This window comes from Acidovorax facilis, assembly GCF_023913775.1.
Lineage (GTDB): Bacteria > Pseudomonadota > Gammaproteobacteria > Burkholderiales > Burkholderiaceae_C > Acidovorax > Acidovorax facilis.
This window is the reverse complement of record NZ_JAMXAX010000028.1, coordinates 1-47,649: the sequence shown is the minus strand read 5'-3', so window position 1 is coordinate 47,649 and position 47,649 is coordinate 1. Positions and strand designations below refer to the sequence as shown.

At 64.4% G+C, this 47,649-nt stretch carries 38 protein-coding genes and 1 pseudogene; 17 read left to right on the top strand and 22 right to left on the bottom strand.

The genetic code is table 11. The features are described from left to right. On the top strand, positions 1-987 hold a 987-nt coding region (locus tag NFX52_RS10965), incomplete at its 5' end, for an extracellular catalytic domain type 1 short-chain-length polyhydroxyalkanoate depolymerase (RefSeq protein ID WP_252635637.1). A 30-nt stretch (positions 988-1,017) separates the two neighbouring features. Here the strand turns inward: NFX52_RS10965 and NFX52_RS10960 are convergent. Genes NFX52_RS10960 through NFX52_RS10950 form a run of 3 tightly spaced genes read right to left on the bottom strand, consistent with a single transcriptional unit; the run spans position 1,018 to position 5,098 of the window. Next, a complete protein-coding gene (locus NFX52_RS10960) occupies positions 1,018-1,248 on the bottom strand; it encodes a hypothetical protein (RefSeq protein WP_055393690.1) in 231 nt (76 codons plus the stop codon). A gap of 38 nt (positions 1,249-1,286) precedes the next feature. After that, complete coding sequence (locus NFX52_RS10955) at positions 1,287-1,469, bottom strand: hypothetical protein (RefSeq protein ID WP_055393688.1); 183 nt, start codon at positions 1,467-1,469, stop codon at positions 1,287-1,289. Between the two features lie 50 nt (positions 1,470-1,519). Beyond that, positions 1,520-5,098, bottom strand: coding sequence for an IPTL-CTERM sorting domain-containing protein (locus tag NFX52_RS10950; protein WP_055393686.1), 3,579 nt, complete (start codon positions 5,096-5,098; stop codon positions 1,520-1,522). A gap of 427 nt (positions 5,099-5,525) precedes the next feature. Between NFX52_RS10950 and NFX52_RS10945 the strand changes: the two genes are divergently transcribed. After that, positions 5,526-6,137 carry a 3'-5' exonuclease gene (locus tag NFX52_RS10945; protein ID WP_055393684.1) on the top strand — a complete coding sequence of 204 codons (612 nt, stop codon included), beginning with the start codon at positions 5,526-5,528 and terminating at the stop codon, positions 6,135-6,137. A gap of 78 nt (positions 6,138-6,215) precedes the next feature. Here NFX52_RS10945 and NFX52_RS10940 read toward each other — a convergent pair whose 3' ends face one another. Further along, positions 6,216-6,518 (bottom strand): TfoX/Sxy family protein, encoded by a 303-nt coding sequence (locus NFX52_RS10940; protein WP_055393703.1) that lies wholly within the window; start codon positions 6,516-6,518, stop codon positions 6,216-6,218. A gap of 161 nt (positions 6,519-6,679) precedes the next feature. Here NFX52_RS10940 and NFX52_RS10935 point away from each other — a divergent pair, with 161 nt between their 5' ends. The 3 genes from NFX52_RS10935 (at position 6,680) to NFX52_RS10925 (ending at position 8,096) form a co-directional block, all read left to right on the top strand. Continuing rightward, positions 6,680-7,261: an NnrU family protein gene (locus NFX52_RS10935; protein WP_055393683.1), complete on the top strand. Its 582-nt coding sequence runs from the start codon at positions 6,680-6,682 to the stop codon at positions 7,259-7,261. A 103-nt stretch (positions 7,262-7,364) separates the two neighbouring features. After that, positions 7,365-7,622: a DUF3297 family protein gene (locus NFX52_RS10930; protein WP_010464995.1), complete on the top strand. Its 258-nt coding sequence runs from the start codon at positions 7,365-7,367 to the stop codon at positions 7,620-7,622. Between the two features lie 3 nt (positions 7,623-7,625). Continuing rightward, entirely contained in the window at positions 7,626-8,096 is a 471-nt protein-coding gene (locus NFX52_RS10925) for a ribonuclease HI family protein (protein WP_255354178.1), read from the top strand. A 54-nt stretch (positions 8,097-8,150) separates the two neighbouring features. Here NFX52_RS10925 and NFX52_RS10920 read toward each other — a convergent pair whose 3' ends face one another. From NFX52_RS10920 to NFX52_RS10905, 4 genes are all read right to left on the bottom strand, one after another. Beyond that, positions 8,151-9,443 (bottom strand): RNA polymerase sigma factor, encoded by a 1,293-nt coding sequence (locus NFX52_RS10920; protein ID WP_156358573.1) that lies wholly within the window; start codon positions 9,441-9,443, stop codon positions 8,151-8,153. Positions 9,444-9,489: 46 nt separating this feature from the next. After that, the gene (locus NFX52_RS10915; RefSeq protein WP_055393679.1) at positions 9,490-9,897 is read right to left on the bottom strand and encodes a VOC family protein; all 408 of its coding nucleotides are present in this window, start codon (positions 9,895-9,897) and stop codon (positions 9,490-9,492) included. 71 nt (positions 9,898-9,968) lie between these two features. Next, on the bottom strand, positions 9,969-10,505 hold the full coding sequence (locus NFX52_RS10910) for an SRPBCC family protein (protein ID WP_055393677.1): 537 nt from the start codon (positions 10,503-10,505) through the stop codon (positions 9,969-9,971). A 24-nt stretch (positions 10,506-10,529) separates the two neighbouring features. Beyond that, positions 10,530-10,943 carry a YciI family protein gene (locus tag NFX52_RS10905; RefSeq protein WP_055393698.1) on the bottom strand — a complete coding sequence of 138 codons (414 nt, stop codon included), beginning with the start codon at positions 10,941-10,943 and terminating at the stop codon, positions 10,530-10,532. A gap of 234 nt (positions 10,944-11,177) precedes the next feature. Between NFX52_RS10905 and NFX52_RS10900 the strand changes: the two genes are divergently transcribed. From NFX52_RS10900 to NFX52_RS10885, 4 genes are all read left to right on the top strand, one after another. Continuing rightward, complete coding sequence (locus tag NFX52_RS10900; RefSeq protein WP_252635636.1) at positions 11,178-13,985, top strand: WG repeat-containing protein; 2,808 nt, start codon at positions 11,178-11,180, stop codon at positions 13,983-13,985. A gap of 191 nt (positions 13,986-14,176) precedes the next feature. After that, on the top strand, positions 14,177-16,201 hold the full coding sequence (locus tag NFX52_RS10895) for a TonB-dependent receptor plug domain-containing protein (protein ID WP_242701237.1): 2,025 nt from the start codon (positions 14,177-14,179) through the stop codon (positions 16,199-16,201). Positions 16,202-16,204: 3 nt separating this feature from the next. After that, entirely contained in the window at positions 16,205-16,750 is a 546-nt protein-coding gene (locus NFX52_RS10890; protein WP_055393673.1) for a YfiR family protein, read from the top strand. After that, a complete protein-coding gene (locus NFX52_RS10885) occupies positions 16,747-18,672 on the top strand; it encodes a putative bifunctional diguanylate cyclase/phosphodiesterase (RefSeq protein WP_207402069.1) in 1,926 nt (641 codons plus the stop codon). Before NFX52_RS10890 ends, NFX52_RS10885 begins: the two co-directional genes overlap by 4 nt. Positions 18,673-18,691: 19 nt before the next feature. Here the strand turns inward: NFX52_RS10885 and NFX52_RS10880 are convergent, their stop codons facing one another. Next, positions 18,692-19,054 (bottom strand): YciI family protein, encoded by a 363-nt coding sequence (locus NFX52_RS10880; protein ID WP_055393669.1) that lies wholly within the window; start codon positions 19,052-19,054, stop codon positions 18,692-18,694. Positions 19,055-19,467: 413 nt separating this feature from the next. Here NFX52_RS10880 and leuA point away from each other — a divergent pair, with 413 nt between their 5' ends. From leuA to NFX52_RS10865, 3 genes are all read left to right on the top strand, one after another. Beyond that, a complete protein-coding gene (leuA, locus tag NFX52_RS10875) occupies positions 19,468-21,147 on the top strand; it encodes a 2-isopropylmalate synthase (RefSeq protein ID WP_055393667.1) in 1,680 nt (559 codons plus the stop codon). A gap of 132 nt (positions 21,148-21,279) precedes the next feature. Further along, a complete protein-coding gene (locus NFX52_RS10870) occupies positions 21,280-21,786 on the top strand; it encodes a C40 family peptidase (protein ID WP_055393665.1) in 507 nt (168 codons plus the stop codon). Between the two features lie 167 nt (positions 21,787-21,953). Then, the gene (locus tag NFX52_RS10865; RefSeq protein ID WP_055393663.1) at positions 21,954-23,054 is read left to right on the top strand and encodes a 3-deoxy-7-phosphoheptulonate synthase; all 1,101 of its coding nucleotides are present in this window, start codon (positions 21,954-21,956) and stop codon (positions 23,052-23,054) included. Between the two features lie 29 nt (positions 23,055-23,083). Here the strand turns inward: NFX52_RS10865 and NFX52_RS10860 are convergent, their stop codons facing one another. Then, positions 23,084-23,542, bottom strand: coding sequence for a PaaI family thioesterase (locus NFX52_RS10860; RefSeq protein ID WP_176887660.1), 459 nt, complete (start codon positions 23,540-23,542; stop codon positions 23,084-23,086). Further along, positions 23,539-23,982, bottom strand: a complete 444-nt coding sequence (locus NFX52_RS10855; protein WP_055393661.1) for a MerR family DNA-binding transcriptional regulator — start codon at positions 23,980-23,982, stop codon at positions 23,539-23,541. The genes NFX52_RS10860 and NFX52_RS10855 overlap by 4 nt, the downstream gene beginning before the upstream one ends. A gap of 333 nt (positions 23,983-24,315) precedes the next feature. Between NFX52_RS10855 and NFX52_RS10850 the strand changes: the two genes are divergently transcribed. Beyond that, a complete protein-coding gene (locus tag NFX52_RS10850; RefSeq protein WP_252635635.1) occupies positions 24,316-29,202 on the top strand; it encodes an EAL domain-containing protein in 4,887 nt (1,628 codons plus the stop codon). 1,012 nt (positions 29,203-30,214) lie between these two features. Here the strand turns inward: NFX52_RS10850 and NFX52_RS10845 are convergent. Further along, positions 30,215-30,811: a Spy/CpxP family protein refolding chaperone gene (locus tag NFX52_RS10845; RefSeq protein ID WP_252635634.1), complete on the bottom strand. Its 597-nt coding sequence runs from the start codon at positions 30,809-30,811 to the stop codon at positions 30,215-30,217. Between the two features lie 416 nt (positions 30,812-31,227). Here NFX52_RS10845 and NFX52_RS10840 point away from each other — a divergent pair, with 416 nt between their 5' ends. Together NFX52_RS10840 and NFX52_RS10835 are read left to right on the top strand one after the other, a co-directional pair. Continuing rightward, positions 31,228-32,292, top strand: coding sequence for a recombination-associated protein RdgC (locus NFX52_RS10840; RefSeq protein WP_055398815.1), 1,065 nt, complete (start codon positions 31,228-31,230; stop codon positions 32,290-32,292). A gap of 69 nt (positions 32,293-32,361) precedes the next feature. Continuing rightward, positions 32,362-33,399, top strand: a complete 1,038-nt coding sequence (locus tag NFX52_RS10835) for an acyltransferase family protein (RefSeq protein WP_082437476.1) — start codon at positions 32,362-32,364, stop codon at positions 33,397-33,399. Positions 33,400-33,421: 22 nt separating this feature from the next. Here the strand turns inward: NFX52_RS10835 and NFX52_RS10830 are convergent, their stop codons facing one another. The 9 genes from NFX52_RS10830 to NFX52_RS10790 all read right to left on the bottom strand — a co-directional run bounded on the left by NFX52_RS10830 (position 33,422) and on the right by NFX52_RS10790 (position 44,063). After that, positions 33,422-35,287: a beta-galactosidase gene (locus NFX52_RS10830; RefSeq protein WP_055398817.1), complete on the bottom strand. Its 1,866-nt coding sequence runs from the start codon at positions 35,285-35,287 to the stop codon at positions 33,422-33,424. Between the two features lie 200 nt (positions 35,288-35,487). Next, complete coding sequence (locus NFX52_RS10825) at positions 35,488-36,222, bottom strand: gamma-glutamylcyclotransferase (RefSeq protein WP_055398819.1); 735 nt, start codon at positions 36,220-36,222, stop codon at positions 35,488-35,490. Positions 36,223-36,396: 174 nt separating this feature from the next. Next, complete coding sequence (locus NFX52_RS10820; RefSeq protein WP_055398821.1) at positions 36,397-37,194, bottom strand: enoyl-CoA hydratase/isomerase family protein; 798 nt, start codon at positions 37,192-37,194, stop codon at positions 36,397-36,399. An 86-nt stretch (positions 37,195-37,280) separates the two neighbouring features. Continuing rightward, positions 37,281-39,083 carry an AMP-dependent synthetase/ligase gene (locus NFX52_RS10815; protein WP_055398823.1) on the bottom strand — a complete coding sequence of 601 codons (1,803 nt, stop codon included), beginning with the start codon at positions 39,081-39,083 and terminating at the stop codon, positions 37,281-37,283. Beyond that, positions 39,080-39,898, bottom strand: coding sequence for an ABC transporter ATP-binding protein (locus tag NFX52_RS10810; RefSeq protein ID WP_055398825.1), 819 nt, complete (start codon positions 39,896-39,898; stop codon positions 39,080-39,082). The genes NFX52_RS10815 and NFX52_RS10810 overlap by 4 nt, the downstream gene beginning before the upstream one ends. A 13-nt stretch (positions 39,899-39,911) precedes the next feature. Next, positions 39,912-41,090, bottom strand: coding sequence for an ABC transporter substrate-binding protein (locus NFX52_RS10805; RefSeq protein WP_055398827.1), 1,179 nt, complete (start codon positions 41,088-41,090; stop codon positions 39,912-39,914). A gap of 17 nt (positions 41,091-41,107) precedes the next feature. Next, positions 41,108-42,145 carry a branched-chain amino acid ABC transporter permease gene (locus NFX52_RS10800; RefSeq protein ID WP_055398829.1) on the bottom strand — a complete coding sequence of 346 codons (1,038 nt, stop codon included), beginning with the start codon at positions 42,143-42,145 and terminating at the stop codon, positions 41,108-41,110. A gap of 176 nt (positions 42,146-42,321) precedes the next feature. Next, the gene (locus NFX52_RS10795) at positions 42,322-43,203 is read right to left on the bottom strand and encodes a branched-chain amino acid ABC transporter permease (protein ID WP_055398830.1); all 882 of its coding nucleotides are present in this window, start codon (positions 43,201-43,203) and stop codon (positions 42,322-42,324) included. Beyond that, a complete protein-coding gene (locus tag NFX52_RS10790) occupies positions 43,200-44,063 on the bottom strand; it encodes an ABC transporter ATP-binding protein (protein ID WP_055398832.1) in 864 nt (287 codons plus the stop codon). Before NFX52_RS10790 ends, NFX52_RS10795 begins: the two co-directional genes overlap by 4 nt. Before the next feature lie 155 nt (positions 44,064-44,218). Here NFX52_RS10790 and NFX52_RS10785 point away from each other — a divergent pair, with 155 nt between their 5' ends. Continuing rightward, a complete protein-coding gene (locus tag NFX52_RS10785) occupies positions 44,219-45,061 on the top strand; it encodes a TetR/AcrR family transcriptional regulator (protein WP_055398834.1) in 843 nt (280 codons plus the stop codon). 350 nt (positions 45,062-45,411) lie between these two features. On the opposite strand, the gene NFX52_RS10780 is transcribed toward NFX52_RS10785, so the two are convergent. After that, complete coding sequence (locus NFX52_RS10780; protein ID WP_055398835.1) at positions 45,412-47,067, bottom strand: RNA/DNA-binding domain-containing protein; 1,656 nt, start codon at positions 47,065-47,067, stop codon at positions 45,412-45,414. A gap of 147 nt (positions 47,068-47,214) precedes the next feature. On the opposite strand from NFX52_RS10780, the pseudogene NFX52_RS10775 reads away from it, so the two are divergent. Further along, positions 47,215-47,523: pseudogene (locus NFX52_RS10775) on the top strand (transposase); the annotation flags it as partial. Positions 47,524-47,649 lie beyond the last annotated feature (126 nt).

The window sequence follows — 47,649 nt, the reverse complement described above, 5'->3', positions numbered from 1 at the left end:
GCCCCCACAGCACCACGCCCCGCCGCCAACAATCACCCGCTGGCTGAGCCGCCCGGCAGCTTCACCCGCGTGGTCTTCACCCACGCCGATGCACGGCGCCACCCGCACCACTACCACCTGTACGTGCCCCCGGGCGCCACGGCAGGCACCCCCATGCCGCTGGTGCTGATGCTGCACGGCTGCACGCAGAACCCCGTGGACTTTGCCACCGGCACAGGCATGAACGACGCAGCCGCCCCCGCCAACGCCCTGGTGCTGTATCCCGAGCAACCCCACAGCGCCAACCCCAACGGCTGCTGGAACTGGTTCCGCCCTGGCGACCAGCACCGGGGCAGCGGCGAGCCCGCGCTGCTCGTCGCCATGCTGCAGGACGTGATGGCGCGCCACCCGGTGGATGCGCAACGCGTCTACGTGGCGGGCCTGTCGGCTGGCGGCGCCATGGCCGCACTGCTGGGCCGCGAATACCCCGAGCTGTTTGCCGCCGTGGGCGTGCACTCCGGCCTGCAGGCGGGTGCAGCGCACAACGTGATGGGTGCGCTGTCGGCGATGAAGAACGGGGCCAAACCCAGTGCGGTGACCCACCACGCCGCTGATGCACCATCCCTGGCGCCCCCGCCGATGATCGTGTTCCATGGCGACGCCGACACCACCGTGCATGCGCACAACGGTGAACAACTCATCGAGGCAACGCTGTCAGCACTGGCCACGGCCCCAGATGGCGGCCAGACGACGGTGGAGACGGTGCACCAGGGCCAGTCCCGTGGTGGCCAGAGCTATACCCGCAAGGTGTACACCGTGGCGGGTAGCGCCCTGTCGGCCAGCACACTGCACAGCACGGTCGTGGCAGAACAATGGGTGCTGCACGGCGCAGGGCACGCGTGGGCTGGCGGGCACGCGGGCGGCAGCCACACCGACCCGCGCGGCGTGGCTGCCACGCAGGAGATGCTGCGGTTTTTTCTGGAGCATCCGCGCGCTGCGAGGGATTGATAAACACCCGCGCAAGATCGCGCACAACGTTCAATAGGTGACGGTGATGCCGGCATCCCTGGCGCCGACGCGCACATGCTCCGATTCAAGATCCGTCTTGAGAGCAACCTTGGTTCCACCAACGGCCACGGTGAAGGGATTGCCATAGCCAGCCGATCCCTCGATCGCGCTGCTGCAGCGTCCGTAGCCGACAGGGTTTTCATAGTCAACGTGCACGCTGGCCTTGGCAGCTGCAGCTGCAGCTGCAGCCGCAATGCTCATGCCGCTGGAATTGCCGCGATCTATGTTGCGGGGGGCGGCTAGTGAGCGAGATCGCGCACCTCACCCTCAAACCCTTGAACCACGCGGGCCAGCCGGTCGAAATCCACCTTGTCGGGGATGTCCGGGCGGGTGCAATGGCGCGGACAGTGGCAGTGCGCCGTGTCCGTCACCATCAGCGCGGGATAGCCTGCGTTGCGCCAGGCCGCGTGCTCTGCGGCCACGGGTACTTTGGGGGCCCTGCAAGGTCCGAAAAGTAACCCGCGGTCTCCCTTCACCCCACAGCCTGGCGGCGCATGCCGCCCACCCCTGCCGCACCGACCGCCGCTGCCAGCAGCGACAGCACGATCAGCCCCCATTCGCCCAGCGTCGGAATCGCTGTCGCTCCCCCAGGCCCTGGCGCCAGCAACACGGGTGCGAAGGGGTCTGCTATGGCGCCCAGCGTGGGGTTGTTGTCTCCTACTCCGTTGTCTGCGACGCTGTAGGTCACCGTGTCTCCCGTGATCGTGCCGTGCGGGAACCAAGTGGCTGCAGCGCCGCCCGTGGCGGGGCCGTATTTGTAGGGTTGCAGTCCCCTCAGGCTGCCGGCCGGGTAGTCCACGCGCACCGACAGGGTGGCGTTGGTGCAGCCTGCGCCGCTGGCCGTGAAGCTGAATACGCCCACCGGGAAGCTGGCCCTCGCTGGTGCGCCTGCTGGCACGGTGGTGCCAAACTGCGCGTTCGCGATGGTGCAGCCCGGTGGGGCGCCCACTTGGACATCGGCGCTGCCGCCGCCCGGCAGGGTCACGCCGGACTGGCTCCACTGGGGAGTTGCCGTTGCCGATGTGGAGGGGCTGCTGGTGCCCGCTGCGTTGGTGGCGGTGACGGTGAAGGTGTAAGCCACGCCGTTGGTCAGCCCAGACACCGTGCAGCTGGTGGCGGGGGCGGTGGCGGGGCAGCCCACCGTGGCTCCGCCGCCTGCGGGGGCGCCGGTGACTGTGTAGCTCAAGATGGCGCTGCCGCCGTTGTTGGCGGGCGCTGTCCACGACAGGGTCACTGCGCCGTTGCCTGCAACAGCAGTGAGGCCCGTGGGAGCATCCGGAACCCCTTGGGGTGTGGCGCTTGCCGACGTTGAGGCGCTGCTGGTGCCCACTGCGTTGGTGGCGGTGACGGTGAAGTTGTAGGCCACGCCGTTGGACAGGCCAGATACCGTGCAGGTGGTGGCGGGGGCTGTGGCGAGGCAACCCGCAGCGGTGCCGCCGCCTGCGGGAGTGCCGGTGACTGTGTAGCTCAAGATGGCGCTGCCGCCGTGGTTGGCGGGCGCTGTCCACGACAGGGTCGCTGCGCCGTTGCCTGCAACAGCAGTGAGGCCCGTGGGGGCGTCGGGGGCTACAGCCGCCGCAAAGTACAGCGCGCGCACCGAACGCACGAGGGATGACGAGCCGTTCTGATACCCACCTGTGGCAATGCCCTGGGCCCGCACCCACACGGGGGTGCCGCGTGGGAAGGTCAATCCATCCAGCGCCCAGCCACCCGCTACCCGTGTGACAGCGCCCAAGTCCGTCCAGCCAGCCTCGGGGGCGTCCTCCACATTCGATATCGCAAAGCGCACCAGGCTGACTTCGGGCCCCGCACCGCTGCGCATCCAGCGCAGGCCGTCGCCAGAAGCGGTGGCCTCCAGGGACTGCAGGGCCGCCTCTGGCACGCTCAGGCGGGCAATGCGGTTGCGCATTAGCCCGCCCATGCTGGTGAAAGAGCCCCCCACCAGCACCTTGCCATCGGGCTGCACTGCCAGGCTGCTCACGTCGCTATTGGCATCCGGATTGAAGTCCGCATCCAGCGTGCCATCGGCGTTGAGCCGGGCGATGCGGTTGCGCGTTTGCCCGCCCACGTTGGTGAAAGAGCCCCCCACCAGCACCTTGCCATCGGGCTGCACTGCCACGCTAAAGACAAGACCATTGGGGACATCCGGATTGAAGCCCTCATCCAGCGTGCCATCGGCGTTGAGCCGGGCGATGCGGTTGCGCATTTGCCCGCCCATGCTGGTGAAAGAGCCCCCCACCAACACCTTGCCATCGGGCTGCACTGCCACGCTAGAGACAAAATTGTTGGCATCCGGATTGAAGCCCGCATCCAGCGTGCCATCGGCGTTGAGCCGGGCGATGCGGTTGCGCATTTGCCCGCCCACGCTGGTGAAAGAGCCCCCCACCAACACCTTGCCATCGGGCTGCACTGCCAGGCTGAAGACAGCATTGTTGGCACCCGGATTGAAGCCCGCATCCAGCGTGCCATCGGCGTTGAGCCGGGCGATGCGGTTGCGCGTTTGCCCGACCAGGGTGGTGAAAGCCCCCCCCACCAGCACCTTGCCATCGGGCTGCACTGCAAGGCTGTAGACAAGACCATTGGGGGCATCCGGATTGAAGCCCGCATCCAGCGTGCCATCGGCGTTGAGTCGAGCAATGCGGTTGCGCATTTGCCCGCCCACGCTGGTGAAAGAGCCCCCCACCAACACCTTGCCATCGGGCTGCACTGCCAGGCTGAAGACAGCATTGTTGGCATCCGGATTGAAGGCCGCATCCAGCGTGCCATCGGCGTTGAGCCGAGCGATGCGGTTGCGCGGTTGCCCGACCAGGGCGGTGAAGTGCCCCCCCACCAGCACCTTGCCATCGGGCTGCACTGCCACGCTAAAGACAGAATGGTTGGCATCCGGATTGAAGTCCGCATCCAGCGTGCCATCGGCGCTGAGTCGAGCAATGCGATTGCGCGCCTGCCCGCCGACGGTGGCGAACTCACCTGCGACCAGCGCCCTGCCATCGGGCTGCACTGCCACGCTAAAGACCGTAGTGCCATCCGCCCCGATGTCAAAGCCTGCATCGACCGTGCCATCGGCGTTGATGCGCGCTATGTTGTTGCGTGGTTGACCGCCCAGGGTGCTAAAACGCCCGCCCACCAGCACTTTGCCATCGGGCTGAACAGCCAGGCTGAGGACATCGTTGTCGCCCTCCAAATTCTGGAAGGCGGTGTCCAGCGTGCCGTCTGCGTTAAGCCGCGCGATATTTCGGCGTGTTTGGCCATCCACCGAATTGAAGGTGCCCCCCATCAACACCTTGCCGTCCGCCAGCACGGCCAGGCTGCGGACTACATCATCAGGGCTGGGAGAAAAGCTGGCATCGAGCGTGCCATCGGCATTCAGCCGGGCCACATAGTTGCGCGGCGCTCCGCCCATGTTGCTGAAAAATCCCCCAGCCAGCACCTTGCCATCCGGCTGCACCACCAAGCTGTAAACCGGGTCGTTGGCTCCAGGATTGAATGTGGTATCCAGCGTGCCGTTGGCATTCAGTCGGGCAATGAAACTGCGGGTTTGCCCATCCACTGCTCTGAAATCACCACCGATCACCACCCTGCCGTCGGACTGCACCGCAAGGCTCTGGACGGGGGCGTCTGCCCCCGCACCGGGGTCGAACGTGGTGTCGAGCGTGCCGTTGGCATGGAGCCGGGCAATGTTGTTGCGTGATTGACCACCAATGCTGGTGAAGTTGCCACCCACCAGGATCTTGCCGTCTGGCTGCAATGCCAGCGTGTTGACTGCGCCGTCAGCATTCGGGTCAAAGCTGGCATCCACTGAGCCATCGGCGTTGAGTCGGGCTATGCGGTTGCGCGTCTGGCTCCCCAAAAGGGTGAACCCCCCTCCCAGCAACACTTTTCCATCGGTCTGCACCACTACGCTCAAGACCACATCGTTGGCATTGGGGTCAAACCCATCGAGCGCGCTTTGCGCCGCTGCGGGCTGGGGCGCCCACAGCAGCAACAGCACCAGCGCCAACAAGATGACCCACAACAGCCTCCAGGGCTTGGAGCGCCACGCTTGCAGCATGCGCGCCAAGGCTACACAGGGCAGGGCGCTGGCTGTGGTGGGTAACAACGCAGATAAAGGGGCAGATGAAGGAGCAGCTAAAGGAGCAGTTGAAAGCACAGGTTGAGAGTGCATGGCCGGGTGTGGTTCTGGGTTCTGAACGGGGGATTTTGTCTGGCAGTTTCGAGGCAGGTGGCAGAGCTGGTGAGCGCCAGCGCATCTTTGCTTTGAAGAAGTCGGAGGGTTGTAACAAAAGTTAACTGCGCCTTCGCGAAAAAAAATGATCGCTGGATTGCCGTTGTCGGGATTCAATACCAATAGACGGGGGCTTTGACTGGGTGGCTGGCAAGTTCCGCCGCCGTGTGACTCAAGGCCGAGGCAACGCAGGCAGCACACGCTGTGCCAGCGATACTGCCTTCCTGGTTCACTCTCACCTTCCAGCCGCCCCATGCCCCCCATCGCCGTCATCGACTTTGAAACCACCGGCATCTCGCCCGGCCAGGGCGCGCGTGCGACCGAGGTGGCGATCGTGCTGCTGGAAAAAGGGCAGGTGGTGGACCGTTTTCAAAGCCTGATGAAAACGGGGGTGTGGATACCGTCGTTCATCACCCAGCTCACCGGCATTACCAACGCGATGGTGAACGCCGCGCCCGATGCGGCGGGGGTGATGCAGGACGCGGCGCGTTTTGTGGGCGATGCGCCCATGGTGGCGCACAACGCTTCGTTTGACAGCAAGTTCTGGCAGGCCGAGCTGGCCCTGGCCGGGCTGCCCGCGCCGCAGCCGTTTGCGTGCACGGTGCTGCTGTCGCGGCGGCTGTACCCGCAGGCGCCCAGCCACAAGCTGGGCTCGCTGGTGGACTACCACGGCCTGCCGCGCACGGGCCAGGCGCACCGGGCGCTGGCCGATGCCGAGATGGCCGCTGCGCTGCTGGCGCGCATGCAGCACGACCTGCGCACGCGTTGGAGGGTGGCGGAGCCCAGCTACACGCTGCTGCAAACGCTGCAGCGCTGCGCCAAACCCAAGGTGGGGGCGCTGCTGGCGCAGCATGCGGTGGAATGATGGGGCGTGGCCCGCGCACCAATTTGCTATCTAATTTATAGCTGCAAGCGCTTTATGGGAAAGCGCCAGGGTCACTTTTTACTTGTAAAACCCGGGCAAATTCCGTGTGCTGAGGTCGTCCAGCTGCATGAGCAGTGCGGTGCGTTCATGCAGTGCCACGGCTTTCCAGTCGCGTCCGCTGAGCGCACCTTCCAGGGCCCAAAGCAGGTTGAGGCTGGGTTGCTGCCCGGCCTGGCGCACGGCCACAAAGGCGGGCACGGCGCCCAGCGCACGCAATGCTGCGGGGGTGCAAATGCCCGCCGCGTGGAGCATGCGCTCAGACGCTGGGCCCAGGTTGGGCAAGGCTCGCAGCGGTGGATCTTCGGGTGGGCTGGCGGTCATGGGCGGCATGATGGCGGCGCGTGGCAATCATCGCAAGCCCCCACACAGCGAGTACATCGGGCGCCCTGCCCATAATCCGCAGCAACAAATGCGGGGGCGATGCAGCCTGCTGACATCGCACTACCTGCACGCAGATTCACGATGACATGAAAGGCTTTTCCATGGCGTACCTGGTTCTTGGACTGGTGCTGTTTCTGGGCGTGCATTCGGTGCGCATCGTGGCCGATGGCTGGCGCACGCAGACGCTGGCACGCATGGGTGAGATGCCGTGGAAGGGGTTGTATTCACTGGTCTCCGCCGTGGGCCTGGCACTCATCGTGTGGGGCTATGGCTTGGCGCGGCAGCAGCCGGTGGTGCTGTGGGTGCCGCCCATTGGCATGCGGCACGCTGCGTCGCTGCTGACGCTCATTGCCTTCATCCTGCTGGCCGCCACCTACGTGCCGCGCAATGCCATCAAGGCCCGGCTGCACCACCCCATGGTGCTGGGCGTGAAGGTGTGGGCGCTGGCACATTTGCTGTCCAACGGCAACCTGGCCGATGTATTGCTGTTTGGCAGCTTTTTGCTGTGGGCCGTGCTGAGCTTTCGGGCCGCACGGCAGCGCGACCGGGCGATGAACACCGGCTACGCGCCCGGCACTGCGGCGGGCACGGGCGTGGCCGTGGTGGTGGGCGCTGTGGCCTGGGTGGGCTTTGCGTTCTGGGCGCATGCCTGGCTGATCGGCGTTGCGCCTCTCGCGCGGTAGGGCGGCAGGGGCTTGGCGCAGCACTGCAGGACCAAATCCCGGAGAATCCGCGCTTTCCGTTTTTGTTTTCTTTCCCATTGCCTTTTCACACTGAGCCTTCTGCATGACCGACGCAACCACCTCCACCACGCCACCCCCCTTGCCCGATCACCTGTCGGTGGACCCCCGCAGCCCGCACCATGTGGCGGAGGTGTTCAAGCACGACATCGGCATCCGCTTCAACGGCAAGGACCGCAGCGATGTCGAGGAATACTGCGTCAGCGAAGGCTGGGTGAAAGTGCCCGCAGGCAAGACGGTGGACCGCAAGGGCCAGCCATTGATGATCAAGCTCAAGGGCAAAGTCGAAGCGTTCTACAAATAGGCCGTGGCCACCGAACCCGCCCATTGGGTGGTGCACTGCGACGGCAGCGCCGTGCCCAACCCCGGGCGCATGGGGCTGGGGGCAGTGCTGGTGGGGCCCGGTGGGGCCACGCAACACACCATTTCTGAAGCCACGACCTTCACCGGTTGCAACAACGAGGCCGAACTGCGCGCGCTGCTGCGGGCGCTGCAGTGGCTGGAACCCCAGGTGGTGGCCACTGCAACCACCGTGCAGGTGCTCAGCGACAGCAGCGTGCTGGTGGAGCAACTGGGCGAGCAGGCCGTAGCGCCTATCGAGCGGCTGGCACCGCTGTTTGACGAGGCGCGCCGTGTGCTGCAGCGGTTTGCACAGGTGGACCTGCAATGGGTTCCCCGCCACCGCAATGGGGCGGCCGATGCGCTGGCGCGTGCCGCGCTGGGTCTGGCGCCCAAGGTGGCCACGCCACACGGCCGCACCCAGAAGCGTCGACGCTGATCCTGCCCTGCTCCGACCTGCTTCACGCAGCGCGCCGGCTGCAGTGCATGTCCATCACGCTCGCGCTCGCGCCAGCAGCAAGGCCTTCTCCTGCGCATTGCGCGTCAGGCTGGCGGCCCGTTCAAACTCTGCACAAGCTTCCGTCTGGCGCCCCAGCTTGGCCAGCAGGTCGCCCCGCACACTGGGCAGCCAGTGGTAGTGGCGCAGGCTGGGTTCTGCGGCCAGTTCATCCACCAGGGCCAGTGCTGCGGCCGGACCCAGGGCCATGCCCACCGACACGGCGCGATTGAGAGCGACCACAGGCGAGGGCGCCACCTGCAGCAATGCGTCATACAGCGCCACGATGTGGTGCCAGTCGGTGTCTTGGGCGCGGTGCGCGCGCGCATGGCAGGCCGCAATCGCACCCTGCAGCGCATAGGGCCCCCAGGCATGGCCCACGCGTGCCAGCTGCTCGGCCTTGTCGAGGGCCGCCAGCCCCCGGCGCACCAGCAGGTGGTCCCAGCGCGCGCGGTCCTGGTCCATCAGCAACACGGGCTGGCCTTGTGCGTTGGTGCGTGCGGGCAAGCGCGAGGCCTGGATTTCGAGCAGTGCCACCAGCCCCTGCACCTCGGGCTCATCGGGCACCAGGCTGGCCAGCACGCGCACCAGGCGCTGGGCCTCGCCACACAAAGCGGGGCGCATCCAGTCATCCCCCGCCGTGGCGGCATAACCTTCGTTGAAGATGAGGTAGATCACCTCCAGCACCGAGGCCAGTCGCGGCGCGCGCTCCGCGGGGCCGGGCACTTCAAACGGAACGTGGGCCGCAGACAGGCTTCGCTTGGCGCGAACAATGCGCTGGGCCACGGTGGGCTCGGGCACGAGAAACGCGCGTGCGATCTCAGCCGTGGTGAGCCCGCCCAACAGCCGCAAGGTGAGCGCCACACGCGCCTCGGTGGGCAGCACGGGGTGGCAGGCGGTGAAGATGAGGCGCAGCAGGTCGTCACCAATGTCGTCCTGCTCTGCGTGCATCAGAGTGTCCACCACGTCGGGCGCGAACTGGGCTTCGAGCGCTTCGAGGTCGTGGCCCAGGGCTTCGTTCTCGCGCGTGTGCAGCGCCTGCTGGCGAAGGTGGTCGATGGCGCGGCGCTTGGCCGTGGTCATCAGCCACGCCGCCGGATTGGCGGGCAGGCCGGTGGCAGGCCAATGCTCCAGCGCGGCCACCAGGGCGTCCTGCGCCAGCTCCTCGGCCCGGCCCACGTCCCGCGTCATGCGCGCAACGCTGGCGATGATGCGCGCGGCCTCGATACGCCACACCGAGTCGATGGTGCGGTGCAGGGCATCGCGGTCGGGAAGGGTAGAGTGTTTCACGCGATCAAAAGGTGTGAATGAATCCGGCGCATTCATTCACACGTTCTCATCCCAGCGCCTTGCTGGCGTCCACCATGTGCACAAACTCCCAGGTGTGGCCATCCAGGTCGTCAAAGCTGCGCGAGTACATGAAGCCCAGGTCCTGCGCAGGGCGGGGTGTGGTGCCGCCCGCAGCCACGGCCTTGTCCACCAGCGCATCGACTTCTGCACGGCTTTGGCAAGAGAAGCACACCAGCACCTCGGAGGTGGTGCGCGCATCGGCAATCGTCTTGCTGGTGAAGGTCTGGTAGAAGTCCTTGACCAGCAGCATCACGAAGAGGTTTTCGCCCACCACCAGGCAGGCGCCCTGGTCGTTGGTGAACTGGGGGTTGAAGTCATAGCCCAGTGCGCGGAAGAACGCTTGCGAGCGGGCCATGTTCTCGATGGGCAGGTTCACGAAGATTTGTGGGTGCATGAGGTGCTCCTGAGGAGTAAGGAAGGTAAAGCGAAACGAAAGGTTTTGCAAAGCGCAACAGGGGATGGGGCTCAGCCGGCAGGCTTTTGCGCCACAGCCTGCAGGTTGACCAGGCCGTCTTCAAAGTCCTGGCCCACCATGCGGTCCATGTTGAAAACCAGGTGCGCAATCTTGGTCAGGTAGGGCACAGGGCCGTGCATGGCCCAGGTGACGCGGGTGGTGCCTGCCCCTTCGGGCTGCAGCGTGAACTCGACCTGGTTGTGGGCTTCGAACGGGGCCACAAAGTCGAGCTTCATTGCCACGCGCGCCGGGGCCGTGGCATCGACGATCTCCATGCTGCCGGTGCCCACCTTGTCGCCCTGCCACGCATAGCGCGCGCCGGGGCCGATGGTGTTGGCGCTGTACTCGCCCTTGGCGGCGGGGTCCTTGCGTTCGTACGGGTTCCAGGTATTGAACTGGCGCAGGTCGTGGATGAGGCCGTACACACGCTCGGGCGGGGCGGAGATGACGCGGCTGCGCTCCACGCGGAAGGTGTCGGGGCGGGTGGCAGCAAACGCCAGGAAAAGTCCCAGCGCCGCCAGCAGCACAAGGGCAATGGTCTTGATCATGGTAGAGGGTCCTCCCGGTTGGTTTCAGCCGCGCATCGCTTCGAGGTCGTGGAATTTCTCCACGCCTTCGACGCCGGCAAAGTCCTCCATCTCAAAGAGCTGGCGCACTTCGATCTCGGCATCGAGCCCCTCACCCCGCGGATTGGGAAAGCGGCGCGTCCATTCCAGCGCCTCGCCCTTGCTGCGCACCTGGATCAGGGTGTAGCCGGCGATGAGTTCCTTGGTTTCGGTGAACGGTCCGTCGGTCACGGTGCGGCCGCTGGCGGTGTAGCGCACGCGCCAGCCCTGCGCGCTGGGCTTGAGGCCGCTGCCGTCCAGCAGCACGCCCGCACGGGCCAGTTCTTCGTGGTAGCGGGCCATCTCGGCCATCAGGGCAGCGCTGGGCATGCAGCCTTGTTCGGATTCGGCAGTGGCTTTGACGATGATCATGAATCGCATGGGGTTCTCCAGAAAGTGATGGTTGAGGGCCCATGGGTGGACCTTCACCTGCACGACGAACGAAGGCCGGGCAGATCGACAGGACGGTTCAAAAATCAGGGTAACTACGTAGAAAAAAGTCGCCAAGGTGTCAGGTGTAGCCCAAGGTGTGGGGCATTTGCCAAGGCGTGCAAATGGTTACGCGCCCGGCCAGACACCCTCGGTAGGATGCCGCGCGGAGAGCCCCCGAGCACAATGAACGAAGACAGCGACATCACCACCGAACCGGCCCCTCCTTGGCTGGCCAGCATTCCGCTGGAACCCAGTTGCCAGAGCCCGGCCCTGGTCATCGTCCACCCCGGGCGGGCCGTGGTGCCACCAGAAGGCTTGAAGGCGGTATTGCGCTTCAACGCCGACGGGCGCGGCGGCTGGGTCAGCGCCGCCCAGGCCGACAACTCGCTGTGGGGCTATATCGATGGTGAAGGCTGCTGGCGCGTGCCGCCCGCGCTGCAGAACGCACGCAACTTTTCAGAAGACGGACTGGCGCGCTTTTGCGACAGGGGCCGCTGGGGCTTTGTGGACCTGGCGGGTGCGGTGGTCATCCCCCCGACCTTCGACAACGCCCACCCATTCCGCAACGGGGTGAGTGCCGTGCAGGTGGGCCAGGATGCATGGCGCCCCATCAACCGCGAGGGCCAGCCCACCAGCGACGAAGTTTTTCATGAACTGGGCCTGTTCGGCGCGAACGGCCTGGCCCGCGCCACGCTGTGGAAAAAGGATAGCAACCAGCGCACCCAGGGCTTTGTGGACCGCGCGGGCCGCTGGGTGGTTGAACCCCGCTTTCGCGATGCCAAGCCGTTTGGCGAGTCCCCCACCACGGCCGCATCGCTCGATGGAGAACGCTACGGGCTGATCAATGCCCGGGGCGATTGGGTGCTGAAGCCGCATTACCCCAGCATCGACGCCTTCAACAGCGATGGCCTGGCCTACTTTGACGAACCCAACGCCTGGGACAACGGCCACGGCTATCTCGACGCCCGGGGCAAGGTGGTGGTCAAGGGTGGCCGCCACCTGTCTCGGCGCATGGTCTGCGGCGTGGTGGCCAACAGCTACGACGGCACGGGTTTTCTCACGGCAGAAGGCAAGCCCTTGCCCGGCCCGCGCCTGAGCTATGGCTCGGACTTTTCTGCCGAGAGCGGCTTTGCCGTGGTGCGCACCGCCGCGCAAGGTCCGTCGGCCTGCGCCACCTGGGGCCTGCTGCATCCCGATGGCCGTTTCGTGCCGGCACCGGCGCATCTGCTGGAGCCGCTGACCAACGGCGATGGCTGGCTGGTGGGCAATACGCCCGATACCCCGCTGGTGCCGTTCCTCACCCGCGATGGTCAGCTGGCGTACATCGACGGCGAAGGGGTTGTGGTCTGGCGCGCGCACTATGACGGCCAGCAGGTGGCCTTGCTCGGCGCCGAAGGTGCGCCCCTGTGGCGCAGCGGCGTGCGCGAGAACTGCTGGCCGCCCCGGCCCTTTTTCCATGCCCCCCTGACCGACCACCTGGAAGGCCTGGACACGCTCGACGGCATCGTGCCCCTGGCCAGCCGCCTGCTGGCCCAGGCCGAGACACGCCTGCACCAACTGGCTGCGGGCGACATGCTGCAAGCTGACCGCGCGGGCACGGAAAAGGACGATGACGGCACCTACGATGAGGAAGATGCGGACGACCCAGACCAGGTGCAGGCCGACCGCACCGTGGTCGTGCGCCGGGTCATGCGCGCCTACCTGAGCGATTCGCACAACGGCCCGTATGAATTCCTGTCTGCCGACCTCCACCGCGCGGTGAACGAAGCCCGCGAGGCCATGGTGCAGCGCCTGTCAGCGCGCTTTGGCCCGGCCGACCCGGACCCCGAACACGCCGCCCCCTGGCACCGCAGCGGCGACCACACCCAGGCCTGGGCCTCGCCGCTGGCCAGACCCCTGCCCGGTGATGGCGGAGTGCTGCGCGAATCGCGCGAGCAGTGGCTCACGCTGTACCAACACGCGGATTCCGGCGATGGCGACGCATGGTGGGAGCTGTGGCTGATGGCAGCGCCCAGCGTGGATGCGCTGCAGCTGGCGCAACGTGCGCGTTCTGCACAGCCAGCACCCCAGGCCCAAGCCGCCGACGAGACCACGCTGATGGCACAGCTGCAGTCGCACCCACGTACGCTGGCCGATGTGCCGCGTGAACACATCACCCACGCCATGGTGGACGCCGCGCTGGCCACCGATGAAGACACCGTGCGCTTTGTGCCCAGGCGGCTCATGACACCCGCACGCTACGCCACCACACTGCGGCAGGGTGTGAAAAGCTTTGCGCAAATACCGGCCGGGATGCTCAGCGAGGACGCCTGCATCGCCCACGTGCAGGACGGTGGCTGGCACCTGGAACAGGTGCCCGAGACCTTGCGCACCGTCGCTGTCTGTGCGCACGCGCTGCGCCGCAGCCCCAGTGCGCTGGAACACGTGCCCGAATCCCTGCGTGCGCAGGCGCGCGAAGCGATGGCCCAGCTACCCCCGGATGCACAGGAAGAAGACCCGCCACGCGCGGGTGGCGACCTGGGCGACTGGTTGTCGCGGCGCGTGGTGGGCTCGGCCCTGCGAGGCCAGGACACCACGGCACGCAGGCTCCAGCACAAGGGATTTTTGGCAGCGTTTGTGATGCAGGCAGCACTGACCGCCAAGTCAGACACGCCCCCCACCCTCCGGGGGATGGCGGGGTGGTTCGAGCAGCGGCCAGTGCTGGCGCTGGCGGCCCACCTGCTGCTGGGCCTCGCAGCCTTGGTGGGCCATGCATTCGTCTCGGTCGCGGCCTGGCGGGCCGAGGGCCCGTGGATCGGGCTGGGCACCTTCGCACTGATGGGCTTTGCGGAGCTGTACTGGGCGTGGCGTTTTGTAGCGTCCAGCCCCTGGAGCCCATGGCTGGCGCTTGCAGCAACCCTGGTGGTGGTGTACGTGTTCGGCTGGCGCCGCCTGTACCGCCGCGTGGGGCTGGCCTACGCGGCACGTGAGGGCATCACGCCCGTCGAGTGAGCTCCGGCAAGGGTTCACGGGCCGGCCGCTGCATTTTTTACAGTTTTCTAGGGGTCATCACCGATCCCCGGAGGGACTGTTCGGTCCCGGCGATGGATACACTTTGTAAACCTTTCGCCCCACTGATTCACGAACCTCGAGAACGCCTTGGCCTGCATGCGCGGGCCTTCACCACAGCGGGTGCACCACCCATGCAAAGAGGATCGGAACCCAATACAAACCAGCGGACACAGCAGCTGGTGCTGGCGCTGCTGTGTGGCTTTGCATCCCACGCTGCCGCGCAGGCGGACATTGCCCAGCTGCCGCTGGAACAGCTCATGCAGATGGAGGTCCGGACGGCCAGCCGGTATGCGCAAACCGCCCTGGAAGCGCCCGCCGTGGTGAGCGTGGTGACTGCAGACGACATCCGGCTTTTTGGCTATCGCACGCTGGCGGAAGTGCTGGGCAGCATGCGCGGGCTGTATGTCTCGTACGACCGCTCTTACCACTACCTTGGCACACGCGGCTTTGCCACACCGGGCGACTACAACACCCGGGTGCTGCTGCTGGTCAACGGCGTGCGCTTTAACGACAACCTCTACGACCAGGCCACCATCGGCACGGATTTCCCGCTCGATCTGGACCTGGTGGACCGCGTGGAGTTCGTTCCCGGGCCGGGCTCTGCGGTGTATGGCGCCAATGCGTTCTTTGGCGTGGTCAACGTCATCACGCGCAACGGCCGCCAGCTGGCCGGGCCGCAGATCAGCGTGGAGGCGGGCAGCCAAGGCAGCGCCAAGGCACGCTTCTCGCTGGGCACGGTGGATGCCCAGGGCAGCGACTGGCTCATCGCGGTGACGCGCTCCAGCAGCCGGGGGGCAGACCAGTACTTTTCGGCGTTCGACGCGCCCGAGACCCACCATGGTGTGGCACACCGCCTGGATTTCGACCGCAGCACGCAGCTGTTTGCCCGCATGCAGCGGGAGGGGCTCACGCTCACCCTGGCCCATGGCGAGCGCACCAAGGGCACGCCCACGGCTTCGTTCTCGCAGGCCTTCAACGACCCACGCTCGCGCTACATCGACACCACCACCCGCCTGGCGGCCGAAACCACGCACCAGATTTCGCCCTCACTGGCGCTCACCGGCCGCGTACACGCCGGGCGCTACCGCTTCGTGGGCGACTATGTGTACGACTACCCACCCCTCACGGTCAACCGCGACGTCGGCACCGGGCAGTGGTGGGGCACCGACTGGCAGTGGGTCAGCACGGCGTTTGCACGCCACAAGCTCGCCTGGGGCATCGACTACCGGCGCGACACCCGCATCCAGCAGCTCAACGTCGATCTGGACCCACCCGCCCAGTACCTGGACACCCGCCGCTCGGGCGATGCGCTGGGCATCTACATGCAGGATGAATTTGCGCTGGCGCCCACACTCACGCTGCACACCGGGCTGCGCTGGGGCAAGCAGTCCGGCAGTGCGGGCAGCCTCCATCCCCGGCTGGGCCTGGTGTATTGGTGGAACCCCTCCACCGCCCTCAAGCTGCTGCACGGCACGGCCTACCGGCCCCCCAATGCCTACGAACGCGACTACCGCGTGGACCTGCCCGGCGGCATCGTCAGCTCGGAGGGGCTTCGGTCGGAAAAGGTGCGCACCACAGAGCTGGCCCTCGAACATGCCCCCACCGGCGCCACCCGCATGCTGCTGACGGCGTTCCGGTCGCAGGTGACCGACCTGATCGCGCTGGGCGATGCGAACGCAGCGGAAAGACTGAACTTCGGCAACACCGGCAGCGTGCGCGTTCACGGGCTGGAAGCCGAGGTGGAACAGCGCTGGCAAGGCGGCTCGCGCCTGCGTGTGGCCTATGGCTGGCAAAAGGCACGCAACACCAGCACCCCCCAGCCGCTGACGAACTCTCCCCGCCACTTGCTCAAGGTCCAGTGGTCGGACACCCTGGCGCTGGGCGCGTGGGGAACGCAAGGCGCCGGCAGGCCGGGCCAATATGCCGTGGAGGCCATTGGCGTGGGCGCGCGCGCAACCCGTTCGGGCGCACGCTTGCCGGGGACCATCGTCACCACCCTCGTCTACACACAACGCTTTGCGGATGTGGACGTGTCGATGGGCGTCTACAACCTGTTCAACCACCGGCATGCAGACCCCGCCTCGTACGAGATCCGCGAAGAATCGATCCGGCAGGATGGACGGACCTACCGGCTCAAGCTCACCTACGCGTTCTGAGCCATGTACAACGCCATCCACCTGGGCAAGATACTGTGGTTCGGCCTGTGTTTGCTGGGCGGGTTGGTCGGCCTGGCGCATGCCACCAACCCCGTGGAAGAACCCGACCTCAAGGCCGCCTATATCTTCAACTTCATCCAGTTCATCGAATGGCCTGACAACGACAGCGCCATGGGCAGCGAACTGACCGTCTGCGTCTCGCCCTTCAGTCCACTCAAGCGCCCCCTGACCGCCCTGGAAGGCAAACAGGCCGCCAAAGGCCGTACCGTGCGGATCAGGCTGCTGGAGATGGCGAGCCTGCGCGACTGCCGGGTGCTCATCCTGCAAAACGCAGACGTGGAGCAGGCATTGCGAGCGCTTCGAACCCTTTCTCAGGGCCATGGCGTGCTGACGGTCTCGGATGAGCTGACCTTCGTCAACCCGGAGATCGTCATCGCTCTCACCCAGCAGGAAGGGCGTATCGTGTTCGGCATCAGCCCCGACGCCGCCGCCAAGGCGGGTCTCACGATCAGCTCCAGACTGCTGCGGCTGGCCAAGGTGAACCGATGAGAACCCAGGCCCCCGAACCCCAGATTGCCATCCCGGCGCCACCGCTGCCGCCCGTGCTGCTGTCTTCCAGGCTGGTGGTAACGGGCATCCTGGCGGCGGGCCTGGCGCTTTTGACGGTGGTGCTGGCACTCACGGGGTTGGACTACTGGAGCACGCGCCAGTCCATGCTGCAGGACAGCCGGGTGGAGGCCGCCATCGTCGCGGACAACATTGCGGCCGCTGTCATGTTCCGAGATGCGCGCACGGCCAACGAGATGCTGGCGGCGCTGAAGTCGTCGCCCATGGTGCTGGGCGCCGGGGTGTACGACGCGCAGGGCCTGCTGCTGGCGCACTACACACGCGGGCCAGACGACAACTTCCCCGCCACGCTGGCGGCCGCAGGCATGGGCGGTTTGACCGAGCGTGCGGGGCTAAGCGTGCTGGAGATTGCCCGGCCGGTTGAAACGGCGGGCGTGGCAGAGGGAACGCTGTACTTTCGCAAGTCCATGCGTGCGGTGTACTCGCGCCTGGCCATTCGTTTTGTCAGCGCGTTGCTGATTGCCGGGTGTGTGATGGCCATGGCAACCGCCATGGTGCTGCGCAGCCGGGCGGCCGTGCGCAACGCCGAGAACCGGCTGCACGCGCTCGCCCATACCGATGCCGTCACGGGCACGGGCAACCGGCATGCCTTCAACGAACGCCTGGCCGCAGCGATCGAAGCCGCCCGGGACCAGGGCACCCGCGTGGCCCTGGTGTACATCGATCTCGACAATTTCAAGACGCTCAACGACACCTTCGGCCATGCCGCCGGGGATGGCTTGCTGCGCCAGGTGGCGCGGCGTCTGCAGTCCGTGGTGCGCAGCAGCGACGCGATCTCGCGCCTGGGGGGCGACGAGTTCGCCGTGATCCTGCCGCTGGACATGGACGACGCGGCACTCAACACCTATGGCCAGCGGATCGTCGGCACCTTCCACCATTCGTTCACCGAAGTCGGCCAGCAGGTGACCGTGACCTGCAGTGCGGGCATCGCCACCTTTCCGGGCGATGCGGCCGACATGGACGGCCTGGTCAGCAACGCCGATACGGCCATGTACCGGGCCAAGGAAATGGGCAAGAACCGCTGTGTGCGGTTTGACGCGTCGATGAACCAGGCGGTGGTGCGGCGCCAGGCCATCGAGCATGCACTGCGTGCTGCGCTCCAGCAGGGCGAGGGCCTCGCGCTGCACTACCAGCCGCTTTTTGCCGCCTCCGACCGCACCCTGGTGGGCGCGGAGGCACTGCTGCGCTGGTCGCACGCGGAGCTGGGCAACGTCTCGCCGCTGGAGGCTGTGATGGTGGCCGAGGATTGCGGCCTCATCGTGCCGCTGGGCTACTGGGTGATGCGCACGGCCTGCCGCGATGCCGCGCAGTGGCAGGCGGGCGGGCCGCTGCGGGTATCCGTCAACATCTCGGCCCGACAGCTGGGCGACCCGCAGTTCCTGGAGCGCGTGATGGACATCCTGCGCGAAGAGGGCCTGCCCGCCCACCTGCTCGAAATCGAACTCACCGAAACCGTGCTGATGGACAACATGGAGGCCGGTGCGCACACCCTGCACCGCCTGAGCCAGCTGGGCATCCACCTGGCCATTGACGACTTTGGCACCGGCTACTCCTCCCTGGCCTACCTGCGGCAGTTGCCGATGCGGCGCCTCAAGATCGACCGCAGCTTTGTCAAGGACCTGCCCGGCCAGGAACACAGCCGCACCATCGTCACCGCCATCGTGGCGCTGGCCCACGGCCTGGGGCTGCAGATCACAGCCGAAGGGGTGGAAACGCCCGAGCAGGCCGACTACCTGGTGCGCCAGGGCTGCGATGTACTGCAGGGCTACCTGTTTGCGCGGCCCATGCCGGTGGGGGAGTTTCAGGCACAGCTGCAGGAAGGCACTGCGCGCCGGGGAGTGTGAAAAGCGTCAGCACCCCGGATCACAAAGCCCCGTGGTAACACGGCGCTACTTCGCGCACCTCGACAGTGGCCCATTCGGCGGCCGGGCATTCGCGGGCAATGGCCACAGCCTCCTCGCGCGTGGCGCAGTCGAGCAGGTAAAAGCCACCCACCATTTCTTTCGTCTCGGCAAAGGGTCCATCGACCATGCGGGCCTGGCCTTCGCGCACCTGCAGGCGCACGGCCTGCTCGGTGGAGGCCAGCGATTCGGAGGCACGCAGCAGGCCCCGGGCCTGCAGGCCTTCGCCAAAACGCAGCATGCGCGCATAGGCCTCCTGGCCCCCCGCCAGCCCCCGCTCGGCCCGTTGGCCGTGGGGTTCCATGATGAGCAGCATGTAGGCCATGAAAAGATCTCCTGACGAAACAGATGGGGAGGGCACGCAGCGAAAGGCGTCATCCTATCAGCAGTATTCACTATTATTTTGATAGCTATTAGTGCTTATCCATCAATTGCTAGCGGCACTTTTCATCAAAATAATTGCGCGCCGCAGCAAGCCTGTGCTATCTTTGCCCACCTATGCAACGCAGCATGCTCCTATCCACCCTATCGCTAGGCCTAGTGCCTGGCCGGGGTCTGCCTGCGTTCGCCACCGTTGCCTGATCCGCTCAGCGCAACACCTGATCTCCCCCTGACCCCGGCCCGCGAACCAGCCTTTGCACACGCAAAGGGCTGCAGGGGATGTCATTCGTTTCTAGATTCGTTTGACCTGTGCACCGTGTCTTTCACACCGCACACACCGTTCGTGGAGCCTTTGTCATGATTTCCAAACCCGCCACCAAGTACCAGCCCATTGCCCCGGTCGCGTTGACCGACCGCCAGTGGCCCACCCGCAGCATCACCCACGCGCCCGTGTGGCTGTCCACCGATTTGCGCGACGGCAACCAGGCCTTGTTCGAGCCCATGAACGGCGAGCGCAAGATGAAGCTCTTTGAAGAGCTGGTGCGCATCGGCTTCAAGGAGATCGAGGTCGGTTTTCCGGCAGCATCGCAGACGGACTTCGACTTTGTGCGCCGCCTTATCGACGAGGACCTCATCCCCGATGACGTGACCATCATGGTCATGACCCAGTCGCGCGAGGACCTCATTGCGCGCACCGTGGAGGCCGTGAAAGGAGCCCCCCGCGCCATCGTGCACCTCTACAACGCCACGGCCCCCGCATGGCGGCGCATCGTGTTCGGCATGAACGTGACGCAGGTGATGCAGCTCATCGCGCACCACGTGGGCTACCTCAAGCAGCTTACCGATGCACAGCCCGCCACGCAGTGGACCTTGCAGTATTCGCCCGAAACCTTCAGCGCCACCGAACTCAGCGTGTCCCTCAAGGCCTGCCAGACCGCGATTGCCGCATGGAACGCGGGCCCCGGCCGTCCCATCATCATCAACCTGCCCACCACGGTGGAGAACGCCACGCCCAACGTGTTCGCCGACCAGATCGAGTGGATGGACCGGCACCTCAGCCCGCGCGAGCACATCACGCTCTCGGTGCACCCGCACAATGACCGGGGCACGGGCGTGGCGGCGGCAGAACTTGCGATGATGGCCGGCGCCGACCGCGTGGAAGGCTGCCTCTTCGGCAACGGCGAGCGCTGCGGCAATGTGGACATCGTGACGCTGGCGCTCAACATGTACACGCAGGGCGTGCACCCGAACCTCGACTTCTCGGACATCACCTCGGTCGCGCGCATTGCCGAGGAATGCACCTCGCTGCCCGTGCACCCGCGCCACCCGTATGCTGGCGACCTGGTGTTCACCGCATTCTCGGGCTCGCACCAGGATGCGATCAAAAAGGGCTTTGCAGCGCAAGACCCGAACGCCTTGTGGGAAGTGCCGTACCTGCCCATCGACCCGGCGGACCTCGGCCGCACCTACGACAGCGTGATCCGCGTGAACAGCCAATCGGGCAAGGGCGGCATTGCTTTCCTGCTCGAACGCGAACACGGCGTGGTGATGCCGCGCCGCATGCAGGTCGAATTCAGCGCGGTAGTGCAACGGCAGACGGACGCGAGCGAGGGCGAAATGAGCGGCGAGGCGCTGTGGGACTTGTTCCAGACCACGTACCTGAAAGCGCCTGCGCACGCCGCCATCACCTGCCACAGCCACAAGCTCGATGAAGACGGGCAGGGCATCGAGCTGGACGTGACCATCGACGGCACGCGCCAGCATTTGCGCGGCCAGGGCAACGGGCCGATTGCCGCCACGGTGGATGCGCTGGGCCTGCCGCTGCGCGTGGACCACTATGAAGAGCGCGCCACCGGCACGGGCGCCAACGCCCAGGCGCTGGCGATTGTGGAAGCGGCCATGGACGGCGTGGCGGGCTCCACCTTTGGCGCGGGGGCCAGCCACAACATCGTGACGGCGTCGGTACAGGCCATCGTGAGCGTAGCCAACCGGTTGCTGCTGCGGCGCCAGACGGCCGAAGTCACAGCGACGGCGTGAGCTTCCCAGTGTTGTAAAAAAGATAGCTGCCAACGCTTGATGCACAAGCGCTGGCGGCATTTTTGACCAATATCCCCAAGGCAGGAACGGGGTCAGCGCATGCGCCGGGCTCCATCCGTTACCCTTCGGTCCATGCGCGTTTTTCACAGTCTGGCCTTTGCCGCCTGCACCGCCGCCCTGCTGGCCTTGGGCGGCTGTGGCACCTCACGGCCGCCTTCGACGTCTTCTTCTTCGTCCGCCCCGATCCGCACCACACCGCCCCTGACCGCCGAGCAGGCACACGACATCGCCATCCACGCACTGGGCCTGGTGGGCACGCCGTACCGTTACGGCGGCAACACGCCCGACTCGGGTTTCGACTGCAGCGGGCTGATTGGTTACGTGTACCGCAACCAGGTCGGCACACCGCCGCCGCGCACGGTGGCGCAGCTCAACAACTGGGGATACCGAATCGACGGTGGCGAGTTGCGCGCCGGAGACCTGGTGGTGTTTGGCACCGGCCGCCAGCCCAACCATGCAGGTATTTATGTGGGGGAAGGGCGTTTTGTGCACGCGCCCTCCACGGGCGGAACGGTGCGGCTCGACCATTTGCAGTCGCGCCATTGGTCGCGGCAGAATGCGGCGTTCCGCAGGCCGTAGAGGCTCCCCCTGAGTCGCCTTCGGCGCCTTCCCCCTGAGGGGGACGACGCACTCGCTGCGGGGCGGCCCTTGCTCTGCGTCACTGGCCTGGGCCGCGCCAGTTCCAAGCCGTGTGACCACCTCCTTGACCAGTAGGCAACGGCGGCTCCGCGACAATCGGGGCCACCATGACCCACGCACACCGCTCCGCCAATCCCATTTCCACCCACGACACCACACGCATTGATGACACGCGCATCAAGGCCGTGCGCCCGCTGATTACGCCTGCGTTGCTGCAGGAGTGGCTGCCCGCGCCCGATGCGGCGCAGGCGCTGGTCGAATCGAGCCGCGCCGCCATCTCACGCGTCCTGCACGGGCAGGATGACCGGCTCATCGTGGTGGTGGGGCCCTGCTCCATCCACGACCACGACCAGGCCATGGACTACGCGCGCCAGCTCAAGCAACAGGCGGATGCGCTGCAGGCCGATCTGCTCGTCGTCATGCGCGTGTACTTTGAAAAGCCGCGCACCACGGTGGGCTGGAAGGGCTACATCAACGATCCGCACCTGGATGGAAGTTTTGCCATCAACGAAGGGCTGGAGCTGGCGCGCCAGTTGCTGCTCGATGTGCTGGCCACGGGCCTGCCGGTGGGCACCGAATTTCTGGACCTGCTCTCGCCACAGTTCATCAGCGACCTGGTGAGCTGGGGCGCGATAGGCGCGCGCACCACCGAGAGCCAGAGCCACCGCCAGCTGGCCAGTGGCCTGTCGTGCCCCGTGGGTTTCAAGAACGGCACGGATGGCGGCGTGAAGGTGGCCAGCGACGCCATCCAGGCCGCACAGGCATCGCACGCGTTCATGGGCATGACCAAGATGGGCCAGGCCGCCATTTTTGAGACGCGCGGCAACCAGGACTGCCATGTGATCCTGCGCGGCGGCAAGCAGCCTAACTACAGCGCTGCCGATGTAGATGCTGCCTGCGCCATGCTCAAGGCGGCGGGCCTGCGCGAGCAGGTGATGATCGACGTGAGCCATGCCAACAGCAGCAAGCAGCACCAGCGTCAGATCACGGTGGCGGCAGAAGTGGCCGAGCAGATTGCAGCCGGTGATGCGCGCATCACCGGCCTGATGATCGAAAGCCATCTGAACGAAGGCCGACAGGACATCGTGCCCGGCCAGCCGCTGCAACACGGCGTGTCGGTGACTGACGCCTGCATCAGCCTGGCGCAGACCGTGCCGGTGCTTGAAGGGTTGGCGGCCGCCGTGCGGGCGCGGCGCTCACGGGCGTAATCCCACCGCAGAACGGGACGGCCCGCCACCTACCGCGCAGCGGCGGGATCGATATTGCGCGCCGTGGCCAGGAGCGTGGCGCACAGGGTTTCCTGGCCGTTCCCGTCCACCGCAAAAACGTCGGACGCGCAGACGGTGAGTAACCGCCCCGCATCCACCACACGCCCGCGCGCACGCAGGCAAACGCCCCGGGCAGGCGCCACGAGTTTCACGGTCGCGTCCACCGTGGCATTGGTCCACCCTGGCGGCAACACGCTGCCCGCTGCCGCCACCGCCGCAAAGTCGGCCACGGCAAACACAGCCGTGGCCTGTAACTGGCCGGGGCGAAAACTGAAGGCCTCACTCACCGGAATCTCCATCTCGACCCGGCCCGGTTCGGCGTGGACGAAGCGCAGCCCGAGCGTGCGGGCCATGGGCATGGCCAGCACAAAGGCCTGCAATGCGGCGATGGAGGCCGTGGGCAAAGGGGATGGCGAAGACAAAGTCATGGCGTTTTCCTGGAGGTTGGGGTTTGGGAGGGGGACTTGGTGGATGTGCTGGGCCGCACGCGCGGCCAGGCGCGGGGTGTCTCTCGCTTGCGTGTCTGTTGCGCCTGCAGCCACGCCTGGTGGTCGAGCACCACTTGCTTTTGGGCCTGCAACTGGCCGATCTGCTGCTCCAGCGCGGCCACGCGTTCCTGCAGGGCCAGCACCATGTCGTCGATGCCCAGCGTGCCGGCACGGTAGTCGTCAAGCCGCCGGGCAATCTGCGGCAGCGCAAAGCCCAGCTGGCGGGACATGGCGATGAACACCACCTCGCGCTTGATGCTGGCGGGATAGTCCCGGTATCCGTTGGCCCGGCGGTGCGGGCGAATCAGCCCCAGCCGTTCATAGTGGCGCAGGGCGTGGACGGACACAGAGGCCTGGCGGGCAAGTTCGGAGATCTGCATGGCACACAGGCTAGCAAGCCTGATGCTGCGCGAAGGTTGCCTTGGCGACTGTTTCCGCGCTGCCTGTGGTCGCTGGGCCGGTTTCCCCTTTGGGGCAAACCCGCATGCTGCGGTGCGTCAACATGGGTCTGTGCGGTGTAGCATTGCTGCTTTATTACAAGTTGTGGCCCCGGCGTTTGCGACTTCCTGCAGCGGCTGGGCCGTCCGGCATGTGCCGCCTTACCGCTCCACTTCCTTGTTGACGCAACTCCGGCCCTCCTACAACCCTCCCCAGGCAACAAGGCGCCTGGAGGTCGGATGCGTGCCCCTGGGCCTGGCCCCAGCGTAACCACCATGCCGCCTGCGCACGCACCCCAAGAGGCCGCGCGGCTCCACGCACTGCAGTCCTACGCCATCCTGGATACCCCCGCGGAAGACGCGTTTGACCAGTTGGCCACACTGGCCGCGCGCGTCTGCGGCTGCCCCATGGCCGTGGTCAACTTTGTAGACAGCGAGCGCCAGTGGTTCAAGGCAGCTGTGGGCGTGCCTTTCGCGCAGACCGACCGTGCCATTGCCTTTTGCGCCCATGCGCTGGATGGCAACCGCGATGCCGTGGTGGTGCCGGACGCCCGCCAGCACCCCGCATTTGCGGGCAATCCGCTGGTGGTGGGCGAACCCCGTGTTCGTTTTTACGCCTGCGTGCCCCTTGTTACGCCGGAGGGCTTTGCACTGGGAACGCTGGCGGTGCTGGACACCGTGCCCCGCACGCTGGGGGACGAGCAGCTCGACGGTCTGAAGATCCTGGCAGGCCAGGCCATGGTGCAGCTGGAGCTGCGCCGCCAGAAGCGCCTGCTGGCCCAGCTGGTGCAAGAGCGCGACCAGATGCATGCGGAGATGCTGGCCCAGAGCGATGCGCTGCGTGTGGCAGGACAGATTGCGCGCATCGGGGGATGGACGGTAGAGCTCCCCAGCCTCCAACTGACCTGGTCACAGGAGATCGCTGCCGCCTACGGGCTCACCCACCGCGTAGGCAGCCTGGCCCAGGTGCTGCAGCTGTACACCCCGCCCTACCGGGTGCACCTGCAAAAGGCCTTTGATGAATGCATGCACCATGGCACCCCCTTCGACGTCGAGGCTGAGGTGGCCATGCCTGGTGGCGGGCGATTCTGGGTGCGCACAGCAGGACAGGCGGCGCGTGATGCCCATGGCCAGATCATCCGCATCCAGGGCGCCTTCCAGGACATCTCGGTCCAGCACCAGGCGCGGCAGGCACGCCGCGAAAGCGAAGAACGCTTTCACCTGGTCTCGCGTGCCACGGCCGATGCTGTGTGGGACTGGAACCTGCACACCGATGCCATGTGGTGGAACGAGGGCATGCAGAACCTGTTTGGCGTACCGCTGGACGAGCTGCCCCCCGACAGCACCTCCTGGACCCTGCGGCTGCACCCCGACGACAGCCAGGAAATCCTCCACAGCATCCACACAGCCATTGATGGCACCGACAACCACTGGTCGGCCGAGTACCGCTTTCTTCGGAAGGACGGCACGTATGCCTGGGTGCTGGACCGGGGCTTCCTGATCCGCGACTCCACCGGCAAGGCCGTGCGCATGGTGGGCGGCATGACCGACATCAGCGTACAGAAGCTGACCGAGCTCGACGCGCAGCGTGATGCGCAGAACCATGCCGAGCTGCTGCATGTGCAGCAGCGCATCTCGTCGCTGGACATGCCCCTGCCCGACGTGCTGCAACTAGTGGCCGACACGGTGCTGCGCCAAACGCTGGCCCGGGGCGCGCTGGTGGAGCTGTTGCAGGGCCACCAGCTGGTGGCGCAGGCCTCGGCAGGCGACCATGTGCGGCCCGTGGGGCACCTGCTGGCCGTGGACCAGAGCCTGCTCTGGCCCGCACTGCGCGAAGGGCGCACCGTGGTGTGCAACGACACCGAGGCCGAGGGCTGGGACATGGCTTCGCTGCCCCACCGCCATGGCGTGCGCTCCGTGATGGCGGTGCCGCTGCGCACGGCGCAAGAGGTGGTGGGCTCGCTCAAGGTGACGTCTGACAAGCCCAACGCGTTCTCGCGTCGCGACGTGGCGCACCTGGAGATCCTTACCGAATCCCTGGGGGCCATGGTGCAGCTGCGGCATGTGGCCGGGCAGCTCAAGGCGTCGGAGCAGCAGTACCGCATGCTGTTCAACGAGCATCCCCATCCCATGTGGGTGTACGACAAGGAAACGCTGCGCCTGCAGGCTGTGAACCAGTCGATGGAAACCCACTACGGCTACACCGAGGCCGAGCTGCTGGCCATGGACATGACCGACCTGTGGCCCGCCGAGCGGCACGCAACCATCCGGGAGGCCCTGCATGCGATTGCGATCGACCAGCGCAACAAGCCAGTGATCAGCCGCCACGTCAAGAAGGACGGCAGCTTCATGGATGTGGAGATCACGGCTGGCAGCATCAGCTTCAATGGCCGCCCGGCACGCCAGGTGCTGGCCACCGACGTGACCGAACGCCTGCGCACCGAGCGCGAACTGGCCCGCATGGGCCGTGCGCAGCGCCTTCTGAGCGCCTGCAACGAAACCCTGGTGCGCGCCACCTCCGAAACCGCGCTGCTGCAGGCCATCTGCCAGATTGCCGTGGACATTGGCGGTTACCGCATGGGCTGGGTGGGGTTTGCGCTGGACGACGAACGCAAGTCCATCCAGCCTGTAGCCCACGCGGGCTACAACCAGAACTACCTCGAAAACCTGCAGCTTTCCTGGTCGGCCGATGACCCCTACGGCCGGGGGCCGGCGGGCATGGCCGTGCGTTCGGGCAAGCCCGTGATCGTGCAGGACATCCGCACCGAAGGCGATTTTTCCGACTGGACCGAGCGCATGCTGGACCACGGCTTCCACGGTGTGATCTGCCTGCCTTTGCAGGACCGTGATCGCAACCGCGACCGTACCTTTGGCCTGCTGTACCTCTACGCGCCGGACATTCTGCAGATCAGCCCTGAAGAGGCCGCCCTGCTGCAGGAACTCTCCAACGACCTGGCCTTTGGCATCACCAGCCTGCGCGCGCACAAGGCGCAGCAGCGGCTGCAGGCCTCGGTGCTCAAGGTGGCGGCGGCCGTGTCGGCCAGCACGGGCACCGAGTTTTTTGTGCAGCTGGTGCGCAACATGGCCGATGCCCTGGGGGCCCAGGGCGGCTGCGTGGTGCGGTTGCTGCCCCATGCGCAAGGGCAACCACCCCGGGTGGTCACGCTGGCGGCGGTGCTGGACGGCCAGATGCTGCCCAATGACGAATACAGCCTGGAGGGCACGCCCAGCCTCATGCTGCTGACGCAGCGCGAGTACGTGGTGACCGACAAGGTGCAGCAGCGCTACCCGGATGCGCCCGTGCTCCGTTACGTGGGCGCTCAGGCCTACGCAGGACAACAGCTGTGCAATGCCGACGGCGAGGTGGTGGGCATTGTGTTCGTGCTGTTCCGCCAGGCCATTGCAGAGACGGATTTCATCGCCTCCACGCTGCAGATCTTTGCCGCGCGCGCTTCGTCCGAGATCGACCGACAACTGGCCGACGCCCGCATCCGCCACCAGGCCTCTCTGCTGGACAAGGCGCAGGACGCCATCCTGGTGCGCGACCTGGAACACCGCATCATCTTCTGGAACAAAAGCGCCGAGCGCCTGTACGGCTGGTCGCAGCTGCAGGTGCTGGGCCAGTCCATCGAGACCCTGCTTTACGACGACCCCGCCCACTTTCGCCATGCCACCCAGTCGGTGCTGGAGCAAGGCGAGTGGACTGGCGAGATCGTGCAGCGCCACCGCGATGGCAGCACCATCGAGGTCGAAGGCCGCTGGACCCTGGTGCGCGGGGATGACGGCCAGCCGCAATCCATCCTGGCCATCAACACCGACATCCGCCAGCGCAAGGCCAGCGAGCGCGAAATCCAGCGTCTGGCGTTCTACGACGCGCTCACCGGCCTGCCCAACCGCATGCTGCTCATGGACCGCATGGCCCATGCGCTGGCCAATGCCCAGCGGCGCCAGCAGGGCGGGGCGCTGCTGTTCATCGACCTCGACAACTTCAAGACCCTGAACGACACCCTGGGCCATGATCAGGGTGACCTGCTGCTGCAGCAGGTGGCGCAGCGCCTGAACACCTGCGTGCGCAGCGTGGACACGGTTGCCCGGCTGGGCGGCGACGAGTTTGTGGTGATGCTGGAAGAGCTGAGCCCCAAACCCCACGAACTGGCCCTGCACGCGCGTGGGGTGGGCGAAAAGATCCTGGCCATGCTGGCCGTGCCTTATGCGCTGGCGGGCTACCAGTACCGCAGCACACCGAGCATCGGCATCGCGCCCTTCACCGGCGCGTTGACCAGCGTGGGCGAGCTGCTCAAGCAGGCTGACCTGGCCATGTACCAGGCCAAGACAGCGGGACGCAACACCCTGCGCTTTTTCGACCCCGACATGCAGGCCGTGGTGACGGCCCGCGCCGGGCTGGAAACCGACCTGCGTGCCGCACTGGCGCAGGAGGAATTTTTGCTGCACTTTCAGCCGCAGATGCACCAGTCGGGCCGCTGCGTGGGGGTGGAGGCCCTTGTGCGCTGGGCCAGCCCCCAGCGCGGCATGGTGCCCCCTGCCGTGTTCATACCGCTGGCTGAGGAAACCGGGCTCATCCTGCCACTGGGCCGCTGGGTGCTGCACACGGCGTGCAAGCTGCTCGCAACTTGGCAGGACGACCCCCAGCTGACTCACCTGACCATGGCAGTGAACGTGAGTTCGCGCCAGTTCCGACACGCCAGTTTTGTGGACGACGTGGCCCGGGTGCTGGCCATCACCGGAGCACCGGCCCATCTGCTCAAGCTGGAGCTGACCGAAAGCCTGCTGGTGGAAGACATGGAGACCACCATCGCCACCATGGCTGCGCTGCGCTCGCACGGCGTGGGCTTCTCGCTGGACGACTTCGGCACCGGGTACTCGTCGCTGAGCTACTTGAAGCGCATGCCGCTCGACCAGCTCAAGATCGACCAGAGCTTTGTGCGCGACCTGCTGACCGACCCCAACGACGCTACCATTGTGGACACCATCATCGGCCTGTCGCGCAGCCTGGGCCTGGAAGTCATCGCCGAAGGCGTGGAAACCCCCGAACAACGCGAGCTGCTGGCACGCGCGGGCTGCCAGCTCTACCAGGGCTACCTCTTCAGCCGCCCCCTGTCTGCGGACCTCCTGGGGGCCTTCCTGCGCCCTGCGGCCGCGTAGACGGCCTGCACGGCCCCGCGTTTTCCCGATCGCCGTGCCGTTACCGGCCCCCCGTGCACGGTGGTCGGCTGCGTTTTTCTCCCTGGGGTTCTGTCCCGTGCGCCCCCCAAACATCGCCCCGTCCAGATGACAACCCCTGCCCTCGGGTGTGCCCCAAGTTGTCCCTCTGTCTTCTTCTTATGTTGTCTATAAATACATAGTCGTAGTAGTAGAAGGCGGCACGGAATGTGGACAACCGCTTTTTTCCTAACCGCAGCGCGCACTTGCAGGTGCGCCAACCCTGTGCACCGATCCCTCTTGCCGTTGTCACGGGAACGGGGACAAAACACAGCGCCTGTTTTTTTCTGTGGATAACCACGTGGTTGTGCCAGAACTATCCCCAGTCTTACGCACCGGCCCTGGTTCGTCATGAATTTGTGAAAAAATTGGCTCTGGCGCTTGCTGCATAAGCGCTTGTAGCTATCTTATTGATAGTAAACAGACATTCGCAAGCGCCGTGCTGCGAGTGCCGCTCCACCTCCACCTCAGCAAAGCGGAGCCCAAAAACGGAGGTCCGCACCCAGGTCTTGTTCATGCCCCTGCTTTTGGGGCAGCCCACCAGAACGCGCGTGCGCCGCGGAATGGTGTTTCGAGGGGTTCTGGTTATTCTTCTATAGTTCTATATATAAATAGCAGTAGTAGTAGAGCAAGCCACTTTCTGTGGACAAGGCCAATTTGTTCAATGCTGGCGCGGGGTTGCGCAGCTGCAAAGTCTGTGCGGCGGTCTGCACAAAGGGCGGGGCTCGCAGACAACAACTTCGGGCCATCGCCTTTTTGTGTGGATAACTGTCCAGTTGTGCTAGAACTGTTCCCAGTGTTATCCACAACGGGTGCCCGTCGACAACCTTTTCCATCCCACAAAGCACAAAGCCCGGGGTCCGTGGAGGACTCCGGGCTTTGTCAGGCAAGAAGAGAGGGAACCGCCGCCCACCTCTGAGCCGCCCCCTGCGTCAGGGCGGCCCCACGAGGGGATTTACTTCGCGGGTGCTGCCTGCGGTTGCTGATGGCGGCCTTCGCCACCCCGCATGCCGTGGTGCCCGTGTCGGCCTTCGCCGTCGCCCTTCATGCCTGCCATGCCTCCCATACGGTGGCCGTGGTGGGCCTGGGCGTCAAAGGTTTTTTGCTGCTCGGGCGTCAGTGCCGCGTAGAAGGCCTTGGTGGCCTCGCCACGGCGGTCGGCCTCGGCGGCGTGCTGGGCGCGCATGGCCCGCATGCGGTCGATGCGCTCGGGGGTGGTCAGTTTGTCCATGTTCTGGCGGTCCAGACGGGCAGGGCGTTCGCCCGGTTGCATGGCCGCAGTGAACGTTGTCCACGCGGGTTCTTGCGCGGCGGTCAGCTTGAGCTGGCCCTTGAGGGCGGCCAGGCGTTTGGCATGGTGTTCGGCACGTTTTTCTGCACGGTCGCCATGGTGGCGTTCGTGCCGTTCTCCGGCCTTGTAGCGCGGGGCGGCTTCGGTTGTGGGGGCGCCAGCAGCGGGTGGGGTGGCCGGGGCTGGCTGGGCCAGAACAGGCAGGGCCAGCGCGGCCAGAACAGTGGTGGCGGCAAGGCGGTGTTGGAAGCGGAAAGCCATGGTGTGGGTCCTTTTACGGGGGTGGCTCGCTGGAACGACCGTTCCGGCGATTGAGAGTCAGTGTCCGCCCCACATGTATCGCGGCCGTGCGCGTTGGATGACGCTGTGTAAAGTTGTGCCAAGAAGCTGCAGACCTGCGCGATCAAGGTTTTGATAAAAAATGGCCGCTAGCGCTTATCCATCAAGCGTTAATAGCTATTATATTTGTAGCTAATTCAGACGGCCATCGTTGCTTGTGCGCTCCGGCGGCAGGCTGCGTGCCGACGACCACCGACAATGGCATGTTCCGTGTCGGGCGGGCTGTTTTGCTCACGGGTTCGATCGCTCGATCGTCCGTTGGCAACAGCTTCACCGATAGAGAAAGTGCTCTCGCTGAAAGCGCTTCACCACCAACGCTCCCGAACAAAAGGTTATCTGTGTTCAAGAACATGATCGTGTACCGCATTGCCCCGCAATGGCAGGTTGAATTGACGCAAGTAGAAGAAGCCCTGGCAAAGGCGCCCTTCATGGAATGTGGTGCCACCCAGGAAAAGTCCCTGGGCTGGGTGCCCCCGCGCGGTGATGCACACGGCCCGCTGGCCGAGTCGGTCGGGGGCCAGTGGATCCTGCGCTTCATGGTCGAATCCAAAGTGCTGCCCGGCAGCGTGCTGGCCCGCCGCGTGAAGGAAAAGGCTGAGCGCATCGAGCAGGAAACCGGCCGCAAGCCCGGCAAGAAGGAAAGCAAGGAGCTGAAAGACGAGGCCAAGCTGGACCTGCTGCCCATGGCCTTCACCAAGCAGGGCTCGATGTGGGTGTGGATCGACACCACCTCGCGCCTGCTGGTGCTGGACACCTCCAGCCAGGGCCGCGCGGACGAAGTGGTCACCCTGCTGGTCGAGGCGCTGCCCGGCCTGTCGGTGTCGCTGCTGAATACCCAGACCAGCCCGCAGGCCGCCATGGCCCACTGGCTCAAGGAACAGGAGCCGCCCGTGGGCTTCACGGTGGACCGCGAGTGCGAACTCAAAAGCGCCAACGAGGAAAAAGCCGTGGTGCGCTACGCCCGCCACCCGCTGGATATCGAGGAGGTGCAGGCCCACATCGACGCCGGCAAACTGCCTACCAAGCTGGCACTGACTTGGGACGACCGCGTGTCCTTCATGCTCACAGAGGGGCTGCAGATCAAAAAAGTGTCGTTCCTGGACACCGTGTTCGAGGGCACCAAGGCCGATGACGGTGGTTTTGATACCGATGTGGCGATTGCCACGGGCGAGCTGGTCAAGCTGATCCCGGACTTGATTGAGGCGCTGGGCGGAGAGGCGGAGGGTGGCGTGGCCAGTGCGGTAGCTGCGGTGGCCTCAGCTGGGGACAGCATGCCGGCGCCTTCAGTGGAATCACGCGCCCCCACGAATTCAGCGCCTGCGCGAAAGAGTGGCGCTGGTGGCGTGGTGACGGGCCCTGCGCAAGTCCCAGTGGATACGGACCCGGAGTCGGCACCGTTTTAAAAAGCGGGAACTGATCGGTTCGCAGGGATAAATTTGGGAACTATAAAAACTCCTAAAAAGAAATAAAAAATGGAAAATTCTCAAAATCAAAAGAATGCTTCTATTGAGACGTTAAGAGCTTTGGCGGTTGCCTTGGTGTTTGTGCACCATCTTCATTCAGGAGCCAATATTGGCCTGCCCTTTTTTTACCAAATTGGTGGCTGGCTGGGTGTACAAATATTCTTTGTGATCAGTGGATATTTGATTATTTTGAGCGCCATTCGATATTCGGCAAGAGATTATTTTATTCATCGATTTTTTAGAATATATCCGGCGTACATATTTTGGTTTTTATTTTTTTCATTGGCTTTTAATCAATTGACGCTGGATAGTCTCGATGTAAGGGCTCTGTTGGCGCACCTGACATTCTTGCAGCATCTATTTCCTGGTTATTACTTCAAATATAATGCTCTGTTTGTGAGTTGGACGCTGACCATAGAATTGGTCTGGTATGTAATCGCATTCCTCTGCGCTACAAAATTTTCAAGACATCCATTGAAAATAACATTTGTTTTCATGGCTATTGCATACGTGTGGACTTTGTGGGGATGGTCCAATCCTTCGATCTACAAATCTTTGGATTCAAATGGCAGATATTTCTTTGTTAATAACAACTTTATCAGTCAATTGCCATTTTTCTTTTTTGGAGCATATATTGCTGTTAAAAATCCAAAATTTGATAAAGCAGGACTATTTGCAGTTTTCTTGGTGGCTGTGATTCTATCAACGTCATGGAAGCCACACTTTCCAGATCCGATATTTATCACTGGATTTGGTGTTGCATCGCTTTTTCTTATATTAAAAGATACCGATTACAAAAATCCAAAATTTGTCAATGTATTGTCTGATATTTCTTATTCGTTTTATTTGATTCACTACCCGGTGATAGTCTCTGTGGCACGCGTGATCGAGAACAAGGGAATGTTAGTCATCTTGTCTATCGTTATTACCGTTGCACTTGCCTACCTTAGCCATCGATTTATTGAGCAGCCTTTCATCAGGATGGCAAAGCGTCATGCTGGAAAGTTTGTCCAGAAAGATGGAAACATCAAACCAGCTTCTCAATAGACAAGTTGCACAGAATCTATATTTATTTGGATGCAGAGGTATTTGAATTTGCCATATTGCTTATTTCTCGCACAAATAACTTCCGCCAGGCATCTCGGGTTTCATCTTCCACCAGCTGAGGCATAAAACCGAAGGCCAGGGTGCGTTCCCCTCGCACCATGATGCCGTGGTTCTCCCGCTGCAGGGGTTCCCTGGCCAGCACCTTGTAGCCCGGACGGGGCGCCATGGATGCATAGTTTGTGTACAGGCGCTTTGAAGGTTTGAGCCGGTAGACTTTGCCGTCAATCAGGAAAACGCCGTTCCGGTTTTTCCACTCAATATTGGCAATGCCAAACACCTCATGCATCCAGTCAAAGGTGGGCTTGCCGTTTGCGTCAAATTCACCCAGGCGCATGTCCTGAATCAGTGCCCCGCCGTTTTTCCAGTAGGTGGTTAGCTTGGCCTTGATGCTCTGGGGCATGGCGGCCTGGTGGGGCACCAGGATGGCGTCCAGCTGCCCGATGATGGGGTCGTCCGAGAGAAGGTTCTTTTCGCCGATGACATGGACCTGCATGCCGGGCTCGCTGCTCAGAATCTTGTAGGACGCGAACAGCGCATCGCGGTGGGTGTTTCTGCCCGCGCTTTTCTCACCGTGCCACACGTGGAAGTTGGTGGTGGAGCCCAGGATGCCAATTCTGACCCGGCGTTCCGAGCCCGTTGTGACGGCGGAGCCCGACTTGGCAATGCGGGCGTGAAGCTTGTTCAGCTGCAGGCCAGCCAGCGGCCCCCCACCTGCCTGGTGGTGGAAGCCTCCGATCTCGTAGCCCATCACATGGGGCTGGGCCAGCGACTGGGCCACTGCCTGCTGGATGACGGGGATCAGCTCTGGCGTCTTCTTGGCTGCTTCCCACCGCTCACCATATGCGCCCACCATGACTTTCTTGTAGCCCAGTGAACCCATGTAGTTGGCCAGCGTGGGCAACACATCGGGGTCTGCCACCAGCCCATAGCCATCGTAGAAATTGAAGTCGATGACTGCGATGTCAATGCACGGGGCCAGCTTTTCGACGACACCCGTGGCGTAGATGGCGTCGTGGGAGGTAAAGGTTTCTGCAAAGTAGCCAATCGCCTCTGCCCCCTTGCTCCGGATCACATTGGCGTAGGCGCAGGTGGCTTCCTGGAGCCGGGTTTCCCGGAATTCCTTGTGGGCGTGCAGCAGGGGCTCTGCTTTAGGAACACCTGCTGCGATGTGGTTGTTGTAGTTGATGATGGGCTGTTTGGCGTTGTACTTTTTGGCAAACGCATCCTGGGTGGACTCCTTGTAGTCCCGCCACTGGTAGCCCATCTGCCCGTACTTGATTTCGTGCTCTTCCTGCAGGCCGATGGCGTAGCCCAGGACCTTGCCGGGGTAGCGCTTGGAGAAGTGATCGACGGTCTGGGCAATGAATGGGTCTGCGTATTTCCTGATCGACGCATCGGTGAAGTCGGGCTGCCAGCTGGGCTCGCCCGAAAAATTGCGCATGGCCATGTCTGGATGTGCCGTGGTGATCCATTGCGGCACGGTGGACATGTTGGGCACGAGCTGGCCCGTCTCGTCCTTGTAGGGGCGTCCACCCATGTCAATGACCAGCAGCAGCGACAGGCCGCCGTTGACGATGGCATCCAGATGGCGGTGGTACTGGGCAAATTCGTACTGGCCCTTGCGACTTTCGATATCGGACCAGTTGAGATAGACGGTGGCGTGGCTGAAGCCCTGGGCCTTGAGTTCGCGGGGCAGGTTCTGGTTCTGATTCAGATCCCAGGGCATGACGATGATGCTGGAGATGGGAGCGGGTGGAGGTGGGGCTGCTTGGCTGGCCAGCGCAACCAGCGAAACAAGAACGGCGGCAATGCGAAGAATTTTTTTCATGAAAGCGCTGGAAGAAAGGTTCCGTAGGAGGCGTTGGGCGGCCTGGATTCACAAAATGCGCCCCTCGCTGGGCGGTCAAAGCGCTGGCAACAAGAGGGATATCCATTCCATTGTTCCATGAACAACAGGGATACCTTGATCTTGTGCTGCGCGACACCGGCGCGGGGTGGTAGTGCGCCACCACCTGCTCGAAAGCCCGTTCAGCAGGCCGTCTGCACCATCTCCGCAAGCGCATGCACATAGTGGTCCTCGATGCCCAGTACGCCGAATTGCGCGACCAGCTGATCGAGGTATTCGCGGTTGCTGCCGATGCGGCCACAGGCGCTGGCTATGGTGGCGGCGGTGGCCTGCATGGACAGGTCGCCCCGGTAGTGTGGATGGGCTGTATTGGCCGTCAGCACCAGCGCCTGATTGACAACACCCTGGGGCGTCTGCAATGGCAGCAGGGCGGGGCTGTAGGCGCCGGTGATCATCTCGCGGCGCCAGAGCAGGCGTGACTCCTCTTCAACCGCACAGGCCGGAATGCGGAACACCAGCCCGTCGCAAGACTGCGCTGCGTCGCCCTGCAGCGTGAGCACGAGGCCGGGGCAATCCGGTGTGCCCCGGCCGATGGTGGTGCTCAGCGCAAAGCGCCGGGCGAATCCCGGCAGGTGCGCCCTGCGGACCTCGGCAAACTCCAGGCCGGGGTTCCACATCAGCGAGCCATATGCAAACACCCACAGGTCGTCCCGGCGTTCGGACACGCCCGCCAGCACCTGGCGGCGCGAGCGTTCGACGTCGCCGTCGGGCAGGCGCCAATCGATGGGCAGGCCCTGGCTGCGCGCCTGCGCGTCCCATTCCGCCAGGACCTCGTCGGTCAACCGCAGTCCGCAGGCGTGGGCGGGGATGAGCCGTCCTTGAAGTTCGGGAAGGTGCACAAAGGCAGGGGGCGTCATGTGCTGGGACTGCAGGAGATCGTGGGGCAAGCTCTACTGTAGTGGTCCGAGAACGGTTGGATCAATGGGCCGACTGACAACTCAGTGTTCCAGCCATGGTGTTGATGGCGGCGCGCGGTGACGTGTTACGGCAGAGGCCATGAAAGAAGGGGGCGCCGCCGTAGCGATGGCCCGTCAACGGCCCACAAATTGCGCGCTTTGGCGTTGGTGAAAGGCCTCCACCCCCGCACGGAAGTCCTCGGTGCCCGCGCAGTGCACAAAGGCGTCTTTTTCGGCCGCCAGTTGTTCGGGCAGAGTGCGGTCCATCGATGCGCGCATGAGGCGCTTCATCGCGCCGTAGGCCACGGTAGGCCCGGCGGCCAGGCGCTGGGCCAGGGTGGTGGTGGCACTGTCCAGTTCGGCGGCGGGCACCACGCGGTTGATGAGGCCCAGGCGCAGCGCGTCGTCTGCCGTGAAGGCTTCGCCCAGCAGCGCGATCTCCAGCGCCTTGCGCAGGCCCACGATGCGCGGCAGCGCCCACGAGGCGCCCACGTCGCAGCTGGTGCCCAGGTTGATGTAGGCCAGGTTCAGGCGTGTGCCTTCGGCGGCGATCACGTAGTCGGCCATGAGCAGCAGGCTCAGGCCCGCGCCCGCCGCCACGCCATGTACCTGCGCGATGACCGGCGCGTTCATCTGCGTGAGCAGCTGCAGCGCTGCGTTGAGCGGGGTAAGGATGTCGATGGCGCCCTGCACCGGGTCGGCGCGCAGGGTGGTCAGGTCGCCCCCGGCCATGAAGCCGCGGCCGTTGCCACACAGCACTGCGGCGCGCACGCTGGGGTCGGCGGCAATGGTCTGCACGGCGGCCAGGAAGGCGTTGGCCATGGGCACATCGATGGCGTTGAGCGCATCGGGCCGGTTGAAACGCAGCGTGGCGATGGCGCCGTTGCGTTCCAGCAGCAGGGGGGCGGTCGGGTCGGCGGCGGTGGTTTTCATGTCAAATTGGCCTCTAGCGCTTGCTATATAAGCGCAGATAGCTCCTGTTTTGATAGTAATCTACGCGGCAAGTGGTGAGCCCCGGGCTAGTGGTACAGCGCCTCGATCTCGGCCGCATAGGTCTTGTAGATGCTGGAGCGGCGCACCTTCATGGTTGCGGTCACCTCGCCGTCGTCGTGGTCCAGCTCCTTGGTCAGCAGGTGGAACTTGCGGATCTGCGAGACCTGCGCGAGGCGCTGGTTGCCCTGGTTGATTTCCGCATCGATGAGGACACGCACCTCGGGGTGCTCCACCAGCGAGCGAAAGTGCGTGAACGGAATGCGCCGCGCCTCGGCCCACTTGCCCACGGTCTCGTAGTCGATCATCACCAGCGCGCCGACGAACTTGCGCGCCTCGGCAACGATGATGCATTCCTTGATGAAGGGGCTGCCCTTCATCGTGTTCTCGATTTCGGACGGCGTGAGGTTCTTGCCACCGGCCGTGATCATGATGTCCTTGAGGCGGTCCACGATCTGGATCTGGCCTTGCGATTCGCGCACCACGTCGCCGGTGTGCAACCAGCCATCCACGATGCTGCTGGCCGTGGCCTCGGGGTTCTTGTAGTAACCCGCAAACACCATGTCGCCCCGCAAATGCAGCTCGCCGTTGTCGGCAATGCGGTGTTCCACGCCTTGCGTGGGCACGCCCACGGTGCCCACCACCACGTGGTCCAACCGGTGGCCTGTGACCATGCCGGTGGATTCGGTCAGGCCGTACACCTCGATGAGTGGCACGCCCAGCACGCGGAAGAAGCGCACCACATCGGGCGGAATGGGCGCAGCGCCGGTGAGCGCCACATGGGCATTGCGCAGGCCGATGAAGTTCTGCAGCGCGCGGAAGACGAGCCAGTAGCTGCCAGCAAAGGTCAGCTTGTCGGCAGCGCTCCAGGCACTGCGCGGCTTTTCGGCCAGCGGCTTGCAGGCGTTGTAGGCCTTGTGGAACAGCGCGCGGCGCAGGCCACCGGTTTCCTGCAGCTTGATGTGGATGGCGGCGTGCAGCTTCTCCCAGATGCGGGGCACGCCCAGGAACATGGTGGGAGCGACCTCGCGCAGGTCTTCCTGCACGGTGCGGATGGACTCGCCAAAGTTCACTTGCGAGCCGATGTACACGGGCACAAAGCTGGTGAGCATCTGCTCGGCCACATGGCACAGCGGCAGGTACGACAGGTGGGTGGTCTCGCGCGACAGCTCCAGCCGGTCCACGATGCCAGGCACCACGCCCCGGATGTTGCGGTACGAAATCATCGCGCCCTTGGGCTTGCCGGTGGAGCCCGACGTGTAGATCATCAGGCCCACATCGTCGAGCCGCTGGCGTGCCAGAGCATCGTCGATGATGGCTTGCTGGCCCGACGCCGCGCCAAGCTGTTCCACCTCGTCAAACGTGGTGATGAACTGCCGCACCTCTGGCGCAAAGCTGCGCAGGCCCTTGGTCTCCATGACCACGATCTTTTTCAGGCGCGGCAGCTCGGGCAGCGCGGCCAGCAGCTTGTCGGTCTGCTCCTGGTCTTCGCAGACCATGATCTCGATGTCGGCATGGCCCACCACGTAAGCCACCTCGTTGGTGGGGCTGGTGGGGTACACACCCACCGTCACGGCGCCCACCAGGCCTGCGCCCATCTGGGCCAGCACCCATTCGATGCGGTTCTCGGAGATCACGCCCACATGCCCGCCCACCGGCAGGCCCAGTGCCTTGAGGCCCAGGCCGAAGTGAGTGGCACGCTGGTGGTACTGCGCCCAGGTGAAGGGCTTCCAGATACCGAAGTCCTTTTGCCGTATGGCGATGCGCTGCGCGTCGGTGCGTGCGCGCTCGCGCAGCATCTGGGGCAGGGTGAGGTCGGGGAGTGTGCTCATGACAGCCAGCGTTTGCGACGCTTGTAGTGCTTGATGTCCTTGAAGCTTTTCGCCTCGCCACCACCGCCCATGCCAAGGTAGAACTCGCGCACGTCCGGGTCATTGGCCAGGCGCTCGGCCGTGCCGTCGATCACGATCTTGCCGTTCTCCATGATGTAGCCCCGGTGCGCCACGGCCAGCGCCACGGTGGCGTTCTGCTCCACCAGCAGCATGCTGGTGCCGCGTTCGGCATTGATGCGCGCGATGATGGTGAAGATGTCTTCCACCAGCTTCGGAGAAAGCCCCAGCGAGGGCTCGTCGAGCAGGATGAGCTGGGGCTGCGCAATCAGCGCGCGGCCAATGGCCAGCATCTGCTGCTCGCCGCCCGACAGGTACCCGGCCAGGCCCTTGCGCCGCTCATGCAGACGTGGAAAGTAGCTGTAGACCAGGTCGAAATCCGGCGTTGCATCCTTGCGGCCCGTGAGTGCATATGTGGCGGCCACCAGGTTCTCTTCGACCGTGAGGTCTTCAAACACGCGGCGGCCTTCCATCACGTGGCTCAGGCCGTTGCGCACCAGCTGCTGCGGGGCCACGGCGGCCGTGGGCTGGCCGTTGAAGTGGATGCTGCCGCTTTCGACCACGCCATCTTCCAGCGCCAGCAGGCCCGAGATGGCTTTGAGCGTGGTGCTCTTGCCTGCCCCGTTGCTGCCCAGCAGCGCCACGATCTGCCCCCGCGGCACGGCCAGCGACAGGCCGCGCAGGGCCTGCACCACCTTGTTGTAGATGACCTCGATATTGTTGACTTCGAGGACGTTGGCCGGGGTTGGCTGGGTCATGGCAAAGGCGAGGTCAGAGCTTGATCCAGTCCGAGGCGGCAACCATCTTCTGGGCCTTCATGTCCGCGCGGTACACACGGCCCACGGGGATGGAGTTGCCACTGATGGTGATCGGCACGCCGATGAGGCCGCCCGTGTCGAAGTCCTTGATGCTGTTGAGTGCAGCCTTGAGGTTCTTGCCATCGAGGGGTTTGCCCGCATCCAGCGTGCGCTTGGCCGCCTCGGTGAACAGCATGGCGGCCAGGAAGCCCTGGATGTAGGCCGTGCTCTGGTACTCGGGCCGCAGTGCGCGGATCTTCTCCAGCATGGGCGCCTTCTCGGTGTCGTAGTAATAGCGGTAGGGCATCACGCCCATGAAGCCGTCGGCGGCGTCGCCCATCTTCATCACGGTGGAGCTGTCCATGGTCCAGAAGGTGCCCATCCACTTGCTGGTCATGCCCTGCTGCTTGCCCTGGGTGATGAACTCGGGGATGGGCGCGAGGATGTAGCCGTGGAAGATGGTGTAGTCAGGGGCTGCGCGGCGCAGCTTGATGACTTCGCCCGACACGTCCACGCTGCCGGCGGGCGTCATGATCTTGACGGGCACCGACAGGCCAAGCTTCTTGGCTTCGGCCTCGCTTTTCTCGATGGGGTCGCGGCCGAACTCGGAGTCGGAGTACACGAAGGCCACCTTGGCGCCGGGCTTCTCTTTGGCGATGTGCTTGAGCAGGATGCCGAACATCTCGGTGTAGTCGGGGCCCACGAGGAACTGGTTCGGGTACTTGGCGGGGTCGTTCAGCTCTGATGCAAACGAGGCCCCGGCCATCAGCGTGGTGCCCGCGCGGTCCAGCTCGGGGTTGATGGTTTTGGAGAAGCCTGTGGAGTCGCCGTAGTAGAGATGAACCTTGTTCTGGCTGGTGATCTTCTTGTACGCGGCCACGGACACGTCGACCTTGTAGCCCGTGTCCTCGGGCACGTACTTGAGCTTGCGGCCCTTGATGCCGCCCGCGTCGTTGACCATCTTCACGTAGTCGCCAATGCCTGCGTTGATGCCCACGCCCGCAAACGCGAACACGCCGGTGAGCGGGATGGAGCCGCCAATCACGATGTCTTCGCCCGACTGCGCCAGCACCGACAGCGGGCTGGTGAGTGCGGCGGCGCCAGCGGCGGCCAGCAGTGTGCGGCGGCGTGGTGAGGTGAGGGTCTTGTGCATGCGTGTCTCCTGGTGGTTTAGTTTCTGAAAGGCCAGAGATGGAAGAAACGACGGACGCGCCGCCACACTTCGGCCAGGCCATGGGGCTCGAAGACGAGAAAACCGATGATGAGCAGACCAAAAATGACGGTGCGCACGGGCGAGAGGAACACCGTGAGTTCCGTGCCGCCGGGCAGCAGGCCCACGATGAGCTTGAGCAGCTCGGGCACCATGGTCATGAACACTGCGCCCAGGATGCCGCCCAGGATGGAGCCCATGCCGCCTACGATGATGGCCGCCAGGAAGAAGATGGACATGAGCAGCGGAAAACTCTCGGGCGTGACCACGCGAAAGAAGTACGCCCACAGCCCGCCTGCCACACCCGCGTAGAACGACGAAAGCCCGAACGACAGCAGCTTGTAGCGCAGCAGCGGAATGCCCAGCACCTCGGCCGAAATGTCGCGGTCGCGAATCGCAATGAAGGCGCGGCCCACGCGGGTGCGGAACAGGTTGGCCGCGCCCAGCAGCATGAGGAGGGTGACGGGCACGATCAGCCAGTACAGGCGGAACGAGGTATCGAGTGCCATGCCGAACAGCTTGGCGGGCGGCACGCTCAGGCCGCCTGTGCCGCCGGTGAACTTCCAGTTGGCAAAGATGAAGTGCGCGATGAACGATGCGGCAATGGTGGCAATGGCCAGGTACAGCCCCTTCACGCGCAGCGAAGGAATGCCCACCACGATGCCGCCCAGCATGGCGACGAAGCCACCGGTCAGCAGGTTGAGCAAAAAGGGCGTGCCCACCTTGGTTTCCAGCACGGCCACGGTGTAAGCGCCCAGGCCCATGAAGGCGGCCTGCCCCAGGCTGACCAGCCCTGTGTAGCCCGTGAGGATGTTGAGGCCTGTGGCGCTGGCCACGTTGATGCTGACCAGGCAGGCCAGGTACAGCCAGTAGTCGCTGGCCATGAACGGGAACAGCACCAGCAGCGCGGCGCCCACGGCCAGCCACACCTTTTGCGTGCGCGAGTCGAACAGCGCCGCGTCGGCGATGTAGGTTTCCTTGAGGGTTCCGATGCGCATGGGTCAAGCCTCCAAGGCGCAGATGTGTTTTGGCATCGTCGGCCTGGCCTGTGCCAAGCCGTTGTGCGAAAGGCCGCGGAGCAGGCCATGCGAGTGACCGCCGTGGAACCGGCTTTGCCGGGCCACCGGCGGTGTCCCCCTTGAGGGGGAAGACGCGAAGCGGCGCAGGGGGTGTTTCATAGTCTTTCGATTTCGTGGGTGCCGAACAGGCCATAGGGCCGCACCAGCAACACGGCGACCAGCACGATGAAGGTGGCCAGCAGCTTGTATTCGCCGCCCAGGTAGGCCCCGGCCACTGCCTCGATCAGGCCGATGAGCACGCCGCCGATGAGTGCGCCCAGCACGCTGTCGAGCCCGCCCACGATGACCACCACCAGCACCGACAGGCCAAACACGCCCATGCTCGATGAGATGCCACCAATCGAGCCGACGATGATCCCGGAGACCGCCGCGATCATGGCCGACACCACCCAGGCCAGCGAGAACACACGTGGCACGTTGATGCCGACGGAATAGGCCGCAGCCTGGTCGCTGGCTGTGGCACGCAGGGCCACGCCGCCGCGCCAGAAGCGGAACACCACCAGCACTGCCGCGATGAACACGATGGCGATCACGGCGCCCCAGAACACCTTGGGCGCGAGGAAGGCATCCCCCACCATGATGGGCTGCGTGGGCATGAAGTCGGGCAGGCGGCGCTGGTCGGCCGTCCAGATCATCTCGACCAGGCCCACGAGCACCGAGGCCAGGCCCACGGTGACCATGAAAACGGAGATCGGCGGCTCGCCCAGCAGCGGGCGGATCATGGTGCGCTCGATCACCGCGCCCAGCAGGCCCGTACCCAGCACGGCGGCGGGGATGGCCAGCCACAGCGGCAACGCGAACATCGATGCAAAGGTGAAGAACAGGTACGCACCCACCATGAGCAGCTCGCCAATGGCGATGTTGACCACGCGCGTGGCCTTGTAGACCATCACAAAAGCCAGTGCGGCCAGCGCGTACAGCCCGCCGCCCGCGATGCCGGTGAGGCTGATTTCAAACAGGTAGGCCCAGTCCATCATGCGGCTCCCTGCGGGGTGGTGGAGTGGCTGCTGGCCCGCAGCCTGGCGCGCAGGTCGCCCACATCGCCAGCGCCCAGGTAGGCGCGGATGACCTCGGGGTCCGCCTGCACCTGCGCGGGCGTGCCCTGTGCGATGACCTGGCCGAAGTTGAGCACCACCACGTGGTCCGACAGGTCCATCACCATGCCCATGTCGTGCTCCACCATCAGCACCGTCACGCCCCACTCCTCGCGCACGTCGAGAATGAAGCGTGCCATGTCTTCGGTCTCTTCGCGGTTCATGCCCGCCACGGGCTCGTCCAGCATCAGGATCTGTGGCTGCATGGCGAGGGCCCGGGCCATCTCCACGCGTTTTTGCAAGCCGTAGGGCAGGGCCGAGACGGGTGCGTGGCGGATGTGGTCGATTTCGAGGAAGTCGATGATGCGTTCTTCGATGTCTCGGCGCAGCTCGGCCTCTTCGCGGCGCGCGCGGCCGAAGTACAGCAGCGCGTCGAGCACGTTGGTTTTGAGGTGCGCGTGGCGGCCCAGCTTGATGTTGTCGAGCACGGTCATGCCCCGAAACAGCGCAATGTTCTGAAAGCTGCGGCCCAGGCCCAGCTTGGCGCGCTGCGGTGCGGGCACGCGGGTGATGTCCTGCCCCTGAAAGCGGATGGAGCCCTGGCTGGGCCGGTAGAAGCCCGAGATGGTGTTGAACAGCGAGGTTTTGCCCGCACCGTTGGGGCCGATGACGGCGGTGATGGAGCCGGGCAACACATCGAACCCTACGCCGGTCAGCGCCTTCACGCCACCAAACGCCAGGGTCACCCCCTGCACCTGGAGCAGGGGCGTAGCAGCAGTGGGGCCGGAAGGGGTTGTCTCCATTGGCTTTCTAATACGGGTTGTTCGCAGCTTCTGAACAGAAATTTCTTGCAGACCTGCAGAAATTTCCTACTTGTGCGTAAACTATTTACTCGTGAGTAGATTCTGGAAGTCGTCACCCCGTTCAGCATCCGTACTTTCCCGAGGAATCGCCACCCATGCCCCAGGCCAAAGCGGCATCGACCCGACGCAGCAGCAAAAGCAGCACGAGCAGCGGAAGCAGCCCCCAGCGCGCGGCCTCCAAGCCCTCATCAGCAGCCCCGGCACCCGGGCCCGAAGACGCGCCCGACGCCGCAGCTTCGCCCTGGGCTCCTGTGTCGCACCGCGAACGACAGCGCGAGGCCAAGCGCAACGCCGTGCTGCAGGCCGCGGCGCAGTTGTTCAATGAGCGCGGCTTTCATGCCACCTCGCTCGACGACATTGCGGCGCGCTTGAACGTGACCAAGCCCACGCTGTACTACTACGTGAAGAACAAGGACGAGATCCTGTTGCAGTGCGTGAGCAAGGGGCTTCAGATGATGCTCGAAGGCATAGCCGCTTCACGCGCCGCAGGTGGCAAGGCCATCGACCAGCTCATGACCTGCATGCAGGTGTATGCGCGCATCGTCACCATGGACTTCGGCATGTGTCTGATCCGCGTGGGCGACGAGCAGGTGCCCCCCGAAAGCCGCAAAGAGCTGCGCCGCCTCAAGTCCGCCATCGACCAGGAGTTCCGCCGCCTGGTGGCCGAGGGCGTGGCCGAGGGCTCGATCCAGCCCTGCGACCCCAAGATTACGGCCTTTGTGATTGCGGGTGCGCTGAGCTGGATCGGCCGCTGGTACCAGCCCGGCGGCGAGTACACAGCCGAGCAGGTGGCGCAGCAGTGCATTGCGACTTTGTGTGATGGGGTGTTGCGGCGGCCTGCCCAGGCTGCTGTGCCGGAGGTGGTGCCTGTCCCTGCCGCCCAGCGCAAGGTGGGGGGTGCCAAGGCCAAGACCCCGGCTCGGTCCGGCAAGGCCTGATGCCTCCCAGGGGCTAGGATCTCAAGGTTTTTTGGCCTCTTCCGCGCGATGGGGATGTCTTGATAGCTATCTATTTAATAGCGTTTTGCAGGGCGTTGCGTTTGCATCCCTGATGCTTGCGCACCCGTCTAAGTTGAGCTTTTTATAACCTCACGCTGCGCTTGGACAAGCTCAGCATGACAGGTTGTCGTCAATGCCGTGCCTTTGCTGCATGGTGCGTCAGCGGCTTCCTGTGATGGGCTTGCTTAAACAGGTTGTTTAACCCGCTACCGTGTTCTTAGTGCTGGTTTGGGTTTTATAAGTCGTTGATTTATATGAAATATTCTGCGGCATAAAGCATTGCTTTACCTCTAGGTATTGCCAGTTGGCTTAAAGACGGCTGCATCTGACAGATACCAACGGGCCCAGCGCCGCTGACCGAGAACATTGATCACCCCTTCATTGCGCAACTCCTCCAGGAGCTTTTGGACGGCCTTCATGGGAAGGGAGGGCAGCACTTGTCTGAACTCGCTCAACGGCGCACCGGCTTCACCTTGGTCTTTGAGATGCTGCAGCAGCAAAGCCTTGTTGGTTCCATGATCCAAGCCCCGTTTCCGGGTGTAGGTGCCTTTGCTGCCCAGCGAAGCATACAAGGCGGCCGCCAGGATGTATTTGGCGGTCTTGCCCCTACCAATAGTTTCTACGGCACCCACTTCCGCAAGGGCTGGCAATCGTTCCTGTAGCTGGGGTGCCATGGGCCGACCCTGTTGCAGGCATTCCAGGGCCAAATAGTCCAGTGTAGATAAGCTGCGCAGCGTCTCCTCCCCTAGCCGCTCCATGAACCGCACAAACGCCGGGTTGCGTACGCCACCCTCTAGCGTCAGCCGCACCTCGTGCGCGGCGGTGCCGGCAAAGCTGGGCAGGGGCTTGCCTTGACGCACAGCACTTTCCATCATTAGGTTCAAGCCCTGGCCGGACCGTTCGATTAGCCCGCAGCGCCCCAGGGCTTCGGCCAGTCGGCGGTTGCGCGGGTATTGCTGGTCGATGATGTTCTCAGGCGTGATGCCAGGCGGCAGGCCGCCGGGGCTCACTACCTCCAATCGCTTGGCAAATTGCCGCACAAAGACCGAGCCGCCCAGGCGGTAGTCGCGGTGGGCCACCGCGTTCAGGATGGCCTCGCGTACAGGCACCTCGTCAAAGGTGGGCAGGTCCATGCGAAAGAAATCGTCCTGGTAACTCTGCCGGTCGTTACGCAGGTTGATCTTTTTCCACAGTGCGTCTTGCCAGGCGAAGAAGCCTGCGCGGTATTCCTCGCGGTCGGCCGCCGGGCCTGCGGATTCCGAAGAGCGGTATTCAAACACCAACTCGGCCTGCGCCAGCCACCGCGTGAGTCCTGTGCGCGTGCCAAACAGGATAAGCGCCGCGTAGCTCACTTGGTCGCCGTCCACCAGCAGTTCGGCATCGCGCAGCGTTTGCAGGTCGCTCAGTTCGCGCCTGCGCGTGTCACCGCTCTTTTGGGCCCAGCGTTCCCGGAACAGTGCAATGGACGTCGGCTCCAGGTCGGCCAGCGTGGCACCGGGACAGGGCTGGGCTGAAAAGTCAGGGCCCGTTTCGGCGAACATCTCTCGCAGTTCCTGGCCACTAAGAGCAGCCAGATCGTCGCCCGCACGCTTGAAATAGCGGCCATCGATCTCCCACGCCGTACCCGGCAGGCGTGGTGGAACGTGAACGATTAGTACGCGCCCTTCGGGCAACAGCAGCTCTTCCACTGGAATGCGGTGCCCCAGCCGCTGGTGTAGCCCAGCCTCAGTCCGTTCCGGTGGGTCAAACGCCTGGGTTCCCACGATGCTCCGTGGGCGTTTGTCCGTCACGCCCAGCACGATGGTGCCGCCGCCCTCGTTAGCCATTGCCACGCAGTACTTGAGCAGCTTTTCAAAGTCGTAGCGCTGCTTGGCCTCTTTGAATTCCAGGCGTTGGCCTTCGGGTTCAAGCAGCCATTGTTGAAGCTGGGCGACAGAGGTGGGCATGAGGCAGGCAGTAGCAGGCAGTGGGAACGCCTGAGAGTCTGCCATGCGGAGCCGCCGGGGCCTAGTGTGAGCAGTTTTGGAGCTCTTTGTGTCCCAAGCGCTAGGCGGCCTCAATTCTGAAGTGCAACACCGAGAATTGAGGCCAAGATGACACAGAAGAATTACCAGCAGTTGAGCCAGAGCGAACGCCACGCAATAGCCCTGGGACTGCAGCAAAAGCAAAGTCTCAGCGCCATAGCCCGAGCCTTGGGGCGCAGCAAAAGCACCATCAGCCGAGAGTGTCAACGCAATGCGGGCGGTAAGGGCTAAAACTCCAAGTTCGCCCAGCAACGTAGCGACAAGCGCAGGTGTTTTGCCCGCCCCCAACTCAAGCTTGGCCGTGATGGACCTTTGTTCAAAATCGTTCGCGACTACTTGCGCCAGCGCTGGTCGCCCCAGCAAATCGCAGGACAGTTGTAAGCGACCAGCCGTACCACCTTGAACAGTCCCGCGACATCTCGCAAGATCGTGTGCACGTAAACCATCGTGGACACCATGCTCAAAGATTCAGAGACACCGAGATATGCGACGCGGCGTACCCAC

Bases quoted from the DNA above. Each gene is read 5' to 3' on its own strand.
- NFX52_RS10865 (WP_055393663.1), top strand. From the start codon at position 21,954: ATGACCCACGCACACCGCTCCGCCAATCCCATTTCCACCCACGACACC.
- NFX52_RS10845 (WP_252635634.1), bottom strand. From the start codon at position 30,811: ATGGCTTTCCGCTTCCAACACCGCCTTGCCGCCACCACTGTTCTGGCC.
- NFX52_RS10895 (WP_242701237.1), top strand. From the start codon at position 14,177: ATGCAAAGAGGATCGGAACCCAATACAAACCAGCGGACACAGCAGCTG.
- NFX52_RS10795 (WP_055398830.1), bottom strand. From the start codon at position 43,203: ATGATGGACTGGGCCTACCTGTTTGAAATCAGCCTCACCGGCATCGCG.
- NFX52_RS10915 (WP_055393679.1), bottom strand. From the start codon at position 9,897: ATGCACCCACAAATCTTCGTGAACCTGCCCATCGAGAACATGGCCCGC.
- NFX52_RS10910 (WP_055393677.1), bottom strand. From the start codon at position 10,505: ATGATCAAGACCATTGCCCTTGTGCTGCTGGCGGCGCTGGGACTTTTC.
- NFX52_RS10900 (WP_252635636.1), top strand. From the start codon at position 11,178: ATGAACGAAGACAGCGACATCACCACCGAACCGGCCCCTCCTTGGCTG.
- NFX52_RS10785 (WP_055398834.1), top strand. From the start codon at position 44,219: ATGCCCCAGGCCAAAGCGGCATCGACCCGACGCAGCAGCAAAAGCAGC.
- NFX52_RS10950 (WP_055393686.1), bottom strand. From the start codon at position 5,098: ATGCTGCAAGCGTGGCGCTCCAAGCCCTGGAGGCTGTTGTGGGTCATC.
- leuA (WP_055393667.1), top strand. From the start codon at position 19,468: ATGATTTCCAAACCCGCCACCAAGTACCAGCCCATTGCCCCGGTCGCG.
- NFX52_RS10885 (WP_207402069.1), top strand. From the start codon at position 16,747: ATGAGAACCCAGGCCCCCGAACCCCAGATTGCCATCCCGGCGCCACCG.
- NFX52_RS10810 (WP_055398825.1), bottom strand. From the start codon at position 39,898: ATGACCCAGCCAACCCCGGCCAACGTCCTCGAAGTCAACAATATCGAG.
- NFX52_RS10960 (WP_055393690.1), bottom strand. From the start codon at position 1,248: ATGAGCATTGCGGCTGCAGCTGCAGCTGCAGCTGCCAAGGCCAGCGTG.
- NFX52_RS10930 (WP_010464995.1), top strand. From the start codon at position 7,365: ATGACCGACGCAACCACCTCCACCACGCCACCCCCCTTGCCCGATCAC.
- NFX52_RS10905 (WP_055393698.1), bottom strand. From the start codon at position 10,943: ATGCGATTCATGATCATCGTCAAAGCCACTGCCGAATCCGAACAAGGC.
- NFX52_RS10940 (WP_055393703.1), bottom strand. From the start codon at position 6,518: ATGACCGCCAGCCCACCCGAAGATCCACCGCTGCGAGCCTTGCCCAAC.
- NFX52_RS10835 (WP_082437476.1), top strand. From the start codon at position 32,362: ATGGAAAATTCTCAAAATCAAAAGAATGCTTCTATTGAGACGTTAAGA.
- NFX52_RS10935 (WP_055393683.1), top strand. From the start codon at position 6,680: ATGGCGTACCTGGTTCTTGGACTGGTGCTGTTTCTGGGCGTGCATTCG.
- NFX52_RS10825 (WP_055398819.1), bottom strand. From the start codon at position 36,222: ATGACGCCCCCTGCCTTTGTGCACCTTCCCGAACTTCAAGGACGGCTC.
- NFX52_RS10815 (WP_055398823.1), bottom strand. From the start codon at position 39,083: ATGAGCACACTCCCCGACCTCACCCTGCCCCAGATGCTGCGCGAGCGC.
- NFX52_RS10860 (WP_176887660.1), bottom strand. From the start codon at position 23,542: ATGACTTTGTCTTCGCCATCCCCTTTGCCCACGGCCTCCATCGCCGCA.
- NFX52_RS10870 (WP_055393665.1), top strand. From the start codon at position 21,280: ATGCGCGTTTTTCACAGTCTGGCCTTTGCCGCCTGCACCGCCGCCCTG.
- NFX52_RS10805 (WP_055398827.1), bottom strand. From the start codon at position 41,090: ATGCACAAGACCCTCACCTCACCACGCCGCCGCACACTGCTGGCCGCC.
- NFX52_RS10945 (WP_055393684.1), top strand. From the start codon at position 5,526: ATGCCCCCCATCGCCGTCATCGACTTTGAAACCACCGGCATCTCGCCC.
- NFX52_RS10790 (WP_055398832.1), bottom strand. From the start codon at position 44,063: ATGGAGACAACCCCTTCCGGCCCCACTGCTGCTACGCCCCTGCTCCAG.
- NFX52_RS10890 (WP_055393673.1), top strand. From the start codon at position 16,205: ATGTACAACGCCATCCACCTGGGCAAGATACTGTGGTTCGGCCTGTGT.
- NFX52_RS10855 (WP_055393661.1), bottom strand. From the start codon at position 23,982: ATGCAGATCTCCGAACTTGCCCGCCAGGCCTCTGTGTCCGTCCACGCC.
- NFX52_RS10880 (WP_055393669.1), bottom strand. From the start codon at position 19,054: ATGGCCTACATGCTGCTCATCATGGAACCCCACGGCCAACGGGCCGAG.
- NFX52_RS10850 (WP_252635635.1), top strand. From the start codon at position 24,316: ATGCCGCCTGCGCACGCACCCCAAGAGGCCGCGCGGCTCCACGCACTG.
- NFX52_RS10800 (WP_055398829.1), bottom strand. From the start codon at position 42,145: ATGCGCATCGGAACCCTCAAGGAAACCTACATCGCCGACGCGGCGCTG.
- NFX52_RS10830 (WP_055398817.1), bottom strand. From the start codon at position 35,287: ATGAAAAAAATTCTTCGCATTGCCGCCGTTCTTGTTTCGCTGGTTGCG.
- NFX52_RS10820 (WP_055398821.1), bottom strand. From the start codon at position 37,194: ATGAAAACCACCGCCGCCGACCCGACCGCCCCCCTGCTGCTGGAACGC.
- NFX52_RS10780 (WP_055398835.1), bottom strand. From the start codon at position 47,067: ATGCCCACCTCTGTCGCCCAGCTTCAACAATGGCTGCTTGAACCCGAA.